A 57,671-nucleotide genomic window follows, 5' to 3' on the forward strand; every position below is an offset into this window, starting at 1 on the left:
CCGTCTTTGCAAAACAGCGATTCGTTCGGGATCCCGTAAAGCCGTTCGGTATTGGTTTCGTTTTCGCAGAACAGCAATTCGTCGGCCTCTTCGCAGTATAGTTTGTACTTGCCCAGCAATTTGTGGTCAACCGCAATCTGGGTGGTTGCGATCCCGTTCAGAATAGGCTTGTAGGCGTATTGCTCGTATCCCCACGACCAGGTATTCCGAAACCAGAGCGTGGGCAGCAGCGTGAGTTCGGCCGCTTCAGTGTGGCGGTTATGGGCCGTAATCTTAATCAGGATGTCGTTCTCGTCATTCTTGGCGTATTCAATGAAGATGTCGAAGTATTGGTTGGAATCAAAAATGCCAGTATCGACCAGTTCAAATTCCGGTTCCAAGCGGTTTCGGTTTCGGGCTTCTTCCACCAGCCGGCCATACGGAAAGGGTTGCTGCGGATACTTGTACAGCATCTTCATGTAGGAATGCGTCGGGGTGCTATCCAGGTAGTAATAAAGCTCCTTCACATCCTCGCCGTGGTTGCCTTCGGGGCCGGTCAGGCCAAAAAGCCGCTCCTTGATGATGCTGTCATTGTGGTTCCAGAACGCCAGCGCAAAGCAGACGTGGCCCTTATTATCAGAAAGTCCACCGATGCCGTCTTCCCCCCAGCGGTACGCCCGGGAGCGCGACATGTCGTGGGTAATAAATCCCCAGGCGTTGCCGTGCACACTGTAATCTTCGCGAACCGTTCCCCAGGATCGCTCCGACAGATACGGGCCCCATTTCTTCCAGCCCTTGTTATCAGCACGGGTGTAGATACGTTCGCGTTCGATGTTATTTTCCATCTTCAGGTTGTATTCCATGTGAAATTCCGTTACGGTTTTGCGTCAATAGACACTCATTTTAGTAGACGATTGAACCGTATCGAAGTCATTAATCGCCTTAATTTAGTGTTCAGTTACAAAAATGGTATCATCCGGCGGCCATTAATTTTTCATTTCCCCTCGGTTGAAAACCTCGGATCGGGGGATGATTTGCCCGGCGGTGATGGAAGAGTCAGGGATTGTCAGACAGAGGAATGCTGTATTTACAGGTAAATGAAGGCGGTGCATTTTTCGCGCCATACTTCGCAGCGACCGTTTAAATGTTCGTATTCGGTTCGGAATGGAATCGGATCGCGGGCACTAAACTTTTTTTGTTTAGCAAGCCATTTTCTGTAGTCCGAGAAATGATTCGGATGAAGGCTTTTTTTGCGGTTTGCTTCCAGCAGATACGGATAAAACCGGCTCATTTGGTTGAAATCACCCCGGAAGTGCCAGGCAAGATCCACGCTTTGTGGGCCAGATTTCGGTTGTCCACGTTGCACGGCCAGCCATAGCGCTTCAGGATTTTTAAAAGAATAGCCTGATTGACGAGATCATTGATGGACCGTTGGCGACTGAAAAATAGAAATTTGGTTTCATTCGACCCGTTTCGCATCAAACTATCCCGGTATTGCTGATCGATGGCATATAGTTTTTCAATCAACTGGTAGCAAACCGCCGGCGATAGCCTGCTAACGTTAATCGTTGAGTCCAACTGGGGACGGTTTATAAATAAGAATCCATTTAGAAGGTCATTTTGTTTAAAAGTCTGACCTTGTGCGATCAGAGAAACGATGAAAAGGGTTAAAATGTAGAAAACCGGACCATAGCGAAAGTGGTTGGCGAGCAGCAGAGAAACAAAAATTAACGGGCGACAGAGTTTAGCCCATCGCCCGTTGAACCGGAAAATTATTGTTCATCTCAATCCGGATCCGTCACCGGCGTATTGGTGTTATTGTCCCGCTCCGTTCGGGGATACGGAAAGAAATTCCGGTTCCGTTCTCCCGTCACGCTCGGTCCGGAACGCCCGAACCGGCGACTGTCTTCCAGCCGAAAACCGCTGTACGCCAGTTCAATCGCCCGGTTTCGGTAAATCTCCGTCAGCACATCGTTGGCCATCACCGGGCCCGCGTAGGGCGGCAGGGCCGCCCCCAAACCCCAGGCATCGGTGGCTGCGGTTTTTGTCAGCACTTTGTTCAACTCGGCAATGGCGGAGTTCACGTTGGTGGGCGCCCCACCACTCGAAATGGAACGAATCAGGGCTTCGGCCCGGATCAGCAGGATTTCGCCCGGCAGGTAAACCGGCAGTGGCGCGTTGTTGGCTGTTGCAAAACCGGTACCCAGATTCTGCGTGGCGCCGGGCGTGGTCCGGACGTAAAACGGAATGCGTTTATCCGCCGGATCGGGTGCCAGCGCGGTCGGCAGACCGAGGGTGGCGCTGACGGGTTCGATGACGTTGCGGTTGCTGAACGCGGTTTCAAAAATCGGATTCCGCGTGTTGTCGTCAAACGCAAAGAACGACCGTTTGCTCAGATCGACTTTCCCGGCGGCTTCCAGGGCTTTGGTGTAATCGCCGGCAAACAAACTGTAGCGGGCAATCAGGGCCTGTAACGTATTCGGAATGTCGATACCGGTTACAATGCTGAGGGCGAATTTGGACGAAACCGGTGCCGATGCGACCTGGGCAACGGCGGCTTCCAGTTGCGTAACGGCTTCTTTCAACAATTGCGCCCGGGGCACAAAGGCGGCATTTTCACCCGCTTTCAGGGGAGCCTGCTCGAAAAACTGCGCCAAGGTGCCCAGCGACAACGCCTTGAAAATGGCAGCATAGGCAACGACGCCACTTTTCGTCCCGGCATCACCGGTTTTATCGGCATTGGCCAGAATGATGTCGGCGTTTGCATTGACAATCAGGCAACTGGTCCAGAGCTGACGGACGATGGAGTTCTGATTTGTAACGTTGGCCAGACCGGCTTCCAGGGCAATTTCATCGACGTTCCCGGCGTTCAGCACCCGAAACTCGCGGGTGGTCAGTCCCCCGCCTGCCACGGCATTGTAAATGGCTCCCAGCCGCCCGCTGGTGTAGCGGGACTGCAAACCGTTGGCAAGCGCAATCAGGCCGTCGGGCGAGTTGATCACCTGCTGTTCGCTGGCGGCACTGGGGTTCAGGTAGTCTTCGCGGCAGGCATTCTGACTCATCAGAATCACCGCCAGACTCAACAGTAACGTATATTTTTTTAGAAACATGATCGTAGGAAGTTGAAATAAAAAATTGGCATTCAGCCGCTTAAAACGTCGCCGAGAGTTGAACCTGGTACGTTCGCGGAATCGGAACATTGCCAAAATCAAGACCGCGCACCAGATCGGAGGTGCCACCCGCGTTGGTTTCGGGGTCAAAACCGGGGTATTTATCCCATGAATGCAGGTTGCGGCCCACCAGCGAAATGCTGAAGTTGCTCATGTTTTTGACCAGAGCGGGCAGTTGGTAACTCAGCGACAGTTCGCGCAGCTTGACAAACGAACCGTCGTCGATGCGCCAGGCTTCCGTGTTGTAGATCGAGTAAATGTAACCGCGCGGCAGTTCGCCCTTTAATTCCTGCTCGGCAAATTCGCCGATTCCGACGCCCTGCCGGGTCCGTTTGTCCGAATTGTACACGTCGAATCCCTGAACCGCATCGAGCAAAACGCGCAGGGAGGCTTTTTTATACGACACACTGCTGGCAAATGAGCCGGTCCACTTCGGGTTCGGATTGCCAATCACCGCATTGATCGGCGTTCCCTTGGGCTGACCGTCCGGGCCGGTATGATCGACGGTATAGTCCACCGAACCCGGGGTCTGGGTTCCGCGTTCCACCTGCGAGAAACCCTGGGGCGTCAGCAGCAGCGAACCGTCGGGATTGCGGGCGTAGGTGGTGCCGTAAAACACCCCGGCGGGCTGTCCTTTCAGCAAGTAAATGGAACCGGCGGCCGTGGCGATGTTGATAACCGGGCTGCCCAGTTCCAGCACCTTGTTGCGGTTTCGGTTGAAAATGACCGTTAAATCCCACGACCAGTCTTTGGTTTTCACCGGCGTCGCATCCAGCGACAGCTCAAAGCCCCGGTTTTCCATCTGACCCACGTTGTTGACAATGTTGGTGCCGCCGTAGGAGGGAGCCAACACCCGGTTTACGACCAGTTCGCTGATTTTCTGGTAATACACGGTGGCCGTCAGGTTCAGCCGGTTATTGAGAAAGGAAAGGTCGGCGCCCCCTTCCACTTCGGCCATGCGCTCGGGCCTCACGCGCGGGTTCGCCAGCGTTCCGCCCGGAATGATGGTGTTTCTGCCCAGGAAGGGCGTGGGCGAAAACTGCCAGAACCGGCTGTAGGTGCCAATGCCCGACAAGTTCCCTGACTCGCCGTACGACGCCCGGAGTTTCAACGCATTCCAGACGTTGTTAAACGAGACGTTTTTCCAGAAATTTAGGTCCGAGATGACGAACGAGCCGCTGAATTTGGGGTAAATCTGGTTGGTTTCGCTGGGTGAGAATTTAGAAGACCGGTCGCGCCGGACGGCCGCCGTCAGAAACGCCAGATTCCGGAAGCCCAGCGTCACCTGCCCGAAATAACCGCTCAGGTTGTAGCGGTCGAGCGTATAAGTTGCCTGAACGGTCGTGCTGGCGGCCCCGCTGACGGTTTCGATGAATGGTGCGAGGTTCTGACCGCTGGAAACCGTATAATCCTGCTGGTTGTATTGATAATTCAAACCGGCAATGGCGTTCAGTTTGACGTTTTCGGAGAACTGCTTTTCGTAAGTCACGTTTACGTCGGAATTGAGCAGCAACACCTGGTTGTTGGCCGTAGCCGCAAAACCGTTCGGGTACCGTTCCAGCGGCAAATTGGCCGTAGCCTGATACGGATACGGGCGAATGTAGTTTTGACCGATCTGCGAAAAGGAGTCCACGCCCAGAATCCAGTCGATGCCCAGCCCTTTCACCGGGGTCAGGTTCAACTGCACGTCGCCGATGGTCCGGCTGGTGCTTTGCGTCGACCGCATGTCTTCGATGGTCGACAGCGGATTGACGCGCGAGGGTTCAACGGCCAGCAGATTTCCGGCGGCATCCCGGCGGGTAATGTCCCAGATGTTGTTCGTGATGTTCACCGAATTGATCGGGCTGTAGAACACGTTTCCGTTGGCTTTCTCGTTTGAGAAGCTGTTGCTGTAGCTCAACCCGGCGGTCATTTTGGCCCAGCTTGTCAGCCGCTGATCGAGCCGGGCCCGGAGGTTATACCGCTGAAAATCCGTGTTTTTCAGGATTCCCTGATTGAACAGGTAGCCGAAGGAAACGTAGTACTGCGTGTTGTCGCGGCCCCCGGAAACCGAAATGGCGTTGTCGGTTCCGGAACCGGTGCGGAACAACTCGTCGAAATAATCATACCGCGTCACATCCACCAGATTGGTCGCCAGATTGGCCGGAACGCCATCCCGCACGATGGGCGTGGTTGTGACGCCGGGATTGGCGGCAAGCTGGGCCGCCGTGGGAACGCCGATGGTGTGCAGCCGCAAATCCGCAAAACCGAATTGTTTGGGGTAGGTAGTGATGTAAACTTTTTTGCGCAATTCGTTGAGGCTGAAGCTGGTCGTAAAACTAACCCGGGGAGCGCCCGTCTGCCCCCGTTTGGTGGTGATGAGCACGACCCCGTTGGCGGCCCGCGAACCGTATTGAGCGGCAGCGGCAGCCCCGTTCAGAACGTTGACCGTGGCAATGTCGGCCGGGTTGAGGTCGGAAAGGCGGTTTTGGCTCGGGTTGGAAGCCCCGATCTGGTTGCCGACGGCCAACTGCGAAACGTTCGTGCTGGCGTTGCTGACAATTACGCCATCAATGACGTACAGCGGATCGGACGAACCCGTCAGGGATTTAATCCCGCGCAGCCGAACCGAAATACCGCCCGCCGGATCACCGGAATTCTGCGTAATCTGCGCGCCCGGTACTTTCCCCTGTAAGCTGTTGAGGAGCGCGCCCGAGCCGGTTTGCGTCAGGCTTTCGGCCCGAATCGTGCTGATGGCGTTGCCCAGTTCGCGCCGGGAGGTCTGCGTGGTCGAGCCGGTGGCCACCACTTCGTCCAGGTTCATGACATCTTCTTTCAGCGATGCGTTGGCCGTTACCGTTGGCTGGCTGCCCAGCGAAATCGTTTGCCGGATCGGGGTGTAGCCGATAAAACTAAAGTTGAGGGAATAGGGGCCGGAAGGTAAGGTAACGCCAAACGTGTAGGTGCCGTTTTCGTCCGTTGCCGAACCGAGCGTGGTGCCGACGATGACGACGGTCACTCCGGGCAACCCCTGCCCGTTGCCGTCCGTGACGCGGCCATTCAGCGTATACCGTTGGTTCTGCGCAGAAACCATCGTGGACCAACACAGCAGAGCGAGCAGGAGTCCGAACCATCGCTGATGAATCAAATAAATTTTCGTCATAAAAGTGGTGGAAATTGAGGTTAGATTTGGTCATAATTTCAACATTCTCCCCAACTTTCGCAACCTGGACCCTCACTATATTGAAATGGGTAAAGACTTGCTTGAAGGAATGATATTGCAACCCGGTTTTGCCACCATCCGGACTCTTTTGACCGGAAAGCGATTAAAAGTTGTGTGTCAATGATAAAAACGTGGCCGGTTTTCCGTAAATAGGGCAATGAGCGTTGGTGCCTTTAAACCCGTTCAAGTGACTTAATTTTTACCTTTTTATGGAGGAAACTACCTCGTTCAAGCCTTCCCTGCGGTTGATGGATGCCACCATGCTGGTTGCAGGGAGTATGATTGGCTCCGGTATTTTTATCGTTAGTGCGGACATTACCCGAAACACCGGCAGCGCGGGCTGGCTGATGTTCGTCTGGGTTATCACCGGTTTCATGACCCTGACGGCGGCCCTGAGCTACGGGGAGTTGAGTGCGATGTATCCGAAAGCGGGTGGTCAGTATGTGTACCTGAAAGAAGCCTATAATCCGCTGATCAGCTTCCTATACGGCTGGAGTTTTTTTACCGTCATCCACACGGCGACGATTGCCGCGGTGGGGGTGGCCTTCGCCAAATTTACCGCCTACATTTTTCCGCCGTTCAGCGAAGATCATATCGTGGCGGATCTGGGTTTTCTCCGGATTTCGGCGGCTCAACTGCTTTCAATCCTGGTGATTGTGCTGCTTACCTTCGTCAATACGCGCGGGGTCAACAGCGGAAAAATCATCCAGACCACCTTTACGCTGGCCAAGCTGCTGAGTCTGCTGGGCCTGATCCTATTTGGCTTGTACGCCCTTCAGTCCGACGTCTGGAGCAGCAACTGGACTGCTTCATCGGTCTGGGATTTACACAAACTGAACCCCGACGGCAGCACGGAGTCGTACACGACGATGGCAGCTTTTGGGGCCATTGCGGCCGCGATGGTGGGCTCCATTTTCAGCAGCGATTCCTGGCATACGGTGACATTTATCGCCGGCGAAATCAAAAATCCCAAGAAAAACATTGGCCTGAGTCTGGCATTGGGCACACTCATTGTAACCGTCATTTACCTCCTGACGAACATCATGTACACCGGCGTCCTGTCGTTGCAGGAGATCGCTTCGGCCGACAAAGACCGCGTTGCCGTTACGGCATCCCACGTCATTTTCGGCAGTGCGGGCACGGTTATTATCGCGCTTATGATCATGGTTTCGACCTTTGGCTGCAACAACGGCCTGATCATGGCGGGCGCACGGGTCTATTATTCGATGGCCAGAGACGGTTTATTCTTCAAAAAAGTCGGGCATTTAAACAGGAATTCGGTACCCGGTTTAGCCTTGTGGATTCAGTGCCTTTTGGCCTCGGTCTGGAGCCTGAGCGGGAAATACGGCGATTTACTGGATATGATCTCCTTCGTCGTGGTGGTTTTTTACATGCTGACCATCGCCGGAATTTTCGTTCTGCGCCGGCGGCTGCCGGATGCGCCCCGACCATACAAAGCCGTGGGCTACCCGGTTTTGCCTGTTCTGTACATCCTGATGGGGCTGGCTTTTTGCCTCTTGCTGATTATCTACAAACCGACCTACACCTGGCCCGGACTGATCATAACACTGGCCGGCATCCCGGTTTATTTCCTGATTGTCAAATCCACATCCGGCAAGCAGAAAATCCCGGCGGAAACCGCTGATGATCCGTTCGCATCACAGAACTGACGCGCGGGAACAAGAAACCACTGGCCAGGTGGGTCAGTGTTTCCGGCGCTGGATTTCCTGACGAATCAGGTACAATTCGCGGCTGGTCTGGCCGGCCACGGAGCTGTTTTCCTGCGCGCGTCGCATCAGGTACGGAATGACATCGTTGATGGGACCGTAGGGGAGGTATTTGCTGACGTGGCAACCGGCTTTGGCGAGGTTGAAGGTGATATTGTCGCTCATGCCGTAAAGTTGCGAAAAATGAACGTGGGGATGATCGAGGGGCAGACCCGTCGACTGGAGCAGGTTAATGGTGTATTGGACGCTGTACTCGTTGTGGCTCGCTACGATGAGCGAAACCGTGTCGAGGTTGGCCACGCAGAAGTCGATGGCTTTGTTAAAATCAGAATCACTGGCCGACTTGTCCGGCTGAATCAGGACGGTTTTCTGAAAGTCATCGGCGCGTTTTCGCTCTTTTTCCATATAAGCGCCCCGAACGATTTTGGCCCCGAAAACAACCCCGCTTTTAACCGCCAGTGCGTGGCTTTCTTTCAGGAAATCCAGCCGGTCGTGCCGGTACAACTGAATGGTGTTGAAAACAATCGGTTTTTCCTTGTTGAACGTCAGCATAACGTTCATCGTGAGCGCGTCGATCGTATTCTGAATCCAGGATTCCTCGGCGTCGATCAAAATGCCGATTCCGGTTTTGGCGGCCGTTTCGCAAATTTCCGTGACTCTCTGAACCACGCGCGCCCATTCTGCCTGTTCCGGAACCGTCAGGCTTGTGGTGTCAAAAACCGTTTCAAACGTCGAAACCAGCGCCCGATCGTTTAATTTTTCAAGCAGCGCAAACCGGGCCAGGGCCGTAAGCTTGATGCCAATCAAGGGAACATTGGGGCGGGTGGCCGCGTAGGTGAGCACCCGAATAAATTCGGCTTTCGTTTTGTCAAAATCCGCTTCGGTTTCCTTGCCTTCGGCGCCGTAGTCGAGAATGACCTGAACGTGGTACTGATTCAATTTCTCAATCAGGCCGGTGGTTTCGTCGAGCGTTTCTCCGCCCACAAATTGCTCAAAAATTGTGGACCGGATCAGTCCTTTGACGGGCAGATTCCAGTTTACGGCGGTTTCCGTCAGTTTCGCTCCCAACTTCACCAGCCAGTTCTGATTCATCAGGTAAAACAACGCATTGGCTTTTCGGAGCTGATGGTCAGACTTGTACGCAAAGGCATCGGCGGTGTTGTCAAGGGGAATGATCGATTTTATCTTCATCATACAAAGGCGGTTTTTCTAGAAAGCTAAACGACGAAATTTCGGAAAACGGGTTTGGCTTTCTGGGATAAGCAATGGATACGCCCGGGGATTGTCCGGGGTTGCGATCGGATAAAAAAGCGATTGGCCCGCTCCGGAGTCACCAGCGTAGGCTTACTTTCTACAACGAAGGAGAGACCGGTCCTGTTCAGACCGCCCGTGCTGCCAAAAACCGTATGGAGTAAAATGGGTGCCACAGCGAACACTGACGTGCCTGCGCCAGGAAGAGCCGGAACCGCTAATCGGGCAATTGCATTTATCAAAAAAGAGAAGTTTAAATCTGGTGAAGGATTTTCCGAAGGCGTTGGTTAACGCGTGATTCAAAGGGTTTTACGCACGGTTTTAACCGGATTAGACCTCCTGCTGCTTTTCACGCTTAAAGTAAAAACCGCAATGATGACGGCCAGAATCAAGAGGTAGGTGTAACCTTTCGTCAGGTTGGGGCTGGTTGCCGCGGCACTGGTGTCCAGCAGTTGGTAGGTGGGGATCAACCACTGGAGTAAATAAGCCTGCGCCAGCACGATGCCGCAAATCACCAGGAGCATGATGAAACTGTGTTTCACCGTAAACCGGAACAGCGCCGATTCGTGACCAACGAGATTACCGGCGGCTGCGGCCACGGCAATCGACTGCGGAGAAATCATTTTGCCAACCACCCCGCCCGAAACATTGGCCCCTACCGTCACGACCGGATCGACGCCGATGGATTGGGCAGTGGCAAACTGAAGCTTGCTGAACAAGGCGTTGGCGGAGGTGTCGGAACCGGTGATGAACACGCCGAGCCAACCCAGAACCGGGGAGAAAAACGGAAACCAGCCACCCGTATTAGCCAGCACGTCGGCGAGCGTGATGGTGAGGCCCGAATCGTTGGCGATGTAGGCAAAACCGAGGACGCTGGTGATGCTCAGAATCGGAAATTTCAATTGATTGAGGGTGTCGGCAAAGAGGGTGGCGCCCGCGCGGTAGCTGACCCCAACCACCGGCATCGTTACGAGGGCCGCCAGCAGAATGGCGGTTCCGGCGGCTGACAAGTAATTGACTTTGAATAGCTTGGGAATCAGCGCGCCCTCGCCGTTCTGAATGGCGTTGTGCAAACCCGGAACCTCAAACTGGAACGAACCGGCGGCATTCAGGACGTCCTTGATTGGCTGCAAACCCCAGGCAATGATCATCACGGTCAGGATGAAAAACGGTGCCCACGCTGTCAGCAGTTCCTGCCCGGAATAGGCCAGGGGGGCGTCGGTGGTTGCGGGGGCTTCGTCGGCAAACCGCCAGACGGTTTTGGGTTTCCAGAATTTCAGAAAAACCATCAGGCAGATGATGGAACCGAGCCCGGCGATAATATCCGGCAAAAAAGGACCTAAATAATTGGAGGCAAACCACTGAAAAAAAGCAAACGACAACCCCGAAACCAGCAGCGCGGGCGTCACCTCCCGGGCTTTGCGCAAACCGGCGACAATCGTGACCAGATACAGCGGCAGGATGGCCGACAGGAGCGGCAGCGTCCGGCCCACCATTTGCGAAATCGGCAATTCCGGAATGCCCGACACCTGCGAAGCCACCGTAATCGGGATGCCGATGGAGCCAAATGCGACCGGCGCCGTGTTGGCAATCAGGCAAATTCCCGATGCGTAGAGGGGGTTGAAACCCAGCCCGACCAGCATGGCCGCCGTGATGGCGACCGGCGCGCCAAAACCGGCGGTTCCTTCCAGAAACGAGCCGAACGAAAACGCGATCAGCAAAGCCTGGAGCCGCCGGTCGGCGGTGATCGAACCCATGAAATGCTTGATGATTTCGAATTTGCCACTTTTGACGGTGATGTTGAACAGAAAAACCGCCATGATAACCAGCCAGCAGATCGGGAAAAAACCATAGAGCGCGCCGTGGGCAATGGATAAAAACGCCAGTTTGGCGGGCATTCCGTAAACAAACAGGGCGATGAGCAGGGTGAGGGCCGTGGCGAGTAAACTGGCGTGGTAGCCTTTCATTTTCCGGATGATCAGCGCCCAGAAAATAAACAGGATCGGAAGGGCCGCAACCAGGACGGAGAGCGCAAGATTATTGAACGGATCGGTGGGTTGTTGCCAGACCATAAACGATTCAGAAGGGTAGGGGTTCGGAATAACAGCGCTCGTCGGGCTCAAAAACGGATGCGCCGGGTTTTGTAAGTTACATATTTCTCCGGTATTGCCCACCGACTTCGTACAGGGCGTGCGACAACTGACCGAGCGAACAGACTTTGGTGGCTTCCAGCAGGGCTTCGAAAATGTTGCCGTTTGCCAGCGCCGTTTGCTGCACGAGTTTCAGGGCTGGCGGGGCGGTTTCCCGGTTTCGGTCCTGAAACGCTTGGCGGGACTCGATGGCGTAGCGTTTTTCGGCGTCGGTCGAGCGGATCACTTCCTGCGGCAAAACCGTCGGCGAACCCTTCGGGTCCAGGAAGGTGTTGACGCCCACGATGGGCAGCGTACCGCTGTGTTTCTGCATCTCGTAAACCATCGATTCGTCCTGGATTTTGCTGCGCTGGTACATCCGTTCCATCGCCCCCAGCACGCCCCCACGCTCGTTCAAACTGCGAAATTCACCCAAAACCGCCTGTTCGACCCGGTCCGTGAGCTCGTTGACAATGAAAGCGCCCTGCAACGGATTTTCGGTTTTCAGTAAGCCAAATTCCTTGTTGATAATCAGTTGAATGGCCATTGCCCGCCGGACGCTTTCTTCGGTCGGGGTCGTAATGGCTTCGTCGTAGGCGTTGGTGTGCAGCGAGTTGCAGTTGTCCGACAAGGCCGTTAACGCCTGGAGCGTCGTGCGAATGTCGTTGAACGCAATTTCCTGGGCGTGGAGACTGCGACCGGAGGTCTGGATGTGGTATTTCAGTTTCTGGGAGCGGTCGTTGGCTTTGTACCTGTATTTCATGGCTTTGGCCCAGATTCGCCGGGCCACCCGGCCCAAAACCGAGTATTCGGGGTCCATGCCGTTGGAGAAAAAGAACGACAGGTTGGGCGCAAAATCGTCGATGTGCATCCCGCGCGCGAGGTAGTATTCGACAAACGTAAAACCGTTGGACAGCGTAAAGGCCAGCTGCGAGATCGGGTTCGCGCCCGCTTCGGCGATGTGGTAACCCGAAATGGAAACCGAGTAGAAATTGCGAACCTGCTGGTCGATAAAATACTGCTGAATGTCTCCCATCATCCGAAGGGCAAATTCCGTCGAAAAAATGCAGGTGTTCTGCGCCTGATCTTCCTTCAGAATGTCGGCCTGCACCGTGCCGCGCACCCGCCGAAGTGTATCGGCTTTGATCGTCTCGTACACCTCTTTCGGCAAAACCCGGTCGCCGGTCGTACCCAGCAAGGTGAGTCCCAAACCGTTGTTGCCATCGGGTAAATCCCCCTGATACGCCACCAATTCTTTCTTTCCGGCTACGCCTTCGCCCTTTTCCTTTAAGTACAATTCACACTGCTGGTCAATGGCGGCATTCAGGAAAAAACCGAGCAGCATGGGCGCGGGGCCATTGATGGTCATCGAAACCGAGGTGGACGGATCGCAGAGGTTAAAACCGCTGTAGAGCTTCTTGGCGTCGTCCAGCGTGCAGATGTTGACGCCGGAATTGCCGATTTTGCCGTAAATGTCGGGCCGGTAATCCGGGTCTTCGCCGTAGAGCGTCACCGAATCGAAGGCCGTGGAAAGCCGTTTGGCGGGCATCCCTTTCGAGACGTAATGAAACCGGTGGTTGGTGCGTTCGGGTCCGCCTTCGCCCGCAAACATCCGGGCCGGGTCTTCGCCCTCGCGTTTCAGCGGAAACACGCCAGCCGCAAACGGAAATTCGCCCGGCACATTTTCGGTCAGCAGCCAGCGCAGAATGTCCCCCCAATCTTCGTAGGTCGGCAGACTGATTTTCGGAATGCGCAAACCGGCCAGGGAGGTTGAAAACAGATTTTGGTGAATGGTTTTATCCCGAACCTGGTATTGATAGGTGTCGGCCCGGTATTTTTCCTTCTGGTTCGGCCAGTCTTTCAGCAACCGTCGGCAATCGCGATGGAGCCGGTTTTCAAAATCGGCATAGAGGGTTTTGAGCGCATCGCCGACCACCGTTTCACCAGCCGACACCGTTTGCAGAACGCCGTCCAACTGATAGAGTTTGCGCGCAATGGCAACCTGCTCGTTGACAAAATCATCGTATTGGTCGCTGGCTTCCACAATTTCGGCCAGATACCGAACCCGGTCGGGGGGGATGATGGCGGAGGAGGGCGTCGGGGCGAAAGGCGGAATAGTGGCAGGATTGGCCTGGCTGATAAAAGAAATACCGGTTTTTTGCTGCAGCACTTCCATCAGTTTCGCAAACAGGGTGTTCATGCCCCTGTCGTTGAATTGCGACGCAATCGTCCCGAAAATGGGCAGCTCGTCATCAGCGGTTTCCCAGATGGCCGGGTTGGCGCTGACGTGGTTCCGGCGAAACTGCTTCCGAACATCGCGCAGGGCGTCCAGCGAACCGCGTTTATCGAATTTGTTGATGGCAATGAGGTCGGCAAAATCGAGCATGTCGATTTTTTCGAGTTGCGTGGCGGCCCCGTAATCCGCCGTCATGACGTACAGACTCACGTCCGAATAGTCGGTAATTTCCGTATCCGACTGCCCGATGCCCGAGGTTTCGATGATGATCAGGTCGAATTGCGCGTATTTGCAAATTTCAATGGCATCGCGAACGTATTTGCTCAGGGCCAGGTTGGCCTGCCGCGTCGCCAGCGACCGCATGTACACCCGGCCGGCCGCCAGCTCCGGGTGAATGGCATTCATCCGGATCCGGTCGCCCAGTAGGGCACCCCCGGTTTTTCGTTTCGACGGATCGACGGAAATGATCGCGACGGTTTTGTCGGGGGCCTGGATCAAAAACCGCCGGACCAGCTCATCCACCAGCGAGGATTTACCGGCTCCGCCCGTGCCGGTGATGCCGAGAATGGGGGCGGTTTTTGCTCCGTCCGAATCCGGCAAGATCTTGAAAACCTTACCGGTTTTTTCATAAAGATCCGGCGCGTTTTCGGAGACCGAAATCAGTTGCCCGATCAGTTTGACATCTTTTGAATCTGGCAATGTTTTCAGGAGGCCGTTGAACAGACTGAATTGGGTTCCGTGATCGCACTGTTCCAGCAAATCATTGATCATGCCCTGCAAACCCATCGTCCGGCCGTCGTCCGGGGAGTAAATCCGGGTGACGCCGTAGCGGTGCAGTTCTTCCATTTCGGCGGGCAGGATGGTGCCCCCGCCCCCACCAAATACTTTAATATGAGCCGCTTGTCGCTCGTTAAGCAAATCAATGATATACTTGAAGAATTCAACGTGTCCGCCCTGGTACGAAGTGATTGCAATGCCCTGCGCGTCCTCCTGAATGGCACAATCCACAATCTCGGCCACCGACCGGTTGTGCCCCAGGTGAATAACCTCCGCCCCGGATGCCTGCATGATCCGGCGCATGATGTTGATGGCTGCGTCGTGTCCGTCGAACAGGGAAGCCGCCGTAACGATGCGGACGGGGTTACGGAGCTGATACGGTTTGGTGGTTTGTTGCGATACCATGATCAAATTGCAAATTGTTGCGTAAAAATAGGCAGAATGGCGGAAAACCCGTATTATTGATTGTTATTACCAAGTGTGAAACCGGCATGTCGCCAGCGCAAAAGTTCTATCGTTCGATTGGTGTTCGGCACCATGAAGTTCGAACAGTCTGGTTATTTTTCCTGCATAATTTCTTTCTCGGTGTTGGGACGATTCTGGTCTACGTGTCGGCCAATGTCATTCTGCTTGAAAACCATCCCGAAACGAGCCTGCCCATTGCGTACGTCGTTGCTGCGCTGGCCATGATGGGCGTGGGCAAACTGTACGCCCACTACGAACACCAATTGGCGCTGCGAACCCTGGCGGTTCGGGTGTTGTGGGCGGTTATCATTCTGACGTTTATCATTGACGTTCTGGTGATTGCGGGCCACTCGGTCTGGTCGGCCATTGCCATCATGGTGGGTTTCCGGATGATCTACCTGTTGACCAACCTGGAATTCTGGGGCGTTTCGGCGGTGGTGTTCGACGTCCGCCAAAGCAAGCGCCTGTTCAGCGTCATCAGTTCCGGTGACATGCCCGCCAAAGCGATGGGGGCCATTCTGGCGGCACTGGTGCACGCGCACACGGATATGTTTTTTCTGCTGCTGATCGCGTTTGGCTCTTTTCTGGCGGCAATTTACATCCTTCGGCTAACCTATCGGTCCCACGACATTCACGCCCCGCACGGAGCTGCGCGCGTCCGGCAGCCGGAACAATCGCGGATTGTAAAGGAATTGTTCGGCAACAGCCGGCTGATCACCTGGATGTGCCTCAGTCTGGTGGCCGTGGCGATGGTAGCGGTCAGTGTCGAGTACGCCTTTTTTATCAACGTCAAGTATAAAATTCACGCGACGACTTCGCTCCTTCAGTACGTCAGTAAGGTTTTGGCGCTGACGTACCTGGTCGCAATGGTGGTGAAAGTAATCCTGTCGCGGCCGGTTTTGGACCGGCTGGGCATTCAGCGTTCGCTCCAACTCTTACCCATCACGGCCCTGCTCGGGGTCATCGGATTTGTCTTCGTCTGGTCGTCAGATGTGGGCGAGCCCACCTGGCTGCTGTACTATTGCGCGCTCTACCTGACGTTTGAAGTAATCCGTCGTTCGTTGTTCGACCCGGTTTTTCTGGTGCTCTTTCAACCGCTTACCACGCAGCAACGTTTGCACGGACACACGCTGGTGAAGGGATTTTATGAACCGCTGGGCATGGCGCTGGCGGGCGTTCTGATTTATGCCGTCCACGCGTTTCCGGCCATTAATGAATGGGTTTTGTTTGTCTGGACGGGCGTGGCTACGCTGGTTGCGTTCTGGTTTTTGCACCGGACCTACCAGAACTACCTGAACGAATTAAAATCGGCCCTGAGCCGGCGGTTTCTGGAAACCAGCGAGCTGGCGGTTTCCGATGAGGTGTGGCAACTGATGCAGAATAATCTGCAAAGCAGCCGGGTGGAAGAAGTGATCAGCGCCATTGGCTGGCTGCGAACGCATCACCCCGGGAAGCTGGCGGAAGCCGCCGGCAATTTGCTCAAACATCCCGATTTACAGGTCCGGCGGTTTGTTCTGGAAACCTTTGTAAACGTCAAAACGCCCATTCCGGCGACTACCTTGTACGAACTGGCCCTTCACGATCCGGAGCCGGCGATTCGGGAAGTTGCCAGCCGGTTGTTTGGGGAGTCGCCGGATGCCGACCCGGCCCTGATTCCTAACCTGCTCCGGAATTCCGAATTAACGATTCGGAAGGGTGCCATTCTGGGCGGCTTGAAAAACCGCCGGTTTGCCACCTGGGCGGCTGATAGTTTCCGGGAATTAACGCAGTCGAATGATTCGGCCAGCCGCCTGGCGGTTTTGGAAATCATCCGGGTGGCACCCCTGGAACAGCACCATGACCTGGTGAACGGCTCGCTGAAAAGTACGGACGCTGCCGTGAAAAATGCCGCCATCCGGACCGCAGGTGCCATGCGCAACACGGGCCTAACCCGGCAGCTGGTCGGTTTGTTGGCCGACCGGTTTTCCTGGCGGACGGCGGCTCAGAGTCTGGCGGAGATGAAGAAGTCGGCTTTGCCCTTTCTGGAAGAATCCCTTCAGGCATCGGACCCGGTTTTGGTACGCCGGATCGTGGCCGTATGTGCGAAAATTAACCTTCCGGAAAGCCACCGCATATTGACGACCCTGATTGGCCGGCCGAATCTGGTGGTGCGAACGGCGGCCTTGCGGGCCTTGAGTCACCTGGAAACAACCGATTCGGAATCCGAAGTATACCGGCATATTTTGCGGGAAGAACTCGAACTGGCGCAGCGGCTGCTGCACGGAAGTCTCCACAAGCATGACAAGGAATTGCTGGCGTCGCTCGATTACGAAATTGTGCTGTTGCTGCAACGGGTTTTCTTCCTGCTGATGCAGATTTATGATCGCGACGTCATCACCAGCGTCCGGACCGGCATCGAGCACGCTTCGCGGGAGCGCCGGGCCAATGCGCTGGAAATGCTCGACAACCTGATTCCACGCGTGGTTTACCAGTGTTTGCAGGCGCTGGTCGACGACATTCCGGTGGCCGAAAAAGTCCGGTTGGTTGATGCGCAGCTTGGGGCCTTTCAGGCCCAGGAACCGTTGCTGACCTATATTCTGCACCAGGGCGAAACCACGTTTTCAACCTGGACGATCAGCGTTGCGCTGCGCCGGTGGACACCCCGCTCGCCCGCCAATGCCCGGTTATTGCTTCCGTATTTTCACCACCCGGTTCAGCTTTTAAGTGAGAGCGCCGAGGGCGCGCTGCGGGTGATTCAATCCCAGCATCCCGAATGGTACCAGGTCCTGTTGGCCGATCATCCCACCCTTCCCAGTCAGCTTATGAAAACCGACGAATCAACTATTTCTGATTTTGAGCGGATTATGGTGTTGAAAAATACCCGCTTGTTTGCCGATACGCCCGAAAATATCCTGAGCACGATTGCACCGATCATGAAGGAAGTAATGTTTCAGGAAGGCCAGACCATCTTTCAAAAGGGCGAAATTGGTAACTGCATGTTTGTGATCTATTCCGGAGCAGTCGATATTTATGACCGGCAGGAACGCCTGGCGCAGTTTGAGCGGGGTGATGTGTTTGGCGAGCTGGCCCTTCTGGATGCCGAACCGCGCTCGGCGTCGGCGGTGGTGGCGTCGAATGTGCTGCTGTTTCGTATCGACCACGAAGATTTTTACGACCTGATGGAAGAACGCGAGGAGGTGCTGCGGAACATGATGCGGATTTTGTGCCAGCGCATCCGGTTTCAGAACGAGAAAATTCAAACCATGTCGCTCAGGCCGAGTAATGGCTGACGATCTCTTTCAGGTTGTCCAACTGCCGTTTCTTTCCGGCCTGGCGTAACTCAGTGGCCGTTTGGGTCCAGTACTGATGACTTTCCAGAAAGCGCACCTGAATCCGGTTCCAGGCGGGTTCGTCGCGCACAAAATGGCGATCCTGTAGTTCTTCAAACAGCGTGTGGGCAATGGGCTCGAAATCATCCCGGCCGAGGTAATCGAGGTCCGCGTCGCACAGAATCTGCTCAAGCAGATTCTGGGGATTTTGCGGTATTTTCGTCGCCATAATCATCCCGCAAATCTGCTCAATCTGTTCGGGCGAATAGTCCAGCGTCGGCAATATTTCACGGGCATACCGGCACCCTTCGGCTTCGTGGCCCTGGTAGGTCGTTATAAAACCGCAATCATGGTACAGAGCCGCCGTTTTCAGGAGCGTCAGCGATTCCGGGTCGCTAACCTTCTCGGCCTCCGCCAGTTGCGCAGCCGCTTCCACCACGTCCAGCGTGTGGTGAAGCCCGTGGTAAAAGAGGGTGGACGAGAGGGCGCGCTTCAATTTGGCAAGAATCAAGGCTTCGGCTTGGGCTACATTCATTGCGGTTTTTGTCTGGCATCAGCGGCTAAAGTAACTGAAATCAAAACGAAAGGAAAAACTTTGTTCCCGGTTTTTTACGACTTGCCCCGGCCCAAACCGGGTACGAAACAAAGCCCGGCCAATCTGGCCGGGCTTGTCGAAATGGGTAGTATAGCAAAATCTTTAATTTGGTTAATTCGACCGAAGCTGATCCATCAGCATCTTGTTGAACATCCGTTCGGTGTTGTGCAACTCCTGAAGCTGCTGGGCCGTAATCACCTTCAAAAACCGGGAGTTGTATTCTTTCTCCAGGTCCACCAGCTTTTGTTTGAGTTCGACCGATTCGTTTAATTCGTTAATGGGCGCGTTGCCACCCGGTTTATTCGACCGGCGAAGTTGCCGGGAAATATCCCGCCGTTTATCGCTGTACTCGTTATAAACCGGCCAGAATTGCGGAGCTTGCTCCGGTGTCAGATTCAGGCGGTTGGTGATCAGACCAATTTTTGCACTTTCTATTTTTTGGCGATCCTGATTTTGGGCTGCGGCTGGCAAGGAGAGCAGCAACCCAAAAAACAAAACCAGGAAATAGCGGAACGATTTCATAGGAATAAGAACGGGTAAATACTGGGTCATTTCAAGTAGAATTCGTTTAAATGTATTAGATACGGTTTTAAAATTTGCTACTTCGTACGGGTGAGCCGCTTGGGCGACCCGGTATACACTTAAACTTAAAACTACTTAGATGGTTGCGGTACCGGCTGCGTCTTCGTCAATCATTTGCTGAATCGATTCCGGCGAAACGTGTAATTCGTGAATCAGGGTTGAATCGTTCGGCATTTCGTGCGAATCGATTAAATCGGAGTAATCTTCCAGGTAGATATCCTGATCCTGCAGGTATTCCACCATCGACATGGTGCTCACATTGCTAAGCAGCTCCGGTTCCAGCGAATCCTGTTTTTTCGGATACGTAAACCAGACCAGAGCCGCCACCAAACCCGCTCCGGCCAGCGTCGAGACCGACCGTTGCCACGACCAGCTGATCGTGAATCGGTGCGTACGGCGAGCGGTTTCGGCCTGAATCCGCGACGGAAGCGTATCGAAATAGCCTTCCGGCGTCGTAAACGGTAGCTGCTTCAGCGGATGTTGCCGGTCTAATTCGTCGAGTCGTATTGGTTTTTTTGGTTCCATTGTCTTATAAGCACAACGGTTTGACAAGCAAGTGTGTATCAGGTTTAATTGCCGTTGAGATATTCTTCAATTTTTTTGACCGCCAGGTGGTATGACGCTTTTAGGGCTCCAACCGACGTTCCCGTAATTTCGGAAATTTCTTCATATTTCATATCATCGAAATACTTCATGTTGAAGACAAGCCGTTGTTTGTCAGGTAATTTAAGCAGCGCTTTTTGCAGCTTCATCTGAATTTCTTCGCCCGACGGGTCGGGCCCGGACGTTACGTAGTCGGAATTGCTCTCGAGTTTTTCCATCAACTCGCCTTCAACATCGCCGATGGGCAGGAAGAACCGGCGTCGTTTTTTATTCAGGAAATTCAAACACTCATTCGTCGCAATCCGGTAAATCCAGGTATAGAGCTGCGAATCACCGCGAAAGTTTTCCAGCGAATTCCAGACTTTGATGAAAGTCTCCTGCACCAGATCGTCCGCGTCATCGTGGTCGATGACCATCTTCCGGATATGCCAGTAAATTTTCTGCTGGTATTGGCGCACCATCAGATTAAAGGCATAATTCCGGCTTTGCGGATCGCGGTATTTTTGCAGGAGTTCCTCGTCAGTCATTGGGTTAGTTTATGGTTTACGGTTTTTGGTTTACAGGTTACGATTAATCAGAAGCAGAAACTGACTAACCGTAAACCGAATCCTGAAAACCGTAAACATTAAACGACGCGCGCTTTCGCCCGCAGTGCTGCTTCAACAATTTTTTCAGCCGTCAAACCGTATTTTTTCATCAATTGATCGGGCGTTCCGCTTTCGCCAAAGCTGTCGTGGACGCCAACCATTTCGAGCGGAGCCGGATAATTGCGGGCCAGTGCCTGCGCCACGCTATCGCCTAAACCGCCGTTCAGCTGGTGCTCTTCCGCCGAAACCGCACAGCGCGTTTTGCGCACCGACGCCAGCACGGCCGCTTCGTCAAACGGTTTAATCGTGTGAATGTTGATGATATCAGCTTCGATGCCCTGTTCGGCCAGGATTTCGCCCGCTTTGATGGCTTCCCAAACCAGGTGTCCCGTGGCAAAGATGGATACGTCCGGACCTTCGTTCAGCACCAGCGCCTTGCCAATTTCAAACTTCTGATCGGCGGGCGTGAAGATGGGCACCACCGGACGGCCAAACCGCAGGTAAACCGGGCCTTCGTAGTCGGCGATGGCGATGGTGGCGGCTTTGGTCTGGTTGAAATCGCAAGGGTTGATAACGGTCATGTTCGGCAGCATTTTCATCATGCCGAGGTCTTCCAGAATCTGGTGCGTCGCGCCGTCTTCGCCCAGCGTCAGCCCCGCGTGCGAAGCGCAGATCTTGACGTTTTTATTTGAATAGCAAACCGACTGCCGGATCTGGTCGTATACCCGGCCGGTGGCAAAGTTGGCAAACGAAGTGGCGAACGGAATTTTGCCACCGATGGTCAAACCGGCCGAAACGCCGATCATGTTGGCTTCCGAAATTCCGCACTGCACGTAGCGTTCGGGAAATTCCTTGATAAAACCTTCCAGCTTGAGCGAACCGGCCAGATCCGCGGTCAGTGCCACGACGTTCGGGTTGGTGCGGCCCAGTTCCAGGATGCCCGCGCCAAAACCGGAGCGGGTGTCTTTTTTCTCGGTGTATGTATATTTCTTCATGGTACATTCAAAAATTAATAGTCGGACATCCCGGCCGTGATCGGCAGTTGGTTGAGGGCCGTGGCCAGTTGCTCGTCGTTGGGAGCCACGCCGTGCCATTTGTGGCTGCCCATCATGTAATCGACGCCGAAGCCCATTTCGGTCTTCATCAGAATCAGGGTCGGAACATCCGGGTCGGTTTTCGACTCGTGCAGTGTTCGGATGATGTCGCCCATGTCGTTGCCCTGCATCTCGGTCACGTTCCAGCCGAACGCCCGGTATTTGGCGCCCAGATCGCGGTTGTTCATCACCAGATTGGTCGGGCCGTCGATCTGCTGGCCGTTGAAGTCAATAACCGCCGTCAGGTTGCCCAGTTTGTGGTGGGGAGCAAACGATGCGGCTTCCCAGATCTGGCCTTCCTGCTGCTCACCGTCACCCATCAGCACGTAAACGTGTTTGTCGTCGCCGTTCAGGCGTTTGGCAAAAGCCGCCCCGCAGGCTACCGACAGACCCTGGCCGAGCGAACCCGACGCAATGCGAATCCCGGGCAGGTGTTCGGCCGTTGCCGGGTGACCCTGCAAACGGCTTTCGATTTTCCGGAACGTGGCCAGTTCCGAAATTGGGAAATAACCGGAGCGGGCCAGAACACTATAAAAAACCGGAGAAATGTGGCCGTTCGACAGGAAGAATACGTCTTCGTCGGTGGCATTCATATCAAAAACCGCCTTGCCTTCTTCATCGCGTTTCAGGCGCATCACATCAAAATAAAGGGCAACCAGAAGGTCGGTGCAACCCAGCGAGCCGCCGGGGTGGCCGGAGTTAACGGCGTGAACCATCCGGACGATATCGCGCCGGACCTGCGTGGCAATGTGTTCTAATTCTTGGATTTCCATGCTCAATGGGTTAAGATGTAAAGCCTGAAGGGTACCGGTAAGCAATTCCTTGACCGGTAAACTGCAAACCCCAAACGACTATTTCAGAATCTGTTCAGCGTGTTTTTCGGTATCAATTTTAGTGATGATCTCGGTGATGACGCCCGCTTCATCAATCAAAAAAGTGGTCCGGACAATGCCCATGTACGATTTGCCGAACATCGATTTTTCGTGCCAGACGTCGTAGGCGTTGACAATCTGATGGTCGGTGTCGGCCAGCAGCGGAAACGGCAAGTTATATTTTTTAATGAATTTCTGGTGTGATTTTTCATCATCCACGCTGACGCCCAGCACTTCATAACCCGCTTTTTGCAGGTGTTCGTAGTTGTCGCGCAGGCTACAGGCTTCGGCCGTGCAGCCGGGCGTGTCGTCTTTCGGATAAAAATACAAAACCACTTTTTTGCCCCGAAAATCCGCTAACCGGACCGGGTTGCCATTCTGGTCGCGGGTTTCGAAGTCGGGAGCCGCGTCGCCAAGTTGGAGAGCCATACGTTTGGAGTTTATAGTCTTCGAACGGACAAAGAACGGCAAAAACCGCCACTTACCCGTTTATACTTATTTTTCGTTTTCGGACGCAGCCGCCGAATCGATCACCGCGGGACGGGGAGCGGGCGGGAGCAGGGCCGTGACCGTCGTCCGATTACCGGCCCGGTCTTTTACATCCAACACCACCGAGCCTTCGAACGGTTTCGTCGCATCCAGTTTATCCGACCAGATCAGGGCGCGTTTGTAATCATACTGCATCAGGATCCACTCGCCGTTGACCATCGCCCGAACCGTATCGAGTCCCGACAGATCATCTTTCACCGTAGCAACCAGGGCTTCGTGGTCTTTGCGCAACCATTTTACCGTGGGCGGGTTGTTGTCGGTCAGCAACTGAAAGGTGCCCAATTGGCGCGTGCGGAACAGGAAGTGATTGTCTTTCCAAAAACCGCCTACGTAATTGCGCCGGTTGCCGTTAATGAGATACATCTGGGTTCTGGCCGCATTTTCAACCGGTTCTGAAGGTACAAAATCCACATCGACATGATCCTTCAGCGGGATGGTTCCCTGGTTGATCGACAGGCGATTACCCGTGTGCGAAACCGCCAAATGCAACGTATCGTACAGCGTTTCGGGCAGAAAACCAACCGTTAGGGACGAGTCTTTGTACGACATGGCCTGGCCCGGCAAAATCCGCTTTCGGAAATTGAGGGGATGGACGGTTTTGCCAATCTGAACCGAATCCGGCAGATTCTTCTGTAAATCAATGATGTAGTAGGCTTCATTCGCCCGGACATAACTGGCGCCCAGGCCCATCACGGCCCCGCTCATAAAAACCTGGGCCGTTGGTGCCGCAGCGGTTGGAAAGTTGCGGGCCCGGATGATCAGCGTGTTTTCGTCGGCCGAACTAAAAACCGCCGTCGGTAATTTGCTCGGCGTCAGCTTGCCGGCCGGTTCTCCTTCGGCGGGTTCCGGCTGAACGGTAAACCGCAGGCTGGTGGTGTGTTGAAAACAGTCGTAGAGGGTAATTGTAACCACGTGGGGCTGGCCGTCGAAAAGCGGCAACTTCCCCTTCGACTGCCCGTAGCGGTAAGAATTCAGCGTATTGCCATCCGCCAGGTAACAACGGTGAAACCGCTGGCCCGTCAACTGCTCGATGCCGTAATTCATGTGCAGATTGATCAGCCGGGTTTCTTCGTTCGGAAAGTTGTTCATGTTGTAGGCAAACACTTCCTGATCGTCCAGCTGAATCTCAATGCAGGTCAGTCCGTTTTTGAAAGGAGAACCGCTGGTGCGGTCGTGCGCCAGAATTTCCAACCCGATCAGTCCGCTGGCTGAAACCGGTTGCGTCAGCGCGTAGGTTCCGTTGGCCTGCCGGACTGGCGTTAGCGCCTGCCGACCAGCCTGGCCGTTCACCCGGGAAGCGGGCGTCAGGGGTTGCAGGGCGATCCGTTCAAAGAAAGGCGGAAGTTCGTCCTCCAGTTCCTGAAAACCGTAGAGGATTGGATTGATTAAGTTATTTTTATCATCCCGCACTTCAAAATGCAGGTGCGGTCCGCCCGATCCGCCGGTATTTCCCGACAGCGCAATGATTTCCCCCTTTTTAACCCGAAACTGATTCGGGGCCGGGCGCAAGTCAATCTCAAACGTTTGTTTTTTATACTGTTCCGACCGCAGGTACGTCCCTAAAGTATCGTTCAGGGTTTTCAAATGGCCGTAAACCGTCGTCAGGCCGTTGGGGTGTTTAATGAAGATGACATTCCCGTAACCACCCGCAAAAACCGCAATCCGCGAAATGTAGCCGTCGGCGGCTGCGTAAACGTCCAGTCCTTCGCGCTGGGCCGTGCGAATGTCGATTCCGGCGTGAAAGTGATTCGGTCGCAGGTCGCCCAAACCGCCCGACAGCGAGTTGGCCTCGCCGGGCATAATCGGAAACAGAAAATAACCGGGGGCAACGGCCTTCAAAATGGAGTTATCCGGTTTTTGCCCCAGAACAACGAGATGAACGAACCACGACAGCCCAAGCGCAGCGAACCCAATTAGCCTTTTTCTCCCAATTTTTACCATAATTCCACCGCCTGAACCCGCCCTATTTTACGTCAAATTCCAACATTTTCCGGTCTTCGATGTAGGCCGTCAGCCGGTCGCCGACCTGCACAGGACCGACGCCTTTGGGGGTCCCGGTAAAAATAATGTCGCCCTGAAGGAGCAGAAAATAGTTCGAAACAAACGAGATGAGGTAGTCAATCTGAAACAGCATCAAGGATGTATTACCCGCCTGCCGGGTTTCTCCGTTAACGTCGAGCCGGAAATTAAGATTGCGTAAATCCGGAAAATCCGTTTTTGGGATAAAACCGGACATCGGGGCCGAGCCGTTGAAACCTTTGGCCAGATCCCAGGGTAATCCCTTGGCTTTCAGTTTCGATTGCAGGTCGCGGGCGGTGAAGTCGATACCAACGCCGATTTCGTCGTAATACCGGTGGGCGAATTTGGGGTCAATATTCTTGCCCGTCCGGCCGATCCGAACGACGATTTCCACTTCGTGATGAACGTCCGTTGAAAAGTCCGGATAAAAAAACGGGTCGCCGGGGCGCAGGATGGCCGTTTCGGGTTTGGTGAAAATAACCGGGTCGTCGGGTTGTTCGTTGTTCAGTTCCTTGATGTGCTCAGCGTAATTCCGACCGACGGCAATGATTTTCATGCGATTTAAACTTTTTCTCTGGTCGCAAATCTAAACAGGAAAGACGGCTCAACCACCAGCTTGTTAAAAATTTTGAACAAACTCAGGCTTTCAACAGTCTCTTGTAGATAGTTTTGACGTCTCAATCACTAAACACTCGTATATTTTAACCATGAAAAGAGCGATAATGGCCATGTTATTCATTGGTCTCGTCATTGCCTGTCAGAAAGTGCCGCTTACGGGACGGAACCAGTTGGTCCTGATTCCGAATGCCCAAATGCTTCCGTTAAGCTTTACAAATTATAAGGAAGTGCTGGATACCAGCCGGGTAGTGCGGTCCGGTGGACAGGAAGACATGATCAAACGGGTTGGGGTACGCATTCAGAAAGCGGTTGAGACCTATATGGCCGCCAACAACCTGAGCGAGCGTCTGAACGGTTTTCAATGGGAGTTTAACCTGATTGAAAGTCCGCAGGTCAACGCCTGGTGTATGCCGGGTGGAAAGGTTGCTTTTTACACCGGAATTCTAAAATATACCCAGAATGAAGACGGCGTTGCTACGGTTATGGGGCACGAAGTCTCGCACGCCATTGCTGAACACGGAAATGAACGGATGAGCGAAGGCCTGATTGCCAACGGTTTGATGCAGGGCGGTCAGCTGGTGCTGGGGTCGCTGTCGCAAAACCAGCGGAGCCAGACCAACGCCCTGCTGTTGCAGGCTGTCGGAGCCGGTTTGCCGGTGGCCTATCAGGTGGGACGGGCTTTGCCGCACAGCCGTTCGCAGGAATCCGAAGCCGACAAACTGGGATTGATTTTTATGGCGATGGCGGGCTACAATCCGCAGGAAGCGGTTAATTTCTGGAGCCGGATGGCAAAAGCCGGGTCGGGCCAAAAACCGCCCGAATTTTTGTCAACGCACCCCTCCGACGAGCGCCGGATTCGGGATCTGCAGAGTCAAATGCCGGATGCGATGAAATATTACAAGCGATAAAGGCGAAAAAGGAGAAAAGCAGGAAGGGACAAAAGGCAAAGGAACATGAAATTCCTCATCCTTTTGTCCCTTCCTGCTTTTCTCCTTTTTTAAGCTATTCCTTCCAGCACCTGCTTGACCTTGGCAGCAGCATCTTTCAGTTGAACGGCAGAAAATACTTTCAGGCCGGATTCGTCGATGATGCGCGCCCCTTCTTCGGCGTTGGTACCCTGCAGCCGGACGATGATCGGCACTTTAATGTCGCCGATGGCTTTGTAAGCTTCCACAACGCCGGTTGCCACGCGGTCACCGCGAACGATTCCCCCGAAGATGTTGATCAGAATGGCTTTTACATTCGGGTCTTTCAGGATGATCCGGAAACCGGCTTCCACGGTTTTGGCGTTCGCGCCACCCCCTACATCCAGGAAGTTGGCGGGTTCACCACCCGACAGCTTGATGATGTCCATGGTGGCCATCGCCAGACCGGCGCCGTTGACCATACAGCCCACGTTACCGTCCAGTTTGACGTAGTTCAGGTCGTTGGCTGTGGCTTCCACCTCCAGCGGATCTTCTTCCGTGATGTCGCGGAGATTTTTCAGGTCCGGGTGACGATACAGCGCGTTTTCATCCAGGTTTACCTTGGCATCGACCGCCAGAATCTTGTTGTCCGAGGTTTTTAAAACCGGGTTGATTTCAAACATGGACGAATCGGTTTCGACGTAGGCTTTGTACAGCGCACCGATGAACTTCACCATTTCTTTGAAAGCTTCACCCTCCAGACCCAGCGCGAAAGCGATGTTGCGCACCTGGAACGGTTGCAGACCGATGGCCGGATCAACCCATTCCTTGACGATTTTTTCGGGCGAGTGCTCGGCAACTTCCTCGATGTCCATTCCACCTTCGGTGCTGGCCATGATGACGTTGCAGGCTTTGGCGCGGTCGAGCAAAATACCGATGTAATATTCTTTGGGTTCGGAAGCACCCGGATAATAAACATCCTGCGCCACCAACACCTTATTGACTTTCTTGCCTTCGGGACCGGTTTGGTGGGTCACCAGAACATTGCCAATGATATTTTTAGAAATATCCCGAACGTCATCAACTGATTTTGCCAGTTGAACCCCGCGCTGCTCCGAGCCCTGAATTTTACCTTTTCCGCGTCCTCCGGCGTGAATTTGCGACTTGATCACGACAAACTTGGAATTGGTTTGCGCCATGATCTGTTTGGCCGCTTCAACAGCTTTTTCGGGCGATTCGGCTACGATGCCTTCCTGAACGCGGACACCGTAGTGTTTCAATATCTCTTTACCCTGGTACTCGTGAATGTTCATAATGGAGCAAAACAAGGAATGGTGAAAAAAAGACTATTTTCGCTCGTAAAGATACGGTATCGAAAAGTAGTGGAACAAGTTCTTGCGGTTTTAATCTTCCGGGCCGGTTTAAATCATGCGTGAATTAAGCGGTCGGCGTTCAGAAAAAACCGGCGGGATCATTCTGGCCATCGGCTGAAATTTTAATCAGGCTGGCTTTCCGTGGACGCGCTCCAGCCGTTCGACAAAATCTCCAAACTGTTTGGCGGGAATAAAATGGAGCTTGGTCCGGTACGTCAGGACAATGAAAATCAACAGCAACGAGATCAGCAGGGCTTGCAAAAGGACCACAAAGAAGGTAAGGGCCACGTAATTAACCCAGCCGGGCACGGTTATTTCTTCAACCAGGTGCAAAAAGACTACGGTAATCAGGACGGCTATAAAAATGGTAACCGCGCTGATGCAGAACAGGAGAATCCGGACGGCGGTGGTGTCAATTAAAACCGAAATGGCACTCAGCCCGTGTAAAACCAGCGAGGTAAAATTCATCTTTGACTGTCCGGCGAGCCGGGCACCCCGCTCGATCGGAATCGAGGTGTAAGGCAGCCGGGAGCGAATAATGCCGCCGGGGTAATTGTTCCAGATGTCCGAAACATGCACCAGTTTTTTCAGTAATTCGGGGGGGATGAGACTGAAATTGCCGAAGGTGATCACCTTGCCGGTCAGAATTTTGAAAACCAGTTTATATGCCCAGTAGCTGGAGCGAAATACCCAGCTTTCCTGGCGTTTGGTTCGGCGGGCGAAGATGATCTGACCCGGTTGTTCGAGTGAGGCTTTCAGAAATCGCCCAATATCCTCCGGCTGGTCTTCCCCATCCGAATCCATCACGATCGTAATGTGCTGTTCGGGCTGATCCGCGAGATAGGAGAGGCCAATGGCAATGGCTTTCTGGTGTCCGACATTGCGGTACAAACGCAGGATCGAAAGCGATTGGCCAACGTCTGCCGGTGGCGTGGTGAAATTCTTCGCCGAGCAGTCGTCAATTATCAGAAAATGAAGACGCTGGAGGATAGCTGCCTCTACGGTTTTACTAATTTTTTTCAGGAGCAATTCCAGGGCTTCCCAATCTTCAAACAAGGGCAGAAGAATGTATATTTTCTGGATATCAATGGATGTCGTATCGTTCACAATAGGTAGTTTTAAAAACAAGTTGCTAACCCGGAAATCCCAACAGAAATCGTCTCCCTCACTTAATTTCGATCACCTTATCGGTGTATTGTAAGTGGGTCTTGTTTCTGGTTATCAGCGTGTAAAGTCCCAGTTGGTACTTCCCGGGTGCCATCATTGACTTTGGAACGTTCGCCTTGAAGCCCGGCCGGATGAGCAGCGGATTTCGCTGGGAGGGCCGGTTTTTTTGCGTAAAGAACACGTACGTTTGCCGTTCTGACTTCAGGATCAGGTATATAGCTCCGTCGCGGTTCGGAGGATACCGTTCCTCCTGGCTAAAAACATCAACGTGTGACTCCGATTCGGAGACCGTCCAGGAGGGCCGGGTCAGGGGCCCGACGATGGGTTTCAGCAGTTGCGTTTCGTCGTATGCCATGCTCGGTACGGGCAGCTCGTACCAGCCACGCTGCTGCATGGTCGTCATGTTTTGTTCAATAAAATCGCCCAGCTTTGAATCATGTGATCCACCCAGACCAATCTGGTTATACCGCTGGTTAAAGGCCTGCCCCAGCATAAACCGCCGGCGATCAGTCATCTCTGAGTAGTTCGTTACGTAAGCCGCCAGGTTTATCAGAAAGGCGACCGCCAGGAAGGCCAGCACCCAGCGTTGCCGGTTTTGACCATTGGCAGGGCGGTTGGAAACAAAAATCAGGTACGTAATCGCTGACAGCACCAGAATGTACGTCCGGTAGGTACTCCACAGCACCATCATATACCCAAACCGGGTCCTGAACAGGGCAATCAGGGCGGTATTGATCAGAAAGAAAACGATAAAGCCCAGCATGGCGGCATTCCAGTGGGTTGGCGGACCCGATTCCAGGAACAGCAGGCGGATCGCGTGAAAAACCAGATAGGCCACCATCACCAGACCCGCTACCAGCGGCAGGATCATTCGCCATTCGACCGGCCAGGCGGGCATTGGATCGAACAGGCTTCCGGCGTAAACAAAAAAACCGCTGAGGACCTGAAACGGGTGCGCCAGCAGGTAGGAAAACCCTTCGGCATTACCCTGCTGAACGGGATACCCATAGAAATATAGGTAAATGGCGGTTAGGGAAACAAAACTCCATATTGCCAGCCGCACCCATTGCTTTTGATAAAACAGGACGACCACCCCCGCAGCCCAGCACAACATACCGTTACCCATACTGAACGTCCCAAAGAACGTCAGGGCCAGCGCCAGCCAGAAGTTGTTGGACGTATTGCGCGCCAGTCGTTCCAGGGCCAGCATCACAATCATGATGATCGCCAGATACTGCAAAGTATAAAGGGCTGTGAACGTGAGCAGGTAGTTCTGAGCGGTAAAAAGCAGGAAAGGGATGGGCAGCAGATACCAGAACGGCAACCCCGCCCGGCGGAGAAGTCGGTAAAAGATCCATAGGATGACGATCAACGCCAGATTTCCGATGATCATCAGCGCCAGAAAACTGATCCGATCCGTCAGGAAGTAGTAAACCAGAACCACCAGACGCGCGTAAAGCACCCGGTGTTCATTGTTGGGCTGGAGCAGTGCCTTGCCTTTTTCCCACCAATCGGGCGTGTCCAGAAAGCGCTGTAAAAAATAAGGAATGCTCTCGAAATCGTCGAACCAGGGTAAATCAAAACTGTAATAGAAAAAGTAAGCGATCCACAGCAAAACCGGAAAAACCAGCAAAGCGCGAACAATCCGTTTATCGTCGAAAATGGCGGTAACTCTCATAATGATCCGGCAAAAAACCGTATTGGACTCCCCATCAATCCGGTGCCGCCGTTCGAGCCGGTGAGTCGGAGTGTATGGGGTACTGGCAACCAATCAGGAATAGAAAAAAGAAAAACAGCCGGGTTGGAATCCACGACAGTAGAGGACCTGCTGGCGATTTCCGAAAGCCTGTTGCTTCACTAAACGACAGGGTATGGAAGCATAGACCACATGGAAGACACACGGTAGGCCAGGTCACTATAGCAGGCGAATATCAGGGGGGAGTAAGCTGCATCACTTTTTTAAATCCGGACAAAGATTAAAAACAATTCAGTAAAGGCAAGTGAAAACCGTAAAACCAGATCGAACGGACTGGCTGATCCTGGTTGAAAGGCAACGGATATAGGGCGTGTAATCGCTTATTTTTCTTTTTGGTGGAACTTTGGCAGGGTTTCTTACTTTTATAGGTCTTTATACGGAAATTTTAAGGAACTGATTCGGGCGGCTACCCAACTAGGTATACTAATCCGTCTGGCGTTTTTTTTCGGTTGTAAAGAAATGGTATCGAAAGGCAACGTAATGCATTCTTTGATAAGTTAACAGTTGGCGAAGGCGCTGATGGGTAATCCTGATCGACCTGGCCACACATTCGTTTTTTATGAAACCACTCCTGAAGGCTGATAAGTTAATGCGCTCACACGGCGATTTGCCGGTTTTAAAAGGAATTGACCTGAGCATCCAGGCGGGTGAGATCGTCTCCATCGTGGGCGCGTCCGGAGCGGGAAAAAGCACGCTGCTGCACATTCTGGGTACGCTCGACCGACCGGATTCGGGACAGGTAACGCTGGCGGACCAGAATGTTTTTGGGCTCAATGAAAAGGAGTTGGCCCGGTTTCGGAACGAGCGGATCGGGTTTGTGTTCCAGTTTCACAACCTGCTGGCTGAGTTTACGGCGCTTGAAAATGTCTGTCTGCCCGGTTTTATTGCCGGCAGCGATGAAAAAAAAGTGCGGGCCCGGGCCGAGGAATTATTAAACATTTTAGGGATAGGTGACCGGAAACACCATCTTCCGTCTCAATTATCAGGAGGGGAGCAGCAACGCACGGCCGTAGCCCGTTCGCTCATCAATTCGCCCGCCATCATTTTTGCCGACGAGCCCAGCGGAAATCTGGATTCACACAACGCTGAGGAACTTCATCAGCTGTTTTTTCGGTTAAGGAATGAACTAGGGCAGACGTTTGTGATTGTGACCCACAACGACTTGCTGGCCACGATGGCCGACCGGCGGCTTACAATTCGCGATGGCCAGATTCTGAATGAATAACAATAAGTATTTGTACTTATTTATTTAATGGATTACCAGTTTTTATTTTTCGGTTAAGTCGTTGTGAATGCAATAGTTACGTAAAAATTAGTAATCAGGTAAAATTTTTTTAATCAAATTGGAGTTTATATAATAACTAATATTATATATTTGCATCGAAAAGAAAAGTTTTTCATAACGTTGAGTAAATCAGAAAGCCATGAGGGAAATCCCGTATGGCTTTTTTGTTTTTAGTAAGTAAATCCACTTATGAACCGGTTTTAGGTCGCCGATCGGCTGGCCGGTAAGTGCTTGAAGGCTACCGTTTATAGGCTTTCAGGTGTTGAAGAATAGCAAAGGTGAGTTCGTATTCGCTGGCTTGCAAAACGGCCATATCATCAATCTGGCAGAATTCCCTAAATTTTTCCAGTTCATCCCCTTTCAAATCCGTAGCCCGGCCTGCCACCAGATCGAAGCGATAACCCGCCAGTTTGCGCCGACGGTCTTCCTGCATCAGCACCAGGGCTTTCCGGTCGGATTTGGCCCGTCGGCTGAAGGCTTCGTAAAGCAGCGTAATGACCGAGCCCGTAGCCGCCCGATCCAGCACCTGCTCCGCCGAAATACCCCGCTTGGCTTCCGGTTCGCTCAGCAGTTGCTCCAGTTCGCGTTTGAGTTCAGCTTCCTGTTTGCCCCGAACTGTCACTTCCTGCAGGTTGATCACATTATCAGCCAGTTCCCGCTTCATCCGCATGATGGGCTGCTGCGAGGTGGCATCCCACAAAAACGCCCGCCGACCGTGCGTAGGACTGGTTACCACAACTGAATCGCCCGGTTTTATCTGCAAATAATAATTGCCAAGCTGATTGGTCCGCCCCACGGCCAGCGAACGCTTGTTGATGACGCTGGCGTTGCTGACCCCCTGGCCGGTTTCCTGATCCAGCACTCTGCCGATGATGTATTTCGGCGTTTGGGACCAGGCCTGCAACGAAACAAAAAGAAGAAAAATTAGAAATCTCATATGCCGCGGCAAGTTCGCTATAAAGACAAAAGTTGGCAACGCCTGACGATCATTTAAGAAAAATTAACAGCCTGTCACCGTAAAACTAAATCAATGACTACCAAATCGGTATGTTTTAGTTGTATCTTATATGATTTATTTGTATCATTAAATCTCCATTACAACTTCCAACAGGTATGAAAAACGACTATTTGCGGGGGCGTGGTGCCCAGTTGAATGTACCTAATCGATTTCAATTGCTTCAATTGGAACGCGACCCTGAGCAAAATGTTCCTGATGAGGATTTTCCGGAGCCAACAGTGCGGACCCGGTTTTTTGATGATCAATCGAAACAGATCATAAGCCGGCCTAACAGCCCGGACATTGGATTTATCGCTTCCGTCAATCCGTACATGGGCTGCGAACACGGCTGCATTTATTGCTACGCCCGCAACTCCCACGAATACTGGGGCTACTCGGCGGGTCTGGATTTCGAAAGCAAAATTATGGTGAAAAGAAAAGCGCCTGAATTGCTGGAAAAGGAATTTCTCTCGAAAAACTACCAGCCGGAAGTCATTCACTTGTCCGGCAATACGGATTGTTACCAGCCTGCCGAACGCCAGTTTCAACTAACGCGCCGGATTCTGGAACTGTGTCTGTTGTATCGCAATCCGGTCAGTATCCTGACCAAAAGCGCGCTGGTGTTGCGCGACAAAGACCTTTTGCAGCAACTGGCGGCCCAGAATCTGGTCATGGTGCTGGTGACGATTACCACACTGAACGAGAAGCTGCGGCAGGTGATGGAACCGCGAACGGTGACGGCCCGGCGCCGGTTGCAGGTAATCAACGAGTTGACGCTGGCGGGTGTTCCGGTGGGCCTGATAACCGCTCCGATCATACCCGGTTTGACGGATCAGGAAATTCCGAAGCTGGTGGATGCGGGTGCGCAGCAGGGCGCGATCTGGGCGGGTTATACCATCGTGCGACTGAACGGGGCCATTGGTGCCTTGTTTGAAGACTGGATCCGGCAAAATTTCCCCGACCGCGCTGACAAGGTTTTGAACCAGATTCGGGAATGCCACGGCGGACAGTTGGGCGACTCCCGGTTTGGCACCCGCATGACGGGCGAGGGGAAGTTTGCCGAGCAAATTCGGCAGTTCCACCACCTTGCCGTCAAAAAATACCTGCCAGACGCCCACCTGCCCAGGCTGGACACCACCCGGTTTTTGCGAAAACGCCAAATGAATCTATTTGATTTTTAGCCCACTGCCAGCCCGGACGGACGCAGTTGCCCGGCCAGTTTCAGAATGGTCAGGAAATGGTGCGCTTCGTGCAAAAGAAAAAATTCCATCCAACCCTCCACCGTCATCGCACCGTAAACCGGGTGAAATCCCACGCGCTGAAGCTGATCTGCCGGTAACGTCCGGACAACCTGTAGAATGGCGTTCCGGCCACTGCGAAAGTCACGGAGCAGGTCTTCGTAAGATCGGGTCGTCCATTCCGAAAAACCGGCATCCTCCTCGGCGACATACCGGCCAAAACCCGGTTTTTCCTGCTGCCGCAAAACCGCCATTCGGTCCAGAAACACTTCCTGATAACGTCCAAGGTGCGCAATAGTTTCAAAAACAGACCATTTGCCGGGCAGGGGTTGTTGCCGGATCTGGTTTTCCGTTAAGCCTTTAAGCAGGCGTTGGAGGGCATCAGCCTGGTGTTCCAGACGCGCCAGAAGTGAGGGGTTCATAACGCTACAGGAGGGGGTTGGTTCAGAAGTAAACGACTATACGTCAAAATTTTAGCATTGAAAATAGTTGGGCGATTCAGGCGGTTTTTCGGAAAGGTTGAAAACCGTATACTCACTATATCCGTTAGTATACCAATAACAATTTAATCAACCAACGTTATGAGTTACATTCAAGCTGGGACCGCTGCCAATGGCGAACCGGTCAATCTGTTCTATCAGGATTGGGGAACGGGAAATCCCGTCGTATTGATTCATGGCTGGCCTTTGAGCCATGAAATGTGGGAGTATCAATTGACAGAACTTCCCAAGCATGGATTACGCTGTATTGCCTACGACCGCCGGGGATTTGGGAAATCGTCGAAACCCTGGGATGGTTATGATTACGATACGCTGGCCGACGATCTGAAGGCGGTTTTGGACGAACTGGATTTGGAGAACGTTACGCTGGTCGGCTTTTCGATGGGTGGGGGCGAAGTGGTTCGGTATCTGAGTCGCCACGGGTCGGATCGGGTATCCAAAATTGTTCTGGTGAGCGCGGTTACGCCGTATTTGCTGAAAACCGATGACAATCCAGATGGCGTCGATCAGTCGGTTTTTGACGAAATGCTGGAACAGATGCAGGCTGACCGCGCTGATTTTCTGGCGACGTTCGGCAAACAATTCTACGGCGTCAACCTGCTCAGCCATCCCGTCAGCGACTCGCACCTGAAGCGTGACCAAATGCTGGCCTTGTTGGGATCACCGAGGGCAACGATTGAATGCGCCAAAGCGTTTTCGAGCACGGATTTCCGTCAGGATGTGGCGGCCATCACGGTTCCGACCCTGATTATTCACGGCGATGCCGACGCTACGGTGCCGTTCGAGTCATCAGGACAGAAGACCCACGAACTCATTCCGCAATCGCAGTTGCTGGTGTACGAAGGAGAACCGCACGGGTTGTTCTTCACGCAAAAAGACGAACTGAACGAAGACCTGCTCTCGTTCATCTCTTCCTCCGCGCCCGTATCGGCAAACACGTATTGACGTGATCAGTTAAAAGGATGCGTTAGAAGTTGGCTGGCGAATTTCAGTACGCGTCAGTCAACGCCTGACGCATCCTTTTTGACTTATGGCTCAAATCTGGTATTCCGTAATTTTTCGATAGAGCGTGGTGAGGCCAATGTTGAGCAGACGGGCAGCTTCAGTTTTGTTACCGCCGGTATGCTGAAGGACGAGCCGGATGTGGTTTTCTTCGACCAGCGCCAGATCAAAAACCGGTCCGCCCGGTGCGGTCTTGTCCGCGCTGGAAAGTTCGTAAGGAAGCAGGTCGGGCGTCAGTTGAGGACCGTCGGCCAGGATGACGGCGCGTTCCATCGCATTTTTTAACTCCCGGATATTGCCCTTCCAGGCGTGTTGCCGAAGTTTTTGTTCCAGTTCCGGGCTGAGTTGCAAATCCCGCTTGCCAATTTTGAGGGCGCTCTGTCGGACAAATTGTTCGGCCAGGGCCGAAATGTCGTCGCGCCGGTCACGGAGTGCGGGCAGTTCAATCCGGAAAACCGAGAGCCGGTAATACAGATCGAGCCGAAAATGCCCGGCATTGGCTTCCTCCTCCAGATCACGATTGGTTGCGGCCACCACCCGCACATCAACTTTTGTTGGCTTCGTGTCGCCCACGCGCATGAACTCGTGCGTCTCCAGAACACGCAGCAGCTTGGCTTGCAAATCGGGCGCCATTTCACCGATTTCGTCCAGAAAAATGGTGCCTTTATGGGCCTCCTCGAACAAGCCTTTTTTGTCCCGCGTGGCACCGGTGAACGCACCGGCCCGGTGACCGAATAGCTCACTCTCCAGAATTTCCTTGCCCAGTGCGCTGCAATTGACGGCCACGAACGAACCCGATCGGCGTGAACTGGCCTGGTGGATGGCCTGCGCAAAAACTTCTTTGCCCGTGCCGGTTTCGCCGGTTAACAAAACCGTCGTGTCAGTGACAGCCACTTTCCGGGCCAGCCCGATGGCGCGCTGAATGGCGTTCGATTGGCCGATGATGCTGTCAAAACCGTATCGCTTGCTGACTTTTTCTTCCAGGTGCCGGATGCGAAACTGCAACTGCGCTTTTTCGACGGCGCGGCTGACGAGCGGAATGATCCGGTCGTTGTCGTCGCCTTTCGTAATGTAGTCGAAAGCTCCGTTTTTAATGGCCGTCACCCCATCGGCAATGGTGCCAAAGGCAGTCAGCACAATGATTTCGGTCGCGGGGTAGAGTTGTTTAAGCTGGGCGGAAAGTTCAATGCCGTTTTTGTCCGGTAATTTAACATCGCTGATGACCAGCTGAACTTCTTCCTGTTCCAACCGTTTGAGGCCGTTGCGGGCCGTATTGGCTTCCAGCACCTGATAGCCTTCCAGGCTGAGCAGCCGGGCGAGAAGCTGACGAAGCCGGTCTTCGTCGTCGATAATCAGAATGGTGCCCTGCATACCGGCAAAGATAGCAAAACAGGGAATTAAACCGCCCGGACGGTACGGACGTATTCCGAGGGAGTCTGGCCGGTGATGCCCTTGAACTGCCGGTTGAAATTGGAAAGGGTCCGGTAGCCGCTTTCGTAACTCACCTGCGTAACACTTAACTTCCCTTCCATCAGTAGTTTACAGGAATGACCGATGCGGATTTCGGATACAAATTCCGAGAAGGTTTTGTTGGCGCGGGCTTTGAAATACCGGCAAAACGCCGGGGGGGTCATGCCTGCCAGATCGGAGACGGTATCGAGGCTGATGTCGTCGTGAAAATGCCCCAGCACATAATTATGCACCTGCTGCATGCGGTCGGTTTCGGAGGGCTTGACGGTGTTGGTGTATCCCAGACTGGTAATAAACCGGTAATCAGCCGCGTGGGAAAGCTCGTCGAGCAGGCGCAGAAACGTCAGAACCCGGTTGAAATTAACCGGATGGGCCGCCAGATTGCGCAGCGCCTGCTGCACCATCGCCCGGGTCGGATCGGCCCATTCCAGCCCCCGGCGAGCGTGTTCGAGCAGTTGCTGCATCAGGCTCATTTCCGGTTTGTCGAAAAAATGATCACCCAGAAAATCCTCCGAAAAATAAACGACAATGCCCCGGGTAATCAAACCGGTGTCGCGTTGGAAAAAGGCCTGATCGCTGCGCCAGAGGTGGGGCAGATTCGGCCCCAGAAACACCAGGTCGCCCTCGGAAAACGGCTTGATCGAATCGCCGATAAACCGGGTGCCGGACCCTTCTTCCACCAGAAACAGCTGAAAGTGCGGGTGAAAATGCCAGTTCGGATCAAAGTGCGGCTCTACCAGTTCTTTAACGATGAACGAGGAGGCAACGGGTTCCAGGTCTTTACGCAGCGCATTTCGCATAGTTTTGCTTTCTTTTGCTGATTTTTACAAATTTATCAAACTTTTTTGGTTAAAATACAACCAGTATTTGCCAATAAAAGCCGAGATGGTTCTTGATTTGTTCGTTACTTTTGTGGTAATTGTCTGAGAATAAATAGGAATAAGCCGGAATGAAAATCAATATTGCTATTGTTGGACTGGGCTTCGGAGCCGAGTTCATCCCCATCTACCAGCGTCATCCGCATACGAACATGTATGCCATCTGCCAGCGCAATACCGAAAAACTCAATGAAATCGGCGACGCCTTTGGCATCGAAAAACGGTACAGCAATTACGACGAGCTGCTGGCCGATCCCGAAATTGATGCCGTACACATCAATTCGCCGATTCACAACCACGCCGAGCAGTCGCTGAAGGCCTTGCGGGCGGGCAAACACGTTGCCTGCACGGTTCCGATGGCGACGTCGGTGGAAGAATGCATGGAAATTGTCAAAGCCTGCAACGAAAGAGGGAAGAAATACATGATGATGGAAACCGTGGTCTACAGCCGGGAGTTTCTGTTTGTCAAGGAGTTGTACGAAAAAGGAGAGCTCGGTAAAATTCAGTTTTTGAAAGCCAGCCACCAGCAGGATATGGACGGTTGGCCCGGCTACTGGCCCGGTTTGCCGCCGATGCACTACGCAACGCACTGCGTGGGTCCGGTGGCCGGTTTGCTCAGGCTGGAAGCCGAATACGTATCGTGCTTTGGTTCCGGAACCATTCGCGAAGAACTGATCCCGCACTATAACTCGCCGTTTGCCATTGAGTCGGCGCACATCAAGTTCAAGGACAGTGACTTAGCGGCTTATGTCTACCGCTCGCTGTTCGATACGGCCCGCCAGTACCGTGAAAGCTTTGAAGTCTACGGTTCACAGAAATCATTCGAATGGCCCCTGATCGAAGGGGAAGATCCGGTGATTCATACCGCAAAAAAACCGGAACATGAGATTCCGGAGCGGGTGAAAGTGCCGGATTACGCGCATTACCTGCCGGTTGAAATCCAGCCGTTTACGACCCAGGGCGTTTATGACCTGGACGATAATACGCACCTGTCGTTTGTGCAGGGCAGCGGCCACGGCGGTTCGCACCCGCACATGGTTCACGAATTTGTGTCGGCCATTATCGAAGACCGCGATCCGTTCCCGAATGCCGTACAGTCGGCCAACTGGACCAGCGTGGGAATCTTGGCCCACGAGTCGGCCATGGAAGGCGGGAAGCTGAAAAACCTGCCGGATTACGGGAGCTTGTAAGTTAAAAACCGGGTCAGCCGCCGGATCAACCCGGTTTTGGCATAAAACCGTCTTTAAAAACCAACCCAATTTATGAAAAACTACAACCTGTTCCTGACCCTGGGATTGCTGGTTTTGCTGACCGACTGTGCCCGTCGGCAACCGGCCAGCAGCCCGCGTGACATGGGCGGACGACCGGGCGTTTCGGCCAACAGTGCCGACCGGCCGCGCCGGACGGAAATCCTGTTTCTGGGCGATAACGGTCACCACCGACCCGCCGAGCGCGTTCCGGAGCTGATGGCGGCTCTGGGTGATAAAGGCATCAATTTTACCTACACGGATCGGCTGGCCGACCTCAACGCCGACAACCTGGCCAAGTACGACGGTTTGCTGATTTACGCCAACTGGGACAGCATTCCGCAACCGCAGGAGAAAGCGCTGATTGATTTTGTCGCCGGTGGAAAAGGGTTGATTCCCGTCCACTGTGCTTCTTACTGTTTCCGAAATTCCCCGGAATACGTCAAAATGGTGGGTGGTCAGTTCTGGCGCCACCGGATGGACACCATTCAGACGCTGACCGTACAGCCCGGCCACCCGGCCATTATGGGTCTGAAGCCCTTCAAAGCTTACGACGAAACGTACCTGCACGAAAAGCTCCAGGCGGATAACAACATCCTGGCGGTGCGCGACATCAAAGCCGATCAGGAAAAAGACCGGCCCGGTCAGAAAACCGAGCCTTATACATGGACGCGGAATTACGGAAAAGGGCGGGTTTTTTATACCGCCTACGGCCACGATCAGCGGACCTGGAATGTACAGGGTTTTCAGGATTTGCTCGAACAGGGCATTCTATGGGCCGTTGGTGACAAGGTGAAAAAACTCCACGACGACCTGAAACCGCAGGCGTTTCAATACGTAGAGGCCAATCTGCCCAACTACGAGAAGCGCTCCGGACCGCAGATGCGGCAGTTGCCCCTGTCGCCGGAAGAGTCGATGAAGCACATTCAGGTGCCGGTGGATTTTACGCTGGAGCAGTTTGCCCACGAACCCGACGTCATGCACCCGATTGCGATGGCCTGGGATGAACGCGGACGACTCTTTGTGCTCATCACCAAAGATTACCCGAATGAGCGGAAGGATAGCGGAGGGAGTGATTACATCGTCATTTGCGAAGACACGAACAAAGATGGCAAGGCCGACAAGTTTACCAACTTTGCCGAAGGATTGAGCATCCCGACCGGTCTGACCTTTTACAACGGGGGAGTCATCGTTTCGCAGGCTCCGCACATGTTGTTCCTGAAAGACACGAACGGCGACGACAAGGCCGATGAGAAGAAGATTCTGTTCACCGGTTTTGGCACGGGCGACACCCACGCCGGACCCTCTAACCTGCACGTTGGTTTTGACAACTGGATCTGGGGTTCGGTCGGGTATTCCGGTTTTGTGGGCAAAGTGGGAGCCGATAGCCTGAAGTTTGGGCAGGGCTTTTTCCGGTTCAAACCCGACGGTTCCAAACTCGAATACGTTACGAGCACCTCCAACAACACCTGGGGACTTTCGTTCAACGAAACCGGCGATGTTTTTGGCTCGACAGCCAACAACTCGCACGGCTGGTATCTGGCCATTCCGCACCGGTATTTTCCGGGCGGCACCGGAAGCGGCAGCCGAAGCACCGACACGCACAAAGACATGAAGCCGATTACGGAAAAAGTGCGGCAGGTCGATGTATTCGGCGGTTTTACGGCGGCTGCCGGGCATAATTTTTACACCGCCCGCGCTTTCCCGAAAAGCTACTGGAATAAGGTTGCGTTCGTGTCGGAACCCACCGGGCACATTCTGCACCAGAACATTATGGTGAAAAACGGTACCGATTTCGAAGATACCGAAGGGTTGGGTTTCAACCTGCTGGCGGGTGCTGACGAATGGGTGGCTCCGGTTTTTGCCGAGACCGGACCCGATGGTGCGGTTTGGGTGGTTGATTGGTACAGCTACATTATTCAGCACAACCCGACCCCGAAAGGTGCTCAGAATGGCCCCGGAAATGCCTATCAGACCGATTTGCGGGACTTTACACACGGCCGGATTTACCGGATTGCCCACAAAAACGCCCCGGCTTATACGCCCTTGGCGCTGAGCAAAGACCGGCCGCAGGAACTGGTTGCGGCTTTGAAAAACAACAATATGTTCTGGCGGCAGACGGCGCAACGGCTGCTGGTTGAGCGCGGCCAGAAAGATGTGGTTCCGCAACTGCTCGAACTGGTAAAAAATCAGTCGCTGGACGAAATCGGGATCAACCCGGCGGCCATCCACGCGCTCTGGACGCTACACGGTTTGGGCGCGCTGGATGGTTCGGATGCCAACGCGGTGCAAGCCGCTACGGCAGCCCTGAAACACGCATGTGCGGGCGTTCGGAAAACCGCCGTTCAGGTATTGCCCCGCAACGATGCTTCCGTGAATGCCTTGCTGCAGGCCAACGCCCTAAATGACCAGGAGTCGCTGGTGGTGCTGAATACACTGCTGGCGCTGTCGGAAATGCCGTCGAATTCGGCGGCCGAAACTGCCATTCTGACCCGACTGAACACGGCGAAGGAAGTAAACGATCGCTGGTTGCCGGATGCATTTGCCTGCGCCCTGACGAGCCACGACGGCAAGTTGATGCAAAGGTTTCTGAAGCAGATGGTGCAAACCGGCAAAACCGCCCCGAAACCGCAGGAGTCGATGAGTGGTCACCACGATCACAGCGCGATGGCGGCTCAAACGACTACGCAGTCGGCCGCACCGACCTCGGATGACAAACCGGATCTGGTCATTACAAAAGTTCGGACGGAACCGGCGTCGCCCGTGGTGCGCGAATCGGCCCGGGTTTTTGTGGAAGTAACAAACAAAGGCGGTGTCGCGATTCCGGAAGGAATGCCCATTCCGCTGGCAATCCGGATTGAAGGGCAGGGCCGCAAGGTCGAATATGTAAGTCAGAAACACGTAGCGGGCATCAAACCGGGCGAAACCGTCACCATTCAGGAAGGCAACAACGGCCCCTGGAACACGGCTTTCAACGTTTCCTTTGAACGGGCGGGTGACTATGCGGTGGTTGCAACTGTGGATGGCAACAACGTACTGGCCGAGGGCAACGAACGCAACAACGTCTTTACGCACAAACTGACCTACCGTCTACCGCAGAACATGAATGCATTTGTGCTGGAACGCGCCATCCGGAATTATACCGCAGCCGCACCGGCCGATTCGGTCATTGCCCTGCTGCGGGTGTCGCAGCAACTGGATGCCGCAGGCAGTGCCGCCATTGTGAAAGGCGTTTCGGATGGCTGGGGATTCCGCCGGAAAGCCACGCTGAAGGAAGCCGACAAATCGTTTGTTGCCAGTCTGGTGAATTCGATTCCGTCGGAAAGCCGCGACCGGATGGGCCGGGTTTTGCAGGCCTGGGGGGTATCGACGGAACAAGCTGCCGATCCCAATGTTGAAACCGTGCGCATCAAACCGATCAAGGAAGCTCTGCAGTTTGACAAAAAAGAATTCACGGTGACGGCGGGCAAGTCGGTCGAGATCATCTTTGAAAACACCGATGCCATGCAGCACAACATCGTGGTGGGCAAACCGAAGTCGCTGGAGGTTATCGGCGCGGCTGCCGACAAACTGATCACGGCGAAAGATGGAGCGGAGAAAAATTATGTTCCGACGATTCCGCAAGTGGTGGCGGCAACACCCCTGGTCAATCCCGAGCAGACCTTCCGGCTGAAATTCACGGCGCCTGCCCAACCTGGTGATTATCCGTTCGTTTGTACCTTCCCGGGTCACTGGCGGATCATGAACGGCATCATGCGGGTGAAAGCCGCCCCGGCTGATAAAACCGCAAAATAAGGAATACGTTAGAAAGGGTGAATGGTGAATTAAAGCTACGCGTTAGCCAATTCATCATTCACCCTTTTTACTTTATTCTTTAGTTTAATTCTTGGCTTTTACTTCTTTCCGAAGAGGCTGGACGGTGGGTTGCGGAATCCGAATACTGAAAGAACTTCCCTGCCCAAGCGCGCTGCTTACGCTGAGTTTCCAGCGGTGGGCTTTTACGATCTTCTGGACGTAACTAAGTCCCAGACCAAATCCTTTAACACTGTGGGCGTTGACGCCGGGAGCCCGGTAGTAGGCGTTGAAAATATGCTGCTGGTGTTCGGGGGCAATGCCAATGCCATTGTCCTGTACAATAAACACCAGCTGGTCGTTTTCGTTGCGGGTAATTAGCTGGATAAATGGATTCGTCGGGGTGTATTTTACGGCATTATCAACCAGATTTCCAATGATGTTGACTAAATGCAGCCGGTCGGCCTGCACCATCGGAAAATGCGCGTCCAGTTCCAGATGGAGGTAGTCGCCATGCCGTTCGGCCAGGTTATAAAGGACTTCATGCAGGTCGATTGAAACCTCGTGGAGCTTAAAACCGCCTTTCTTTTCGGAGCGGGCAACCGTTAAAACCGTTTCCACCTGTTGTTGCAAGCGTAGCGTTTCTTCCTGAACCATGCGCACATATTTCAGCATGCGTTCGGGTTGCTCCATAATTTTGGGGGTCGACAGCACATCCGCAGCTATTTTGATGGACGTGATGGGCGTCTGCAATTCGTGGGTCATGTTGTTGATGAATTCACGCTGCTCTTCCGTCCGGTTTTTCTGGGACAGCATCCGGTAGAAGAGGTATATGAAAAAGCTCGTAATCAACAGCACCAGGACCGACGCCAGAATCCAGTTGTCCAACTGCTGCGTCAGGTAATGAACCTGATTGGGAAAACGCACCACAAAATAGTACGGAGATGAAACCGGCAGCGCGCTGGAGCGGGTTGCCGACGACCTTTCGGCGGGTTGCTGCGATGCGTTGGCGTAGATAAGCTGACCCAGGTGATCGTCATACACACCGTATTCGAAGTTCGTCAGAATCTGGTGAATCTGAAGTTGCGCACCCAGGTGAAAATCCAGCTTTCGGGGGTCGATGGGCGTGTCCAGATTAACCAGATAATACGTTGGCGACAACGTTACGACTTGAACACCAACGGGCATACCGGTTTCGGGCCGGGCTACCTGCCGGGCCACTTCTCCGAGCGCTTTCGTGGCCGTTTGTAAAAACTGTCGCTCGCGTACTTCATAGGCTTTCCGAACCCAGTAGACTTGCGTTGATACGATGCCTACAATCGACAGGACGGAAAGTAAAATCAAAATGCGGGTAGTCGTTCGCGACATAGAAATCCAAATTAGGTAAACTTAAATTGGTTGCACTCACTTTAGACGACCAAACCGAAAAGAGGTCAGCTACTCCAGCGTTTTTTTTAAGAAATGGTGAAAAAATAGGATGTTCTGACGTTAGCGTATGTGGTATAGCAGGACTTTCCGTATGAAAACAGAAAAGTCAGAAATAAAACAATTGAATATTTGTCAGACGTGTAAGATCAGGAAGAGTCAAGACTAAGTAACTGAAGGATAGGCTACAATGCAAACATATGTTTTTAAAAAATTGCAATTAAAGCACAAAATTTTCTGCTTATTTGTCTGACAACTCTAAAAAAAGTGGTAAGTGTCAGATTAGTAAGTAATTACGGCCTTAGTCCGTAGAAATAAAAAATGCGTAGAGTGGACGCTCTACGCAAAAATATTTTACAATCTGGCTCCGCAGGCTGCGGTTTTTCAGGACTCTGCGGGCGACGATTCCGGGCTGGTTTTGGGGGCAGCTGGTTTGCGATTTGTCGAGGTGCTGCTGCGGGTAGCGGCTGGTTTAGGCGCCGGGGCGGCTTTGGGTTTAGCAGGTGCTTTGGGGCTCGATGCGGCTTTGGGCTGGGCGGTTTCTTTCTCCGCGCTAAGGTCCTTTACCTGACCGTTTTGCTCGGCTTTAACCGTTGCTTTTTTTCCTTTTTTGGTGGCCTTTTTGCTTTTTTCATCGGCTTTCTTCTTTGCTTTTGCCGCCTGTTTTTTCTTTTTTTCTTCCTCTTTGGTGAAGAGCTTGCTTATGCGATCGGCCAGTTTGCTCGCTGACTTCTCAATCGCCTTCTTTACCTTTTTGGATTGTTCTCCGACTTCAGACAATTTGGTTTCTATCGAATTGGCGATATCGGTTGCCAGCGACTTTTTTTTGGTCTTCATAATTGGGATGAATAATAAGTGAATTGCTGTAAATGAAAAAATCTACAAACAACTACGAAAGAAATAGAAAAAACAAAATCACAATGTTAAGTTTTTGTTAAGTTTAGTCAGAAAATCCCAGCAAATAATTCCGGTACTGACGGCGATGTTGAGCGAATGTTTGGTGCCGTATTGGGGGATTTCCAGCACCAGATCGGCTTTTTCGATTACACTGGAATTGACCCCGGCCACCTCATTACCAAACACAAAGGCCAGTTTATTGTTAGGGTCGGGTTGAAAATCCGACAAACTGACGCTTCCTTCGGCCTGTTCGATGGCGGCAATGACCCAGCCGGATTGTTTTAACCGGTCCACCAGACTGACCACATCCGGAACATGTTCCCAATACACCGATTCGGTAGCCCCCAGGGCGGTTTTGGTGATGTCGCGGTGGGGCGGGTTGCCGGTAATGCCGCACAGGTAGATTTTTTCGGCCCGGAACGCATCAGCGGTGCGGAAAACCGAGCCGACGTTGTTGAGGCTCCGAACGTTGTCCAGAATCAGGCAGTACGGATTTTTGGGCGCTTGTTTAAAATCTTCGACGGACAGGCGATTGAGTTCGTCAAGGCTAATTTTTCTGGGCATCTGAGAGGAATCCGGGTGACGTTAAGGTTTTAGAGAAAAGCATTTCTGAGGGCTGGCAACAACCAGGTTTCCCTGCGAATCGGTGAAGACAGATCCCGCGTATTGCGTGTTTTCGAGGAGATCAAACTGCGGGATCAGCCATTGGCCCGTTGAGGTATAGAGGTAATTGATGCCGTCTACCTTTACCCAGAGATTGCCGGTTTTATCGAGGTTAACCTGGGAGACACCCCGGCCGGAATCGTAATTGCCAACCGGTATTGTCGTGAGCTTATTCAGTTGGTTTCCCTCAAATTTCAGAAGGATTCCATCCCAGTGAGCGTCTTTGACAACCAGCCACAGGTGCCGGTTTTTGTCTTCGAATACGCCCCAAATGTCATTGGAAATTCCCGTACGAACCGCCAGGACGTCGGTTAGTGGAAACCGGGCTACCGGTTCCAGCAAATCCTGATTACGGAAAATCAGAAGTTCCTTATCGGCCGATTCCACGGAAAAGGTTTCGGTGAACAAACGGCTGCGGTCGACGGGTATTTGCTGCCGGATTTTCTTTTGGTTTATGTCCCAGATCGCCAGTCCTTTTAAAGTCATAAACCAAATCTCCTCGTCCGTAACCCGAACTGTTTGGTAATAATAGTTTTCCGATATGGTTCCTTCATCGACCCAGCTTCCATTGGTCAACCGGCAGAGCGTAAAGTTTTGGTTGGCTAATGTGATCCCCCACACAGATCCGGAAGGAGTAACAAACATAGCATTTAGAGGATACGTAGGCAATTCGCGGAGGTCGGGCGGATTCAGGAGGGCTAGACGGCCGGCCGCTTCGTTGTGTCCCACCAGGAGAAACTGCTGATTGAATTGGCTGACACTTCCCTCAAATGGAAATGAAAGGGTTTCGGATAAATAAAACGTTTTGATTTTCAGAGTTTTAGCATCAGGGCCTTTTAGCTGACTTCGATCCAGCGGGGGATAATCGACGACCGCAATATCAAAAAACCGGCACGATTGCAAAAGACTGAGATGCGCCAACAGCAGGCAGAGAACCAATCGAAACGCAGAGGGTACCATACGGGGTGTGGATTGTGGATGCGAAAGGTAAATTCTTTTCTGTTAGCGTCCAATAAGTGCACGGATGTCGATCAGAAAGCCGCAAAATCTGCCTGCGAACTCCTTAAAAGTTCGTATTTTTGTTTAAAATAAGCCTACGAGATTTGTGAAAAATACCACCTCCGCCATACCCACCAAAAAACTGACCGAAACACCCTTAAACCGGCAGTACAATCAGATTAAACTAAAATACCCCGGTGCGATTTTGCTCTTTCGCGTGGGTGATTTCTACGAAACCTTCGGCGAGGATGCCGTTAAAGCGAGCCGGATTCTGGGCATTACGCTCACCAAGCGCAACAACGGGGGAGCCAACGAAGAGCTGGCCGGGTTTCCGCACCACTCGCTGGATACGCACCTACCCAAACTGGTGCGGGCGGGTGAGCGCGTGGCCATCTGCGACCAGTTGGAGGACCCGGCAATGGCGAAAGGCATTGTCAAACGGGGTGTGACTGAGCTGGTGACGCCCGGCGTTTCGTTTAACGACAATGTGCTGGACACCCGGCGCAACAATTACCTCGCTGCCGTTCATTTTTCAAAAAGCGCGGGTGCCGACGCGCAGTTTGGCGTGGCCTTTCTGGACATTTCGACGGGCGAATTTCTGACCGCACAGGGCAATGCGGCTTACGCCGACAAACTGCTGCAGAGTTTCAATCCGTCCGAGATTTTGTTTTGCAAAAAATACCGCAAGGATTTTGTCGAACTGTTTGGCGATAAATTCAACACCTACACGCTGGAGGATTGGGCCTTTACCTACGATTTTTCGTATCCGTTGCTGACCCAGCATTTCCAGACTTCCTCGTTAAAAGGCTTCGGGGTCGAGGGCCTGACCGACGGCATTGTGGCCGCTGGCGTGGTGCTGCATTACCTGCACGAAACCGAGCACAAGGACGTGGGCCACATTGTCCGGCTGACCCGGCTGGAAGAAGATAAATACGTCTGGCTCGACCGGTTTACGATCCGGAACCTGGAACTGGTGTCGGCCCAGCAGGACGGCGGGATTCCGCTGATTCAGATTCTGGACCAGACCGTTACGCCGATGGGTGCGCGCTTGTTGCGGAAGTGGCTGTTGCTGCCCCTGAAAGATAAACCGCTGATTGAAGAGCGGCTGAATACGGTGGAGTTGCTCAAGGAAGGCCAGTCGGAGGATGGACAACTCAGTTTGCGGGAAGCACTCGAGCAGCACCTGAAACAGATCGGTGACCTGGAACGGCTGATTTCGAAAGTGGCGGTTCGGCGGATTTCGCCCCGCGAAATGGTGCAGTTGAAGCGCTCGCTGGCGCATATTCTGCCCATCAAGGAGTTGCTGATTACCGCTCTGGCGCAGCAGCCGATGACCTCTTCGATCAAAAAGTACGCCGATCAGCTCAACCCGTGTACGTTTCTGGTCGATAAGATTGAAGCCGAGCTGCGGGAAGAGGCCCCGATGCTGAGCAACCAGGGCGGCATGATCAAAACCGGGATCAATGACGACCTGGACCGGCTGCACGAAATTGCGTTTTCCGGCAAGGATTTTCTGGTGCAGTTGCAAAACCGGGAAGTGCAGCGAACCGGCATTTCGTCGCTGAAAGTAGCGTACAATAAAGTATTTGGCTATTACCTGGAGGTATCGAATGCCCATAAATCGCGCGTGCCGGAGGACTGGATTCGGAAGCAGACGCTGGTGAACGCCGAACGGTACATTACGCCGGAACTGAAAGAATACGAAGACAAAATCCTGAACGCCGAAGATCAGATCTTTATGATCGAACAACGGATGTTCAACGACCTGGTGCTGGCGGCTGGCGAATACGTCAACCACATTCAGCAGAACGCGCGGGTGATTTCGGTGCTCGACGTGCTGGCGTCCTTTGCCAAAGTGGCCGAAAAAAACCGCTACGTCAAACCGGCGATTACCAACACCAACGCCCTGCAAATTAAAGACGGTCGGCACCCGGTGATTGAGCAGCAACTGCCGCCCGGCGAACCGTATGTGCCCAACGATCTGTTTCTGGACGACGAAGCCCAGCAGATCATCATCATTACCGGTCCCAACATGGCCGGCAAATCCGCCCTGTTGCGTCAAACCGCCCTGATTGTGCTGATGGCGCAAACCGGCTGCTTTGTGCCCGCTTCGGATGCGGAGGTCGGCATTGTCGACAAGATTTTTACGCGGGTCGGAGCCTCCGACAACCTCTCGCGGGGCGAATCGACGTTCATGGTGGAAATGACCGAAACCGCCAGCATTCTGAACAACCTCAGCGAGCGAAGCCTGGTGATCATGGATGAGATTGGCCGGGGAACCAGCACCTACGACGGAGTTTCCATCGCCTGGTCGATTGCCGAATACCTGCATAACCACCCAAATTACCGCGCCAAAACCCTGTTTGCAACCCATTACCACGAGCTGAACGAACTGGCGACGGATCTGCCCCGCATCAGGAATTTCAACGTGGCCGTCAAGGAAATGGGCAACAAAGTTATTTTTCTGCGGAAGCTGAAAGAGGGGGGAAGCGAGCACAGTTTCGGGATTCACGTGGCGCAGATGGCCGGAATGCCGACGCAGATTGTCAGTCGCGCCGGTGAAATTCTGCAACAACTCGAAAGCCAGCGCGAAGGTGGGGGCGACACCAAACGCGAGGCCCTGCGCGAAATGCCCAAGACCAGTGACATTACGCTGAAAATCTTTGAAGCCGGTGATCCGAAAGCCGAAGCCATCAAGGAAAAGCTCCGCAAAATGGACATCAACACCCTGACGCCCATCGAAGCGCTTTTGAAGCTGAACGAATTGCTGAAAATGGCGGAATAGGAAGCCAAAAAGCGGTTTTGAAAGTAGTGATGGACGCTCAGTGGATTGGCAAACTGATGATAAACTCAGAACCTTCGCCGGGGCAACTCTGGACCGTCAGCGTGCCCCGGTGGCCTTTTGTAATGATGTCGTAGGAAAGAGACAAACCGAGTCCGGTGCCTTGTCCGGTGGGTTTAGTTGTGAAAAACGGCTGAAACAAATTCGGCAGAATGGCGCTGTCAATGTCGGTTCCGTTATCCGAAATCCAAAGTTCGACCAGTCCGTTTTGCTGGCTGGTTCGGATCGTTACGGTCGGTTGGTAGGGGGCGTCGGCGCGTTTTTGCTTTTCAAAAACCGCATAAAACGCGTTGTCGAACAGGTTGAGTAAAACCCGGCCTATTTCCTGCGGAACTACCGGTACCTCGGCCAATGACGGATCCAAGCGGCTGACTAGCTCCGTCTGGAACGCTTTGTTTTTTGCCCGAAAACCGTTGTAGGCCAGTCGCAGGTGTTCTTCGGTAAGGGCGTTCAGGTTCGTTGCCTGCCGTTCTCCGTCGTAGGATCGGGAGTGCTCCAGCATGCCTTTTACGATGCCCGACGCCCTTTGGCCGTGGTGCGTAATTTTTCGGAGATTGTCATCCAGATACCCCAGCAGTTCCGTCAAAACCGGGTCCGGCGGCTCGTGCTGATTCAATTCCTCCCGCATTTCTAGAATCAGTTCCGTGGATACATCGGAGAAATTAGTGACAAAATTCAGCGGATTCTGGATCTCGTGGGCAATGCCGGCCGTTAGGCTGCCGAGCGAAGCCAGTTTTTCCGACTGAATCAACTGGGCCTGAGTCGCTTTCAGTTGGATAAGCGCCTGCTCCAGTTCTTCTTTTTGTTCCTGAATAATGGCGGTCCGTTCCATCACCAGCCGCTCCAATTCGGCTTTTTGGACTTCACTGGCTTTCAGCATGCGCTCGTTCTCCAACTGCTCCAATCGTTCCAGTTCAATGGTTTTCCGTTGCCGGTAGGCCAGATAGGCAAAGGCCACCAGCCAGAGAACCGAAATTCCGAAGCCAAGCGCAATGTAAAGCCAGAAGTCACCCGAATCGTTTCCGTTCGTCAGCGTGACCAGCACAATCATTGCGGCAAAGCAGAAAATACTCGGCAAAAGAGCCACCAGGAGCGTGAGGGAAGGGCGGTAATTGCGGGCCAGAATAAGCGTCAGAACCACCACGCCGGTAAGGCAGAGGAAATACCAGTCGTCGGCCTTGTATTGCTGCGGGGGCGAAAAGAGCAGGTCGTAAAGAACGAATGCAAAGGCCGAAAGCCAATACCGGCGCAGCCACGGATCCCAGCGCGGCAGGCGAACCTTGGTGTTGATAAACCGACGGAGAAGAGCGATGACGCCCTGACCCATCAGGGCGCTGATCATCACCGGAATGAGCAGGCTGGTAAGAATCTTCATATCGTTCCGCTTCAAGCAACTGGAACCTGAATCCGGGTTCAAATTGGTCCAAAATAGGAAAGATCAATACCAGATGCAACTAGTGGTGGCTTGGGCGCCGGTCAATTGGGGCTTCCGGTCGGTTTTGTTCGCAAGGAAAACTATTGCACGTGCCGCGAGGCCATCTGGTGTTTCGCCAGCATTTTTTTCAGATCCTCCGCCCAACCGGCGTATTTCTCCCCGTCTTTGGTGTCGTACCCGTTTTTGATAAGGCCGTCGGCTTCTTCGATGGCCTGATCGGGCCGGTCGAGGTAGTAATTCAGGATCATCAGGTTGTAAAAAGCCGAGTACCGCATTTTCTGGTTGCGTTTGTCCGAGCCGGGGTATTTGGTTTTCAATTCCTGAAAATAGTCCATAACCGGCTGAAGGTCACGCGCCAGCTGGTCGATGGGCTGCGTGGCCGTCATTCGTTTCGACAGTTCCTTAATGGCTTTGATGGCTTCCTGCTGAATCGGAAACTCGGGATGGCTTTTGGAATCCAGAATCCACAGGAATTCCCGCGTCTGGGTCGGCACGTAACCGTACCAGCGGTTGGCGTCTTCGTTAACCCGGACGAGGGCGTCGTTGACGTATTTCGTGATCAGATCCGTGCGGATGGTTTGCTGATTTTGCTCGATATACCGGCGGGCGTCGGCCAGATTTTTGTATTCGATGGTCGTGTACGATAGCTCATACGGAAACGATCCGCTCGTGGTCACGCTTTTGGCGGGGTCGGCCGCCGATGCGGTTTGCAAAAACCGGTTGGTCTGCAACTCCTGCGCTTTCGCTTTTTCCTTGCGGGTCAATGATTTTTCATCGACGCGCGTGCCGAGAATTTTGTAGTTCCCGCTGAAACTGTAGCGCACCGTCAGGGTATAGTAGTCGGTTTTGCTGGTCACCTTGCCGTCTTTGTCTTTTTTCTCGTCGGTACGCACCCGGGTTTCGCTTTTCTCAAACCGGACGTTGCCAAACTCGATCTGAATGCCGACCGCCGGATTATTTTCAACGCGCTGAAAGCCCGACAAACCGATCTTTTCGTAAATCGCTCCGTCCGGAACGGCCGACGCCACCGAGGGCGAACTCATCACCCGGACCCCAAACGTGCGTTGATCGGCGGGCGTGTATTCCTTGGGCAGGATCAAAAATCCGGCGTCGAAATAAAACCGGTCGAGGTCGACTTTCTGGGCTTGAACCCGCAGGCTGGCCGAAACCAGGGCAACCGTTAAGAAGGCGTAAATCAGTTTCATACCCCAAAGGTATGGAATGCAGGGGCAGAAAAATGTGAACTATTTACCAAGTGGAAAAGTGGCTGGTTGAATTGTGAAAAACCGGGGTTTGACCGAAACTTGCGCCGGTGGCATTGGACACTTGCCGCATTTCGTTTAACTTCAAACCCGCAACCGTAGCGCGTGTTGACCCAATCCTCAAACTTTGACGCCATCCCAATGAGCCTAAAAACCCGCATTCAACTCTCGGTCATGATGTTCCTCCTTTTTTCGGTTTGGGGGGCCTGGTATGGACAGATGAGTAAGTATCTTTTCAAGCAACTGAACGCCACCGGCGACCAGGTAGGAAACGCCTACACGGCCTTCTCGCTGGCGATGCTGGTTGCGCCGTTTTTCGTCGGTTTGATTGCCGACCGGTATTTTGCCGCCCAGAAAGTGCTCGGGGTGCTGAACCTGCTGGGAGCCGCCATTCTGTATTTTGTGATCCAGGAAAACAACCCGGATCAATTTTTCTGGCTGATTTTAGCCTACTGCCTGACGTTTGCGCCTTCGATGTCGCTGACCACTTCCATTGCAATGCAGCACATGAACAATCCGGAGAAGGAGTTTCCGGGCATTCGGGTGTTGGGAACGGTAGCCTGGATTGTGGTTACCAACATTGTCGGTTTTTTAGGGGTTGGCGATCAGGCGACTATTTTCCAGATTGCCATGTATGTGGCGCTGGTATTAGGGGTGTTTGCTTTTACGCTGCCCGACACCCCGCCCAAACCCAGTGCGAACGTCACGGTGGGGCAAATTCTGGGCGTCGATGCCTTCAAAATGCTGAAGGACCGGTCGTTTGCCATTTTCTTTCTTTCTTCGGTTTTAATCTGCATCCCGCTGTCGTTTTATTACGCGATGGCCAATCCGTCGGTGACCGATGCCTACAAGGCTGCGTACCCGAATGCGGACCCCTCTAGTTTTAAGATTGAGAACATCATGTCGCTGGGGCAGGCTTCCGAGTTTTTCTTTATGCTGTTAATTCCGCTGGCGTTCAGTCGGTTGGGCGTTAAATACATGCTGGTGGTCGGGCTGGTGGCCTGGATCATCCGGTTTTTACTGTTTGGCTACGGCGATGCGGGTTCGGGCGAATGGATGTTTTACATTGCCTTCGTGCTGCACGGGGTCTGCTACGATTTCTTCTTCGTAACCGGCCAGATTTACACTGATAACAAAGCGGGGGCACGCATCAAGTCATCAGCGCAGGGCCTGATCACGCTGGCGACCTACGGCATCGGGATGGGCATTGGCTCCAAACTGTCCGGGATTGTGGCCGATATGTACACCACGGGTGGACAGGTGAACTGGACCTCCGTGTGGCTGGTTCCGGCGGGCATTGCGGCCGTGGTGCTGGTGCTGTTCGTGCTGCTGTTTAACGACCGGAAAAAAACCGTACCCGCTGAAGATGAACTGGTAACGGGTCCATTGTAAAAACCGGGTTTGTCAAAAATCAAAAAGGATGCCGCGAAATGGTGTCCTTTTTGCGTTTTAAGGGAAATACCGTTGTTTGGGATATGGAAAAGAAACGGATTACGGTTTTTCAGAATTTAAACGAGCCGTACGAATACCAGCTTGCCGACGGTTTGAAAGACACACCGGGAGAACGGTATGTAAAATTTTTCCGGATGTAGGCCCGGTTGTGGAACCTGAAAGGGTTTCCAGACTGGAAAAGAAAATAACCACCCAACCGCGTTCATGGATTTAGAGAACGAAAATTTTCGGTTGCGGGCAATTCTATTGATGACTATTTGAAACAGAACCAATAAAAAAGGCTACGTTGCTCCACCAAAGGGTAGCTACGTAGCCCGTTCAAAAAACCGTATTGGTTTGCTTAATCCGTGGTAAAAACCGCAGTATCCAGGCCCAGCACCTCGCTGGTGTTCCGGCGAATTTCTTCGGTTAGCTGGGGATTTTTCGCCAGCGACTGGCCGTACGACGGAATCATCTGCTTCAGCTTCGTCTGCCATTCTTCCGACGCCATTTTGTCTTTGAAACAGCGGTTCATCAGATCGATCATGATCGAAACCGCCGTCGATGCGCCCGGCGATGCGCCCAGCAGGGCGGCAATGCTGCCGTCGGCGGCACTGACGACTTCCGTGCCAAATTCGAGTACCCCGCCTTCTTCCTCGTCTTTCTTGATGACCTGCACGCGCTGGCCCGCAATTTCCAAATCCCAGTCTTCCATTTTAGCGTTCGGGAAATACTCGCGCAAGGCCGCCAGCCGGTCTTCCGGCGACTGCATCACCTGCTCAATGAGGTAGCGGGTCAGCGGAATGTTGTGCAGCCCGGCCATCAACATCGGGGCCAGATTGGTCATCTGGATCGACTTCGGTAAATCCATGTACGACCCGTGTTTCAGAAATTTGGTCGAAAAACCGGCATACGGGCCAAACAGTAATTCTTTCTGGTCGCCAATCATGCGGGTGTCGAGGTGGGGAACCGACATGGGGGGCGCGCCCACGGAAGCTTTGCCATAGACTTTGGCTGCGTGCCGCTCGACGACCTCGCGGTTCGTGCATTTCAGCCACTGGCCGCTCACCGGAAAACCGCCGTAGCCCCGGCTTTCGGGAATGTCCGATTTTTCGAGCAACCGAAGCGAACCGCCCCCGGCACCGATGAACAGAAACTTGGACTGCACGTCGCGAATCTGCCCGGTGGTCACGTTTTCCACCCGGATTTTCCAGCCGCCCAGGCTTTTCGAGCGCCAGAGATCGCGGACATCGTGGGCGAAGTGGATTTTGACGCCTTTCATGTTGTAAAGCCGGTAGAACATGGCTCGGGTCAGCGCGCCAAAGTTCACATCCGTGCCGATGTCCATCCGGGTCGCGGCCACTTTTTCACCCGGTTTCCGGCCTTCCATCACCAGCGGAATCCATTTTTCGAGCGTTTTCGGATCTTCGGAATACAACATTCCGTGGAAGAGGTGGTTTTTCTGGAGGGCTTCGTACCGTTTCCGCAAATAGTCCACGTTGTTGTCGCCCCAGACAAAGCTCATGTGCGGAATGGTTCGGATGAAATCGGGGGCATCGTGCAGAAAATTCTGTTGAATCAGGTACGCCCAGAATTGCTTGGAAATCTCGAATGATTCGGCAATTTTGACGGCTTTACTCGTTTCAATCGTGCCGTCCGGGAGTTCGGGTGTATAGTTGAGTTCGCAGAAAGCCGAATGGCCAGTTCCGGCATTGTTCCAGGCATCGGAGCTTTCGGCGGCAGCGTCATCGAGCCGCTCAAAAATTTCGATGGTCAGGTCGGGTTGCAGTTCTTTCAGCAGCACGCCCAGGGTGGCGCTCATGATACCAGCCCCGATCAAAACGACGTCGGGCGTGCTGGATACGACTTTATTACGTGTTGGCATGGGAAGACGGTAGCAATGGGTTGAATTCTTGGAAAAGTTACAATGTACGGTGTAAAGTTGTTCCAAAAAGTTAGCATAGCGAACAAAGTCTTCGATAAATCAAACTAGTTCGCGGATAAATGGAAACAGGATTCCCCTACGGTTTTCCCAGGATTTTCTCCAGACACTTCACTGTAATCAGGTAGGTCGGTTTGACGCCCAGCGTACCCAGACTCCCGGATGCCAGCGTGGCGCCGGTCAGCAGGGGATTGTCGGACGCGTAGTAGGCGTACCGGATTTTAATGCCGGGCCGGACGCTGCCCCGGATTTTGGCGTGCGACTGGATGGCTTTCTGGTAATGAGCGCCTTCCATTTCCAGTCCCACGGCTTTCCAGGACGAATTTTTGAAGTACGACAGAATGTCTTTGTTCTGGAGCGAGGTGCCCAGCACCGTAATCATCGCACCCTCGTATACGTCGATGCCAAAACCGCTAAAATCGGCTGCGGAAAAATCGTTTTCGAGCGGATAATTGTCGGCGGTGCCTTCAAAAATGTGCGCGGTCGGAATCATCAGGTCGCCTTTGTCGCCCGTCAGAATTCCGGCTTTGCCCATGATCGAGATGGAAGCCACGTTCAGCTCGCAGGGTTCGCGTTCCTGACGGTCATACGGTTTTAGCAACTCGTCCATCGTTTCAAACGCCTGCTCGCCAAACGCATAATCCATCACCAGCAGCAGCGGTTTTTCGGACTGGATAAAAACCGGGTCGTGCGCCAGTTCAGAAGACAATCCGGATGCGTCGATCTGGGCCGTGTCGATCAGCTGCACCAGCAGGTTGGTGCCGCCGGGATCTTCCAGTTCGTGCAAACCGTGGGCGCGGGCGTAGCTGTCCACCTGCCGGCGAAGTTCCTGCTGGGCGGGCTGACTAAGTTTGTAGGCCAGATCGAACAGGTTGTCCCAGGAGGTGGCCTCGGCCAGGGCCGCCGGCGCGTAGAGGCAGTTGACCACACTGTGCGGATTGGCGCTGATGATGTGGACCGGGCGATCCGGCCAGCCTTTTTCCGCAATGAACTGCTTGATGCGGGTGGCCCAGCGTTCGCCGTACAGGTGCTGCCCTACGCGCTCGCGTAGCATGGGCGTAAAGTTAATTTCGCGGTCGACGTTTTTCTCCTGAATTTCCCGGACCGACACGCGGCCGAGTCCGTAGACGATCTGGAACAGCCCGTTGTTGGTTCCGGCGGTTTCTTCAAACCGGTAATAGGCCTGCTGAGTTTCCTCGAACGTCCGGCCCAACATCGAACTCAGGTACATCAGCGCCAGTTCGCGTTCGTCTTCCTGCACCGTGCCGCCCGATTGAATGATCGCTTCCAGCTTTTCCCACTCCCGGAGTTTGTTGCCGCGTTCCAGAAAAACGTTGCGCCGGATTTTGTCGGCTTCCATGAACATGAAGGTCAGGTGGGTCAGAATGTCGTAGATTTCGCT

40 protein-coding genes (2 of these 40 cut by a window edge) are annotated in these 57,671 nt (G+C 53.4%); 10 read left to right on the forward strand and 30 right to left on the reverse strand.

All coding sequences use genetic code 11. From position 1 onward, the window contains the following. From ACYVHX_RS17730 to ACYVHX_RS17740, 3 genes are all read right to left on the reverse strand, one after another. A protein-coding gene (locus tag ACYVHX_RS17730) for an MGH1-like glycoside hydrolase domain-containing protein (protein ID WP_460673009.1) crosses the window boundary here: on the reverse strand, positions 1-842 show its 5' end (the start). The gene continues 1,852 nt to the left of window position 1, outside the view; only the first 842 of its 2,694 coding nucleotides appear in the window; it begins with the start codon at positions 840-842; its stop codon lies beyond the left edge, outside the window. 921 nt (positions 843-1,763) lie between these two features. Then, positions 1,764-3,089: a RagB/SusD family nutrient uptake outer membrane protein gene (locus ACYVHX_RS17735; RefSeq protein WP_460673010.1), complete on the reverse strand. Its 1,326-nt coding sequence runs from the start codon at positions 3,087-3,089 to the stop codon at positions 1,764-1,766. A 40-nt stretch (positions 3,090-3,129) separates the two neighbouring features. Continuing rightward, the gene (locus ACYVHX_RS17740; protein ID WP_460673011.1) at positions 3,130-6,291 is read right to left on the reverse strand and encodes a SusC/RagA family TonB-linked outer membrane protein; all 3,162 of its coding nucleotides are present in this window, start codon (positions 6,289-6,291) and stop codon (positions 3,130-3,132) included. 269 nt (positions 6,292-6,560) lie between these two features. On the opposite strand from ACYVHX_RS17740, the gene ACYVHX_RS17745 reads away from it, so the two are divergent. Beyond that, positions 6,561-8,021, forward strand: a complete 1,461-nt coding sequence (locus ACYVHX_RS17745; RefSeq protein WP_460673012.1) for an APC family permease — start codon at positions 6,561-6,563, stop codon at positions 8,019-8,021. A gap of 33 nt (positions 8,022-8,054) precedes the next feature. Here ACYVHX_RS17745 and ACYVHX_RS17750 read toward each other — a convergent pair whose 3' ends face one another. The 3 genes from ACYVHX_RS17750 to ACYVHX_RS17760 form a co-directional block, all read right to left on the reverse strand. After that, entirely contained in the window at positions 8,055-9,272 is a 1,218-nt protein-coding gene (locus ACYVHX_RS17750) for a proline dehydrogenase family protein (protein ID WP_460673013.1), read from the reverse strand. Between the two features lie 356 nt (positions 9,273-9,628). Further along, positions 9,629-11,401, reverse strand: coding sequence for an L-lactate permease (locus tag ACYVHX_RS17755; protein WP_460673014.1), 1,773 nt, complete (start codon positions 11,399-11,401; stop codon positions 9,629-9,631). A 76-nt stretch (positions 11,402-11,477) separates the two neighbouring features. Beyond that, positions 11,478-14,876 carry a methylmalonyl-CoA mutase family protein gene (locus tag ACYVHX_RS17760; RefSeq protein WP_460673015.1) on the reverse strand — a complete coding sequence of 1,133 codons (3,399 nt, stop codon included), beginning with the start codon at positions 14,874-14,876 and terminating at the stop codon, positions 11,478-11,480. Positions 14,877-14,962: 86 nt separating this feature from the next. On the opposite strand from ACYVHX_RS17760, the gene ACYVHX_RS17765 reads away from it, so the two are divergent. Further along, complete coding sequence (locus ACYVHX_RS17765; protein WP_460673016.1) at positions 14,963-18,205, forward strand: cyclic nucleotide-binding domain-containing protein; 3,243 nt, start codon at positions 14,963-14,965, stop codon at positions 18,203-18,205. On the opposite strand, the gene ACYVHX_RS17770 is transcribed toward ACYVHX_RS17765, so the two are convergent. The 9 genes from ACYVHX_RS17770 to ACYVHX_RS17810 form a co-directional block, all read right to left on the reverse strand. After that, entirely contained in the window at positions 18,186-18,779 is a 594-nt protein-coding gene (locus tag ACYVHX_RS17770) for an HD domain-containing protein (protein ID WP_460673017.1), read from the reverse strand. The genes ACYVHX_RS17765 and ACYVHX_RS17770 overlap by 20 nt on opposite strands. Positions 18,780-18,950: 171 nt before the next feature. After that, positions 18,951-19,361 carry a hypothetical protein gene (locus ACYVHX_RS17775; protein ID WP_460673018.1) on the reverse strand — a complete coding sequence of 137 codons (411 nt, stop codon included), beginning with the start codon at positions 19,359-19,361 and terminating at the stop codon, positions 18,951-18,953. A 135-nt stretch (positions 19,362-19,496) separates the two neighbouring features. After that, on the reverse strand, positions 19,497-19,946 hold the full coding sequence (locus ACYVHX_RS17780; protein WP_460673019.1) for a hypothetical protein: 450 nt from the start codon (positions 19,944-19,946) through the stop codon (positions 19,497-19,499). A 44-nt stretch (positions 19,947-19,990) separates the two neighbouring features. After that, complete coding sequence (locus tag ACYVHX_RS17785; protein WP_460673020.1) at positions 19,991-20,551, reverse strand: RNA polymerase sigma factor; 561 nt, start codon at positions 20,549-20,551, stop codon at positions 19,991-19,993. Between the two features lie 98 nt (positions 20,552-20,649). Continuing rightward, the gene (locus ACYVHX_RS17790; RefSeq protein WP_460673021.1) at positions 20,650-21,606 is read right to left on the reverse strand and encodes a transketolase family protein; all 957 of its coding nucleotides are present in this window, start codon (positions 21,604-21,606) and stop codon (positions 20,650-20,652) included. Between the two features lie 14 nt (positions 21,607-21,620). Beyond that, the gene (locus ACYVHX_RS17795) at positions 21,621-22,478 is read right to left on the reverse strand and encodes a transketolase (protein ID WP_460673022.1); all 858 of its coding nucleotides are present in this window, start codon (positions 22,476-22,478) and stop codon (positions 21,621-21,623) included. Between the two features lie 78 nt (positions 22,479-22,556). After that, positions 22,557-23,006 (reverse strand): thioredoxin-dependent thiol peroxidase, encoded by a 450-nt coding sequence (gene bcp, locus ACYVHX_RS17800; RefSeq protein ID WP_460673023.1) that lies wholly within the window; start codon positions 23,004-23,006, stop codon positions 22,557-22,559. 66 nt (positions 23,007-23,072) lie between these two features. Next, entirely contained in the window at positions 23,073-24,965 is a 1,893-nt protein-coding gene (locus tag ACYVHX_RS17805) for a M23 family metallopeptidase (RefSeq protein WP_460673024.1), read from the reverse strand. A 124-nt stretch (positions 24,966-25,089) separates the two neighbouring features. Further along, on the reverse strand, positions 25,090-25,701 hold the full coding sequence (locus tag ACYVHX_RS17810; RefSeq protein ID WP_460673025.1) for a fumarylacetoacetate hydrolase family protein: 612 nt from the start codon (positions 25,699-25,701) through the stop codon (positions 25,090-25,092). 151 nt (positions 25,702-25,852) lie between these two features. On the opposite strand from ACYVHX_RS17810, the gene ACYVHX_RS17815 reads away from it, so the two are divergent. Further along, positions 25,853-26,671 carry a M48 family metallopeptidase gene (locus tag ACYVHX_RS17815; RefSeq protein ID WP_460673026.1) on the forward strand — a complete coding sequence of 273 codons (819 nt, stop codon included), beginning with the start codon at positions 25,853-25,855 and terminating at the stop codon, positions 26,669-26,671. A gap of 89 nt (positions 26,672-26,760) precedes the next feature. On the opposite strand, the gene sucC is transcribed toward ACYVHX_RS17815, so the two are convergent. The 3 genes from sucC to ACYVHX_RS17830 all read right to left on the reverse strand — a co-directional run bounded on the left by sucC (position 26,761) and on the right by ACYVHX_RS17830 (position 30,886). Next, positions 26,761-27,981, reverse strand: a complete 1,221-nt coding sequence (sucC, locus tag ACYVHX_RS17820; protein WP_460673027.1) for an ADP-forming succinate--CoA ligase subunit beta — start codon at positions 27,979-27,981, stop codon at positions 26,761-26,763. A gap of 186 nt (positions 27,982-28,167) precedes the next feature. Continuing rightward, positions 28,168-29,148, reverse strand: coding sequence for a glycosyltransferase (locus ACYVHX_RS17825; RefSeq protein WP_460673028.1), 981 nt, complete (start codon positions 29,146-29,148; stop codon positions 28,168-28,170). Positions 29,149-29,206: 58 nt separating this feature from the next. Continuing rightward, the gene (locus tag ACYVHX_RS17830; RefSeq protein ID WP_460673029.1) at positions 29,207-30,886 is read right to left on the reverse strand and encodes a hypothetical protein; all 1,680 of its coding nucleotides are present in this window, start codon (positions 30,884-30,886) and stop codon (positions 29,207-29,209) included. A gap of 637 nt (positions 30,887-31,523) precedes the next feature. Between ACYVHX_RS17830 and ACYVHX_RS17835 the strand changes: the two genes are divergently transcribed. After that, a complete protein-coding gene (locus tag ACYVHX_RS17835; protein ID WP_460673030.1) occupies positions 31,524-32,189 on the forward strand; it encodes an ABC transporter ATP-binding protein in 666 nt (221 codons plus the stop codon). 298 nt (positions 32,190-32,487) lie between these two features. Here the strand turns inward: ACYVHX_RS17835 and ACYVHX_RS17840 are convergent, their stop codons facing one another. Then, a complete protein-coding gene (locus tag ACYVHX_RS17840; RefSeq protein ID WP_460673031.1) occupies positions 32,488-33,186 on the reverse strand; it encodes a hypothetical protein in 699 nt (232 codons plus the stop codon). A gap of 176 nt (positions 33,187-33,362) precedes the next feature. Here ACYVHX_RS17840 and ACYVHX_RS17845 point away from each other — a divergent pair, with 176 nt between their 5' ends. Next, the gene (locus ACYVHX_RS17845; RefSeq protein ID WP_460673032.1) at positions 33,363-34,427 is read left to right on the forward strand and encodes a PA0069 family radical SAM protein; all 1,065 of its coding nucleotides are present in this window, start codon (positions 33,363-33,365) and stop codon (positions 34,425-34,427) included. Here ACYVHX_RS17845 and ACYVHX_RS17850 read toward each other — a convergent pair. Then, positions 34,424-34,906 (reverse strand): DinB family protein, encoded by a 483-nt coding sequence (locus ACYVHX_RS17850; RefSeq protein ID WP_460673033.1) that lies wholly within the window; start codon positions 34,904-34,906, stop codon positions 34,424-34,426. The genes ACYVHX_RS17845 and ACYVHX_RS17850 overlap by 4 nt on opposite strands. A 159-nt stretch (positions 34,907-35,065) precedes the next feature. Between ACYVHX_RS17850 and ACYVHX_RS17855 the strand changes: the two genes are divergently transcribed. Beyond that, positions 35,066-35,929, forward strand: coding sequence for an alpha/beta fold hydrolase (locus ACYVHX_RS17855; protein WP_460673034.1), 864 nt, complete (start codon positions 35,066-35,068; stop codon positions 35,927-35,929). A 90-nt stretch (positions 35,930-36,019) separates the two neighbouring features. On the opposite strand, the gene ACYVHX_RS17860 is transcribed toward ACYVHX_RS17855, so the two are convergent. Together ACYVHX_RS17860 and ACYVHX_RS17865 are read right to left on the reverse strand one after the other, a co-directional pair. Then, positions 36,020-37,357, reverse strand: coding sequence for a sigma-54-dependent transcriptional regulator (locus ACYVHX_RS17860; RefSeq protein ID WP_460673035.1), 1,338 nt, complete (start codon positions 37,355-37,357; stop codon positions 36,020-36,022). A gap of 26 nt (positions 37,358-37,383) precedes the next feature. Further along, positions 37,384-38,256 carry an AraC family transcriptional regulator gene (locus ACYVHX_RS17865; RefSeq protein ID WP_460673036.1) on the reverse strand — a complete coding sequence of 291 codons (873 nt, stop codon included), beginning with the start codon at positions 38,254-38,256 and terminating at the stop codon, positions 37,384-37,386. 149 nt (positions 38,257-38,405) lie between these two features. Here ACYVHX_RS17865 and ACYVHX_RS17870 point away from each other — a divergent pair, with 149 nt between their 5' ends. After that, positions 38,406-39,524, forward strand: a complete 1,119-nt coding sequence (locus ACYVHX_RS17870) for a Gfo/Idh/MocA family oxidoreductase (RefSeq protein WP_460673037.1) — start codon at positions 38,406-38,408, stop codon at positions 39,522-39,524. Between the two features lie 72 nt (positions 39,525-39,596). After that, positions 39,597-43,376, forward strand: coding sequence for a PVC-type heme-binding CxxCH protein (locus ACYVHX_RS17875; RefSeq protein ID WP_460673038.1), 3,780 nt, complete (start codon positions 39,597-39,599; stop codon positions 43,374-43,376). 84 nt (positions 43,377-43,460) lie between these two features. Here the strand turns inward: ACYVHX_RS17875 and ACYVHX_RS17880 are convergent, their stop codons facing one another. The 4 genes from ACYVHX_RS17880 to ACYVHX_RS17895 all read right to left on the reverse strand — a co-directional run bounded on the left by ACYVHX_RS17880 (position 43,461) and on the right by ACYVHX_RS17895 (position 47,318). Then, complete coding sequence (locus tag ACYVHX_RS17880) at positions 43,461-44,741, reverse strand: sensor histidine kinase (RefSeq protein ID WP_460673039.1); 1,281 nt, start codon at positions 44,739-44,741, stop codon at positions 43,461-43,463. Positions 44,742-45,182: 441 nt separating this feature from the next. Beyond that, entirely contained in the window at positions 45,183-45,635 is a 453-nt protein-coding gene (locus ACYVHX_RS17885; RefSeq protein WP_460673040.1) for a hypothetical protein, read from the reverse strand. A 78-nt stretch (positions 45,636-45,713) separates the two neighbouring features. Next, the gene (locus tag ACYVHX_RS17890) at positions 45,714-46,259 is read right to left on the reverse strand and encodes an RNA methyltransferase (RefSeq protein WP_460673041.1); all 546 of its coding nucleotides are present in this window, start codon (positions 46,257-46,259) and stop codon (positions 45,714-45,716) included. Positions 46,260-46,280: 21 nt separating this feature from the next. Further along, positions 46,281-47,318 carry a hypothetical protein gene (locus tag ACYVHX_RS17895; protein WP_460673042.1) on the reverse strand — a complete coding sequence of 346 codons (1,038 nt, stop codon included), beginning with the start codon at positions 47,316-47,318 and terminating at the stop codon, positions 46,281-46,283. A gap of 145 nt (positions 47,319-47,463) precedes the next feature. Here ACYVHX_RS17895 and mutS point away from each other — a divergent pair, with 145 nt between their 5' ends. After that, on the forward strand, positions 47,464-50,142 hold the full coding sequence (gene mutS, locus ACYVHX_RS17900; protein WP_460673043.1) for a DNA mismatch repair protein MutS: 2,679 nt from the start codon (positions 47,464-47,466) through the stop codon (positions 50,140-50,142). Between the two features lie 37 nt (positions 50,143-50,179). Here mutS and ACYVHX_RS17905 read toward each other — a convergent pair whose 3' ends face one another. Next, positions 50,180-51,574 carry a sensor histidine kinase gene (locus ACYVHX_RS17905; RefSeq protein ID WP_460673044.1) on the reverse strand — a complete coding sequence of 465 codons (1,395 nt, stop codon included), beginning with the start codon at positions 51,572-51,574 and terminating at the stop codon, positions 50,180-50,182. A 140-nt stretch (positions 51,575-51,714) separates the two neighbouring features. Next, on the reverse strand, positions 51,715-52,839 hold the full coding sequence (locus ACYVHX_RS17910; RefSeq protein WP_460673045.1) for a hypothetical protein: 1,125 nt from the start codon (positions 52,837-52,839) through the stop codon (positions 51,715-51,717). A 198-nt stretch (positions 52,840-53,037) separates the two neighbouring features. Between ACYVHX_RS17910 and ACYVHX_RS17915 the strand changes: the two genes are divergently transcribed. Further along, positions 53,038-54,288 (forward strand): MFS transporter, encoded by a 1,251-nt coding sequence (locus ACYVHX_RS17915; protein ID WP_460673046.1) that lies wholly within the window; start codon positions 53,038-53,040, stop codon positions 54,286-54,288. A gap of 400 nt (positions 54,289-54,688) precedes the next feature. On the opposite strand, the gene ACYVHX_RS17920 is transcribed toward ACYVHX_RS17915, so the two are convergent. Together ACYVHX_RS17920 and ACYVHX_RS17925 are read right to left on the reverse strand one after the other, a co-directional pair. Beyond that, the gene (locus ACYVHX_RS17920; RefSeq protein WP_460673047.1) at positions 54,689-56,212 is read right to left on the reverse strand and encodes a malate:quinone oxidoreductase; all 1,524 of its coding nucleotides are present in this window, start codon (positions 56,210-56,212) and stop codon (positions 54,689-54,691) included. Between the two features lie 136 nt (positions 56,213-56,348). Continuing rightward, positions 56,349-57,671 carry the 3' portion of a DUF6909 family protein gene (locus ACYVHX_RS17925; RefSeq protein ID WP_460673048.1) on the reverse strand. 387 nt of this gene lie beyond the right edge of the window, so 1,323 of the gene's 1,710 nt are visible here — the last part of the coding sequence; the start codon falls outside the window, past its right edge — the gene reads right to left on this strand; its stop codon occupies positions 56,349-56,351.

This window comes from Larkinella ripae, assembly GCF_054780775.1.

Bases quoted from the DNA above. Each gene is read 5' to 3' on its own strand.
- ACYVHX_RS17735 (WP_460673010.1), bottom strand. From the start codon at position 3,089: ATGTTTCTAAAAAAATATACGTTACTGTTGAGTCTGGCGGTGATTCTG.
- ACYVHX_RS17740 (WP_460673011.1), bottom strand. From the start codon at position 6,291: ATGACGAAAATTTATTTGATTCATCAGCGATGGTTCGGACTCCTGCTC.
- ACYVHX_RS17745 (WP_460673012.1), top strand. From the start codon at position 6,561: ATGGAGGAAACTACCTCGTTCAAGCCTTCCCTGCGGTTGATGGATGCC.
- ACYVHX_RS17750 (WP_460673013.1), bottom strand. From the start codon at position 9,272: ATGATGAAGATAAAATCGATCATTCCCCTTGACAACACCGCCGATGCC.
- ACYVHX_RS17755 (WP_460673014.1), bottom strand. From the start codon at position 11,401: ATGGTCTGGCAACAACCCACCGATCCGTTCAATAATCTTGCGCTCTCC.
- ACYVHX_RS17760 (WP_460673015.1), bottom strand. From the start codon at position 14,876: ATGGTATCGCAACAAACCACCAAACCGTATCAGCTCCGTAACCCCGTC.
- ACYVHX_RS17765 (WP_460673016.1), top strand. From the start codon at position 14,963: ATGTCGCCAGCGCAAAAGTTCTATCGTTCGATTGGTGTTCGGCACCAT.
- ACYVHX_RS17770 (WP_460673017.1), bottom strand. From the start codon at position 18,779: ATGAATGTAGCCCAAGCCGAAGCCTTGATTCTTGCCAAATTGAAGCGC.
- ACYVHX_RS17775 (WP_460673018.1), bottom strand. From the start codon at position 19,361: ATGAAATCGTTCCGCTATTTCCTGGTTTTGTTTTTTGGGTTGCTGCTC.
- ACYVHX_RS17780 (WP_460673019.1), bottom strand. From the start codon at position 19,946: ATGGAACCAAAAAAACCAATACGACTCGACGAATTAGACCGGCAACAT.
- ACYVHX_RS17785 (WP_460673020.1), bottom strand. From the start codon at position 20,551: ATGACTGACGAGGAACTCCTGCAAAAATACCGCGATCCGCAAAGCCGG.
- ACYVHX_RS17790 (WP_460673021.1), bottom strand. From the start codon at position 21,606: ATGAAGAAATATACATACACCGAGAAAAAAGACACCCGCTCCGGTTTT.
- ACYVHX_RS17795 (WP_460673022.1), bottom strand. From the start codon at position 22,478: ATGGAAATCCAAGAATTAGAACACATTGCCACGCAGGTCCGGCGCGAT.
- bcp (WP_460673023.1), bottom strand. From the start codon at position 23,006: ATGGCTCTCCAACTTGGCGACGCGGCTCCCGACTTCGAAACCCGCGAC.
- ACYVHX_RS17810 (WP_460673025.1), bottom strand. From the start codon at position 25,701: ATGAAAATCATTGCCGTCGGTCGGAATTACGCTGAGCACATCAAGGAA.
- ACYVHX_RS17815 (WP_460673026.1), top strand. From the start codon at position 25,853: ATGAAAAGAGCGATAATGGCCATGTTATTCATTGGTCTCGTCATTGCC.
- sucC (WP_460673027.1), bottom strand. From the start codon at position 27,981: ATGAACATTCACGAGTACCAGGGTAAAGAGATATTGAAACACTACGGT.
- ACYVHX_RS17830 (WP_460673029.1), bottom strand. From the start codon at position 30,886: ATGAGAGTTACCGCCATTTTCGACGATAAACGGATTGTTCGCGCTTTG.
- ACYVHX_RS17835 (WP_460673030.1), top strand. From the start codon at position 31,524: ATGAAACCACTCCTGAAGGCTGATAAGTTAATGCGCTCACACGGCGAT.
- ACYVHX_RS17840 (WP_460673031.1), bottom strand. From the start codon at position 33,186: ATGAGATTTCTAATTTTTCTTCTTTTTGTTTCGTTGCAGGCCTGGTCC.
- ACYVHX_RS17845 (WP_460673032.1), top strand. From the start codon at position 33,363: ATGAAAAACGACTATTTGCGGGGGCGTGGTGCCCAGTTGAATGTACCT.
- ACYVHX_RS17850 (WP_460673033.1), bottom strand. From the start codon at position 34,906: ATGAACCCCTCACTTCTGGCGCGTCTGGAACACCAGGCTGATGCCCTC.
- ACYVHX_RS17855 (WP_460673034.1), top strand. From the start codon at position 35,066: ATGAGTTACATTCAAGCTGGGACCGCTGCCAATGGCGAACCGGTCAAT.
- ACYVHX_RS17860 (WP_460673035.1), bottom strand. From the start codon at position 37,357: ATGCAGGGCACCATTCTGATTATCGACGACGAAGACCGGCTTCGTCAG.
- ACYVHX_RS17865 (WP_460673036.1), bottom strand. From the start codon at position 38,256: ATGCGAAATGCGCTGCGTAAAGACCTGGAACCCGTTGCCTCCTCGTTC.
- ACYVHX_RS17870 (WP_460673037.1), top strand. From the start codon at position 38,406: ATGAAAATCAATATTGCTATTGTTGGACTGGGCTTCGGAGCCGAGTTC.
- ACYVHX_RS17875 (WP_460673038.1), top strand. From the start codon at position 39,597: ATGAAAAACTACAACCTGTTCCTGACCCTGGGATTGCTGGTTTTGCTG.
- ACYVHX_RS17880 (WP_460673039.1), bottom strand. From the start codon at position 44,741: ATGTCGCGAACGACTACCCGCATTTTGATTTTACTTTCCGTCCTGTCG.
- ACYVHX_RS17885 (WP_460673040.1), bottom strand. From the start codon at position 45,635: ATGAAGACCAAAAAAAAGTCGCTGGCAACCGATATCGCCAATTCGATA.
- ACYVHX_RS17890 (WP_460673041.1), bottom strand. From the start codon at position 46,259: ATGCCCAGAAAAATTAGCCTTGACGAACTCAATCGCCTGTCCGTCGAA.
- ACYVHX_RS17895 (WP_460673042.1), bottom strand. From the start codon at position 47,318: ATGGTACCCTCTGCGTTTCGATTGGTTCTCTGCCTGCTGTTGGCGCAT.
- ACYVHX_RS17905 (WP_460673044.1), bottom strand. From the start codon at position 51,574: ATGAAGATTCTTACCAGCCTGCTCATTCCGGTGATGATCAGCGCCCTG.
- ACYVHX_RS17910 (WP_460673045.1), bottom strand. From the start codon at position 52,839: ATGAAACTGATTTACGCCTTCTTAACGGTTGCCCTGGTTTCGGCCAGC.
- ACYVHX_RS17915 (WP_460673046.1), top strand. From the start codon at position 53,038: ATGAGCCTAAAAACCCGCATTCAACTCTCGGTCATGATGTTCCTCCTT.
- ACYVHX_RS17920 (WP_460673047.1), bottom strand. From the start codon at position 56,212: ATGCCAACACGTAATAAAGTCGTATCCAGCACGCCCGACGTCGTTTTG.